General features: G+C 41.1%; 53 protein-coding genes and 2 tRNA genes. 17 read left to right on the forward strand and 38 right to left on the reverse strand.

Annotation, left to right across the window (positions count from 1 at the left end):
• The first annotated feature begins 5 nt into the window (after positions 1 to 5).
• Positions 6 to 761, forward strand: a complete 756-nt coding sequence (locus LP316_RS12165; RefSeq protein ID WP_193021426.1) for an outer membrane protein OmpK — start codon at positions 6 to 8, stop codon at positions 759 to 761.
• 20 nt (positions 762 to 781) lie between these two features.
• On the opposite strand, the gene LP316_RS12170 is transcribed toward LP316_RS12165, so the two are convergent.
• The 8 genes from LP316_RS12170 to pheS form a co-directional block, all read right to left on the reverse strand.
• Complete coding sequence (locus LP316_RS12170; RefSeq protein ID WP_193021427.1) at positions 782 to 1,648, reverse strand: glucosaminidase domain-containing protein; 867 nt, start codon at positions 1,646 to 1,648, stop codon at positions 782 to 784.
• Positions 1,649 to 2,443: a hypothetical protein gene (locus LP316_RS12175; protein ID WP_193021428.1), complete on the reverse strand. Its 795-nt coding sequence runs from the start codon at positions 2,441 to 2,443 to the stop codon at positions 1,649 to 1,651.
• A 63-nt stretch (positions 2,444 to 2,506) separates the two neighbouring features.
• On the reverse strand, positions 2,507 to 3,130 hold the full coding sequence (locus LP316_RS12180; protein ID WP_193023894.1) for a LysE family translocator: 624 nt from the start codon (positions 3,128 to 3,130) through the stop codon (positions 2,507 to 2,509).
• Positions 3,131 to 3,153: 23 nt separating this feature from the next.
• On the reverse strand, positions 3,154 to 3,732 hold the full coding sequence (locus tag LP316_RS12185) for a DUF1415 domain-containing protein (protein ID WP_193021429.1): 579 nt from the start codon (positions 3,730 to 3,732) through the stop codon (positions 3,154 to 3,156).
• A gap of 9 nt (positions 3,733 to 3,741) precedes the next feature.
• Entirely contained in the window at positions 3,742 to 5,520 is a 1,779-nt protein-coding gene (locus LP316_RS12190; RefSeq protein ID WP_193021430.1) for an ABCB family ABC transporter ATP-binding protein/permease, read from the reverse strand.
• A gap of 243 nt (positions 5,521 to 5,763) precedes the next feature.
• Positions 5,764 to 6,054 carry an integration host factor subunit alpha gene (locus LP316_RS12195; protein WP_193021431.1) on the reverse strand — a complete coding sequence of 97 codons (291 nt, stop codon included), beginning with the start codon at positions 6,052 to 6,054 and terminating at the stop codon, positions 5,764 to 5,766.
• A gap of 3 nt (positions 6,055 to 6,057) precedes the next feature.
• Positions 6,058 to 8,457: a phenylalanine--tRNA ligase subunit beta gene (gene pheT, locus LP316_RS12200; protein ID WP_193021432.1), complete on the reverse strand. Its 2,400-nt coding sequence runs from the start codon at positions 8,455 to 8,457 to the stop codon at positions 6,058 to 6,060.
• Positions 8,458 to 8,469: 12 nt separating this feature from the next.
• Positions 8,470 to 9,450, reverse strand: a complete 981-nt coding sequence (pheS, locus tag LP316_RS12205) for a phenylalanine--tRNA ligase subunit alpha (protein WP_193021433.1) — start codon at positions 9,448 to 9,450, stop codon at positions 8,470 to 8,472.
• 247 nt (positions 9,451 to 9,697) lie between these two features.
• On the opposite strand from pheS, the gene LP316_RS12210 reads away from it, so the two are divergent.
• Positions 9,698 to 10,375, forward strand: a complete 678-nt coding sequence (locus tag LP316_RS12210) for a DUF1456 family protein (RefSeq protein ID WP_193021434.1) — start codon at positions 9,698 to 9,700, stop codon at positions 10,373 to 10,375.
• A 61-nt stretch (positions 10,376 to 10,436) separates the two neighbouring features.
• Here the strand turns inward: LP316_RS12210 and LP316_RS12215 are convergent, their stop codons facing one another.
• The 5 genes from LP316_RS12215 to thrS all read right to left on the reverse strand — a co-directional run bounded on the left by LP316_RS12215 (position 10,437) and on the right by thrS (position 14,962).
• The gene (locus LP316_RS12215) at positions 10,437 to 11,543 is read right to left on the reverse strand and encodes a phosphoribosylaminoimidazolesuccinocarboxamide synthase (protein ID WP_193021435.1); all 1,107 of its coding nucleotides are present in this window, start codon (positions 11,541 to 11,543) and stop codon (positions 10,437 to 10,439) included.
• A 172-nt stretch (positions 11,544 to 11,715) separates the two neighbouring features.
• Positions 11,716 to 12,069, reverse strand: coding sequence for a 50S ribosomal protein L20 (gene rplT, locus LP316_RS12220; protein ID WP_193021436.1), 354 nt, complete (start codon positions 12,067 to 12,069; stop codon positions 11,716 to 11,718).
• A gap of 18 nt (positions 12,070 to 12,087) precedes the next feature.
• Positions 12,088 to 12,285 carry a 50S ribosomal protein L35 gene (gene rpmI / locus LP316_RS12225; RefSeq protein ID WP_193021437.1) on the reverse strand — a complete coding sequence of 66 codons (198 nt, stop codon included), beginning with the start codon at positions 12,283 to 12,285 and terminating at the stop codon, positions 12,088 to 12,090.
• Positions 12,286 to 12,433: 148 nt separating this feature from the next.
• Positions 12,434 to 12,988 (reverse strand): translation initiation factor IF-3, encoded by a 555-nt coding sequence (infC, locus tag LP316_RS12230; RefSeq protein ID WP_193021438.1) that lies wholly within the window; start codon positions 12,986 to 12,988, stop codon positions 12,434 to 12,436.
• A 57-nt stretch (positions 12,989 to 13,045) separates the two neighbouring features.
• Positions 13,046 to 14,962 (reverse strand): threonine--tRNA ligase, encoded by a 1,917-nt coding sequence (thrS, locus tag LP316_RS12235; RefSeq protein WP_193021439.1) that lies wholly within the window; start codon positions 14,960 to 14,962, stop codon positions 13,046 to 13,048.
• 157 nt (positions 14,963 to 15,119) lie between these two features.
• On the opposite strand from thrS, the gene LP316_RS12240 reads away from it, so the two are divergent.
• The 3 genes from LP316_RS12240 (at position 15,120) to LP316_RS12250 (ending at position 17,050) form a co-directional block, all read left to right on the forward strand.
• A complete protein-coding gene (locus LP316_RS12240; RefSeq protein ID WP_193021440.1) occupies positions 15,120 to 15,779 on the forward strand; it encodes an START domain-containing protein in 660 nt (219 codons plus the stop codon).
• Positions 15,780 to 15,845: 66 nt separating this feature from the next.
• Positions 15,846 to 16,724, forward strand: coding sequence for a fructosamine kinase family protein (locus LP316_RS12245; RefSeq protein ID WP_193021441.1), 879 nt, complete (start codon positions 15,846 to 15,848; stop codon positions 16,722 to 16,724).
• A gap of 119 nt (positions 16,725 to 16,843) precedes the next feature.
• Entirely contained in the window at positions 16,844 to 17,050 is a 207-nt protein-coding gene (locus tag LP316_RS12250) for a CPXCG motif-containing cysteine-rich protein (protein ID WP_193021442.1), read from the forward strand.
• Between the two features lie 131 nt (positions 17,051 to 17,181).
• Here the strand turns inward: LP316_RS12250 and LP316_RS16090 are convergent, their stop codons facing one another.
• Both LP316_RS16090 and LP316_RS12255 read right to left on the reverse strand, forming a co-directional pair.
• The gene (locus LP316_RS16090) at positions 17,182 to 17,310 is read right to left on the reverse strand and encodes a hypothetical protein (RefSeq protein WP_264298963.1); all 129 of its coding nucleotides are present in this window, start codon (positions 17,308 to 17,310) and stop codon (positions 17,182 to 17,184) included.
• Between the two features lie 277 nt (positions 17,311 to 17,587).
• Positions 17,588 to 18,205 carry a riboflavin synthase subunit alpha gene (locus LP316_RS12255; RefSeq protein ID WP_193021443.1) on the reverse strand — a complete coding sequence of 206 codons (618 nt, stop codon included), beginning with the start codon at positions 18,203 to 18,205 and terminating at the stop codon, positions 17,588 to 17,590.
• A 52-nt stretch (positions 18,206 to 18,257) separates the two neighbouring features.
• On the opposite strand from LP316_RS12255, the gene LP316_RS12260 reads away from it, so the two are divergent.
• The 3 genes from LP316_RS12260 (at position 18,258) to LP316_RS12270 (ending at position 22,018) form a co-directional block, all read left to right on the forward strand.
• Positions 18,258 to 19,628: an MATE family efflux transporter gene (locus LP316_RS12260; protein ID WP_193021444.1), complete on the forward strand. Its 1,371-nt coding sequence runs from the start codon at positions 18,258 to 18,260 to the stop codon at positions 19,626 to 19,628.
• 113 nt (positions 19,629 to 19,741) lie between these two features.
• Positions 19,742 to 19,818, forward strand: a tRNA-Val gene (locus LP316_RS12265).
• 625 nt (positions 19,819 to 20,443) lie between these two features.
• Entirely contained in the window at positions 20,444 to 22,018 is a 1,575-nt protein-coding gene (locus LP316_RS12270) for a cation:proton antiporter family protein (RefSeq protein ID WP_193021445.1), read from the forward strand.
• 64 nt (positions 22,019 to 22,082) lie between these two features.
• Here the strand turns inward: LP316_RS12270 and LP316_RS12275 are convergent, their stop codons facing one another.
• Complete coding sequence (locus LP316_RS12275; protein ID WP_193021446.1) at positions 22,083 to 22,442, reverse strand: PAS domain-containing protein; 360 nt, start codon at positions 22,440 to 22,442, stop codon at positions 22,083 to 22,085.
• Positions 22,443 to 22,698: 256 nt separating this feature from the next.
• Here LP316_RS12275 and LP316_RS12280 point away from each other — a divergent pair, with 256 nt between their 5' ends.
• From LP316_RS12280 to LP316_RS12305, 6 genes are all read left to right on the forward strand, one after another.
• On the forward strand, positions 22,699 to 24,051 hold the full coding sequence (locus LP316_RS12280) for a MipA/OmpV family protein (RefSeq protein ID WP_193021447.1): 1,353 nt from the start codon (positions 22,699 to 22,701) through the stop codon (positions 24,049 to 24,051).
• Between the two features lie 27 nt (positions 24,052 to 24,078).
• On the forward strand, positions 24,079 to 24,495 hold the full coding sequence (locus LP316_RS12285; RefSeq protein WP_226960739.1) for a VanZ family protein: 417 nt from the start codon (positions 24,079 to 24,081) through the stop codon (positions 24,493 to 24,495).
• 84 nt (positions 24,496 to 24,579) lie between these two features.
• Positions 24,580 to 24,828, forward strand: a complete 249-nt coding sequence (locus LP316_RS12290) for a hypothetical protein (protein WP_193021448.1) — start codon at positions 24,580 to 24,582, stop codon at positions 24,826 to 24,828.
• 3 nt (positions 24,829 to 24,831) lie between these two features.
• Entirely contained in the window at positions 24,832 to 25,278 is a 447-nt protein-coding gene (locus LP316_RS12295) for a hypothetical protein (RefSeq protein WP_193021449.1), read from the forward strand.
• A gap of 47 nt (positions 25,279 to 25,325) precedes the next feature.
• Complete coding sequence (locus tag LP316_RS12300; protein WP_193021450.1) at positions 25,326 to 25,733, forward strand: hypothetical protein; 408 nt, start codon at positions 25,326 to 25,328, stop codon at positions 25,731 to 25,733.
• A 154-nt stretch (positions 25,734 to 25,887) separates the two neighbouring features.
• Complete coding sequence (locus LP316_RS12305) at positions 25,888 to 26,619, forward strand: hypothetical protein (protein WP_193021451.1); 732 nt, start codon at positions 25,888 to 25,890, stop codon at positions 26,617 to 26,619.
• A gap of 212 nt (positions 26,620 to 26,831) precedes the next feature.
• Here LP316_RS12305 and LP316_RS12310 read toward each other — a convergent pair whose 3' ends face one another.
• From LP316_RS12310 to nhaA, 10 genes are all read right to left on the reverse strand, one after another.
• Positions 26,832 to 28,418, reverse strand: coding sequence for an arylsulfatase (locus tag LP316_RS12310; RefSeq protein WP_193021452.1), 1,587 nt, complete (start codon positions 28,416 to 28,418; stop codon positions 26,832 to 26,834).
• Between the two features lie 421 nt (positions 28,419 to 28,839).
• Positions 28,840 to 29,955: a S1C family serine protease gene (locus LP316_RS12315; RefSeq protein WP_193021453.1), complete on the reverse strand. Its 1,116-nt coding sequence runs from the start codon at positions 29,953 to 29,955 to the stop codon at positions 28,840 to 28,842.
• 25 nt (positions 29,956 to 29,980) lie between these two features.
• On the reverse strand, positions 29,981 to 30,835 hold the full coding sequence (locus LP316_RS12320) for an RNA polymerase factor sigma-32 (RefSeq protein WP_193021454.1): 855 nt from the start codon (positions 30,833 to 30,835) through the stop codon (positions 29,981 to 29,983).
• Positions 30,836 to 30,837: 2 nt separating this feature from the next.
• Positions 30,838 to 31,137, reverse strand: coding sequence for a hypothetical protein (locus tag LP316_RS12325; RefSeq protein WP_193021455.1), 300 nt, complete (start codon positions 31,135 to 31,137; stop codon positions 30,838 to 30,840).
• A gap of 114 nt (positions 31,138 to 31,251) precedes the next feature.
• The gene (locus LP316_RS12330; RefSeq protein ID WP_193021456.1) at positions 31,252 to 32,178 is read right to left on the reverse strand and encodes a DUF4340 domain-containing protein; all 927 of its coding nucleotides are present in this window, start codon (positions 32,176 to 32,178) and stop codon (positions 31,252 to 31,254) included.
• 9 nt (positions 32,179 to 32,187) lie between these two features.
• Positions 32,188 to 35,073 carry a Gldg family protein gene (locus tag LP316_RS12335; protein WP_193021457.1) on the reverse strand — a complete coding sequence of 962 codons (2,886 nt, stop codon included), beginning with the start codon at positions 35,071 to 35,073 and terminating at the stop codon, positions 32,188 to 32,190.
• Positions 35,063 to 36,013: an ABC transporter ATP-binding protein gene (locus LP316_RS12340; RefSeq protein WP_193021458.1), complete on the reverse strand. Its 951-nt coding sequence runs from the start codon at positions 36,011 to 36,013 to the stop codon at positions 35,063 to 35,065. Before LP316_RS12340 ends, LP316_RS12335 begins: the two co-directional genes overlap by 11 nt.
• 265 nt (positions 36,014 to 36,278) lie before the next feature.
• Positions 36,279 to 36,761: an Hsp20 family protein gene (locus LP316_RS12345; RefSeq protein WP_193023896.1), complete on the reverse strand. Its 483-nt coding sequence runs from the start codon at positions 36,759 to 36,761 to the stop codon at positions 36,279 to 36,281.
• A 192-nt stretch (positions 36,762 to 36,953) separates the two neighbouring features.
• Entirely contained in the window at positions 36,954 to 37,331 is a 378-nt protein-coding gene (locus LP316_RS12350) for a hypothetical protein (RefSeq protein WP_193021459.1), read from the reverse strand.
• Positions 37,306 to 38,514 (reverse strand): Na+/H+ antiporter NhaA, encoded by a 1,209-nt coding sequence (gene nhaA, locus LP316_RS12355; protein ID WP_193021460.1) that lies wholly within the window; start codon positions 38,512 to 38,514, stop codon positions 37,306 to 37,308. The genes LP316_RS12350 and nhaA overlap by 26 nt, the downstream gene beginning before the upstream one ends.
• 126 nt (positions 38,515 to 38,640) lie before the next feature.
• Here nhaA and nhaR point away from each other — a divergent pair, with 126 nt between their 5' ends.
• Positions 38,641 to 39,537 carry a transcriptional activator NhaR gene (nhaR, locus tag LP316_RS12360; protein WP_193021461.1) on the forward strand — a complete coding sequence of 299 codons (897 nt, stop codon included), beginning with the start codon at positions 38,641 to 38,643 and terminating at the stop codon, positions 39,535 to 39,537.
• Between the two features lie 514 nt (positions 39,538 to 40,051).
• On the opposite strand, the gene LP316_RS12365 is transcribed toward nhaR, so the two are convergent.
• Positions 40,052 to 40,142 (reverse strand) — tRNA-Ser (locus tag LP316_RS12365).
• A gap of 225 nt (positions 40,143 to 40,367) precedes the next feature.
• On the opposite strand from LP316_RS12365, the gene LP316_RS12370 reads away from it, so the two are divergent.
• A complete protein-coding gene (locus LP316_RS12370; protein ID WP_226960740.1) occupies positions 40,368 to 42,071 on the forward strand; it encodes an alkaline phosphatase family protein in 1,704 nt (567 codons plus the stop codon).
• Positions 42,072 to 42,840: 769 nt separating this feature from the next.
• Positions 42,841 to 42,978, forward strand: coding sequence for a hypothetical protein (locus LP316_RS12375; RefSeq protein ID WP_193021462.1), 138 nt, complete (start codon positions 42,841 to 42,843; stop codon positions 42,976 to 42,978).
• A 34-nt stretch (positions 42,979 to 43,012) separates the two neighbouring features.
• On the opposite strand, the gene LP316_RS12380 is transcribed toward LP316_RS12375, so the two are convergent.
• The 11 genes from LP316_RS12380 to LP316_RS12430 form a co-directional block, all read right to left on the reverse strand.
• Positions 43,013 to 44,284, reverse strand: a complete 1,272-nt coding sequence (locus LP316_RS12380; protein ID WP_226960849.1) for a BatD family protein — start codon at positions 44,282 to 44,284, stop codon at positions 43,013 to 43,015.
• On the reverse strand, positions 44,284 to 45,906 hold the full coding sequence (locus LP316_RS12385) for a vWA domain-containing protein (protein ID WP_193021464.1): 1,623 nt from the start codon (positions 45,904 to 45,906) through the stop codon (positions 44,284 to 44,286). Before LP316_RS12385 ends, LP316_RS12380 begins: the two co-directional genes overlap by 1 nt.
• 1 nt (position 45,907) lies before the next feature.
• Positions 45,908 to 46,888: a vWA domain-containing protein gene (locus LP316_RS12390; protein WP_193021465.1), complete on the reverse strand. Its 981-nt coding sequence runs from the start codon at positions 46,886 to 46,888 to the stop codon at positions 45,908 to 45,910.
• Positions 46,881 to 47,459, reverse strand: a complete 579-nt coding sequence (locus LP316_RS12395) for a DUF4381 domain-containing protein (protein ID WP_193021466.1) — start codon at positions 47,457 to 47,459, stop codon at positions 46,881 to 46,883. Before LP316_RS12395 ends, LP316_RS12390 begins: the two co-directional genes overlap by 8 nt.
• A complete protein-coding gene (locus tag LP316_RS12400; RefSeq protein ID WP_193021467.1) occupies positions 47,459 to 48,391 on the reverse strand; it encodes a DUF58 domain-containing protein in 933 nt (310 codons plus the stop codon). The genes LP316_RS12395 and LP316_RS12400 overlap by 1 nt, the downstream gene beginning before the upstream one ends.
• A 10-nt stretch (positions 48,392 to 48,401) precedes the next feature.
• Positions 48,402 to 49,370 (reverse strand): AAA family ATPase, encoded by a 969-nt coding sequence (locus LP316_RS12405; protein WP_193021468.1) that lies wholly within the window; start codon positions 49,368 to 49,370, stop codon positions 48,402 to 48,404.
• Between the two features lie 379 nt (positions 49,371 to 49,749).
• The gene (locus tag LP316_RS12410) at positions 49,750 to 51,336 is read right to left on the reverse strand and encodes an arylsulfatase (protein WP_193021469.1); all 1,587 of its coding nucleotides are present in this window, start codon (positions 51,334 to 51,336) and stop codon (positions 49,750 to 49,752) included.
• Positions 51,337 to 51,731: 395 nt separating this feature from the next.
• Positions 51,732 to 53,993: a tetratricopeptide repeat protein gene (locus LP316_RS12415; protein ID WP_193021470.1), complete on the reverse strand. Its 2,262-nt coding sequence runs from the start codon at positions 53,991 to 53,993 to the stop codon at positions 51,732 to 51,734.
• A 204-nt stretch (positions 53,994 to 54,197) separates the two neighbouring features.
• Positions 54,198 to 55,298 carry a metallophosphoesterase gene (locus LP316_RS12420; protein ID WP_193021471.1) on the reverse strand — a complete coding sequence of 367 codons (1,101 nt, stop codon included), beginning with the start codon at positions 55,296 to 55,298 and terminating at the stop codon, positions 54,198 to 54,200.
• Positions 55,299 to 55,366: 68 nt separating this feature from the next.
• Positions 55,367 to 57,007: an RluA family pseudouridine synthase gene (locus LP316_RS12425; protein WP_193021472.1), complete on the reverse strand. Its 1,641-nt coding sequence runs from the start codon at positions 57,005 to 57,007 to the stop codon at positions 55,367 to 55,369.
• A gap of 59 nt (positions 57,008 to 57,066) precedes the next feature.
• Positions 57,067 to 57,624, reverse strand: a complete 558-nt coding sequence (locus LP316_RS12430) for a phosphoribosyltransferase (protein WP_193021473.1) — start codon at positions 57,622 to 57,624, stop codon at positions 57,067 to 57,069.
• Between the last annotated feature and the right edge of the window lie 47 nt (positions 57,625 to 57,671).

The raw sequence follows: 57,671 nt of genomic DNA on the forward strand, positions 1-57,671 counted from the left end.
TAGCCATGAAACATTTTACAACAAGTATCATTGCTCTATCCCTGCCACTCGCTTTTATCGGTAATGCAGGCGCACAGACCCTATGGAGTAAAAACAGCTTTAGTTATTTAAAAAACACTTCAGACTTTGAGGTACTAACTAATGACACGGTTAACGTTTTTACTTTCGAACACGCCTCTGGCCACAATTGGGGCGATCTATTTATGTTTGCGGATCGCACCCTTGCAAAAGCTGATAATGACAATGTTGAATTTAAAGGGACATATGGCGAAGTATCACCTCGCCTAAGCTTAAGCTATTTATTGGATCAACCTGTTGCCTTGAGTTTCATTCAAGACACGTTTTTAGCGGCCAATATTGAGCACTCATCAAATACCTTTGGCAGTTTTGATAACGTTTTACTCGGGATAGGAACTAACTTAGCGATTCCACACTTCAAATTTGTCCAAGCTAATGTTTATTATGCGAATAACGACAACACCGACAACGATTACCAGCTGACCATGGTTTGGGGCTATGACTTTCCATCTCTCGATCATAAAATCACTTTTAATGGCTTTTTTGATTGGTCAAGCGCGGCAGATGATCACAAAGCTGAATTTCACTTTAATCCTCAATTATTGGTTGATGTTGGTCATTACTTTGAGAACAGCGACCACGTCCAAGTGGGTATAGAATATTCTTTTTGGCACAATAAATACGGTATCAGTGGTCTCGACAACGAAAGTGTCGTTAGCGCGATGATCAAACTAACACTATAAATAACTATGGTGAGAAATAACTATGGCGCGGTTTGTTCGCCATCGAAGAAGGCTTGATTATGTCTGAGCATATCAGTTAACTCGAGAACATAATCACTGCCCCGCTCTGAATAAGGCAATAAACCCGTTGCGAGGATTTCAGCTTTCAATGGCTGATTAGATGCTCTTAGTTGTTGGCGAATACTGCGAAAAACTCGATAGGCATTATTGGTATTAAGGTTGCGTAAATACGCCTTAACCGACTGCTCTAGCGTATCATAAACGGCCACTTCATGGGTCATACCCTCAGTCCTTGAGCTAGGCACCATACCGCAACCTTCTTTATAGCACCACATGCCAAATAGATTTAGTCCTTCGCGAGCGAACCTCGACGTTCCCCAAGCCGATTCATTGGCTCCTTGAACTAACACAAGTTCAACAGGAACAATATCAACTCTAGACAATAACCTTTGAATTTGTAGCATTGGCGAATCCACGCCTTTAACGCGATATTCTCTCGCTAGCCTATTAAGCCATTGAATTTCTTCTTCTGTTAAAACCTCTTCCAAGCCAAGCTTTTCTTCTAGTTTTATCAGCTGCTTTCTATTCGCTAAAATTTTGCTGTTTTGCTTTACGACAACCGGCCGAAGGTAGTTAAAAAACTTAGCTTTTTTTCGCTTTACACTTTTGTACTTTGCAAAGTTTGGTACTTTGCTGGTAACGGATGCTGGCTCCGTTACCAAGCTGTTAGATGAGTTACTGTCAACCTTAGGTAATTGTGTTGACGCAACCGATTTTTCCGTTTTAGCAGGCACTTGAGTAGTTGGCGTATACGTTTTGGTAAACGGATAAGCTAACATAACGCTGATTGTCGCGACAGCAAGTGCCGTAATGCTAAACTTTTTCATCTACGCGTCAAAGGTTCCTGAGCTATCAGTTGAATTAATAGATGGTGCCGACTCGGCATTTAATGTCATGCCATATATCTCGCGATATAAAACACCTTTCGCGTGAAAATATAATGGCGCTAAATAGCTTAAACAGAAAATAAACAAGGCTAAAGCAAAAAACGTTGCAACACCAGTGACTTGGCTTAATGGAATCATGATCAGCACGAGTGCAAACGCCAACGGGACATAAACAGCAAAGATATTAAACCACTGGAATCTCATTACTTTTACTGACAAGACAATGGCTTGTAGCGGTGACAATTTCTTTTCAACGACAAGCGGTACAATCAAAGAAAAACAAACGGCTAAAAAAATACCTGGGACAATAAATAATTGTAAACCTAAGCCAACTAAAACCGAACTTAATAACGCGGCAATCGCCACCCAACTACCACGTTTTAAAAAGGCAAATACTTGTTTTGATTCTGTTTTTAACCCAACAACTTGGAAAATCCCCATCATTTCAACACCGGCGAGAAACGGCCAAATTATAATGGTGACAGCTAAATTTAAAATCGACAAACGCTGTGGATCTTGATTAACCGCTTCAAGCCCACCAAGTAGCTCAGCAAGCACCATGGTGGCGAAAACCCCGATCAATAATACGATAAGCAAGCCGCCGTTAATTGACGCTCTGTTTCGCAACGTGTTGCGCCATGCTTCCATTAGCACTTGCTTCGGACTGATTTTATATTCCCCTTTCAAGGCTTGTTCAATGTTACCACCGATATGAACAACAGAAACTTTTTCCACTAAAAACACCTTTTAAACGAACTTATTTTGATCATAACAAATAAATTGCCCCAACGATAATAGCTACAAACTACCGATAACTAACTCAATGGCAAGGATAAGTAACACTAAGCCCATGATTCTATCTAACCAATAGCCTTTAGTAATGATCCGATTTCGTATTCTTGGGTGACTCAATATCAGTGATAAAAAACTAAACCAAAGCCCTGTCGCAACCGCCATGTAGATACCATACAGTGCTTTAATTTGTGTCGGTGTTTCAAATGAAATCACCATTGAGAACAAACTAATAAAAAACAAGGTCGCTTTAACGTTAAGTGCGTTGATTAAAAAACCGGTTGAGAATGCTTTAAAGGGGCTCGGCGCAGACTGTTCTAGTTCAGCTTTGACTTGTTGATCTGAATTGATTGCTCGCTCAGGTGGTTTCGCTCGTAAACCGTGCCAAGCAATGTAAAGAAAGTAACTCGCTGCGACATATTTTAAGCCAGTTAATAAACTCGGCGTTTTTGCTATCACTAAACCGATACCAACCAGTGAATATAAAACGTGCACTAAAATCCCAGTACCAATACCTGCACTGGTATATAACGCAGTTTTTCTCCCGTGTTGAATACTTTGCTTCAACACAACGGCAAAGTCTGGTCCTGGGCTTGCTACCGCGAGGAAATGAACCATCGCAATGATCATAAACTCTTGAATATAGTGCTCCACTAGCTATCCTTTTCCGTTACGCCTTTTCCAACTACTAGGTATTGCTCGAAAAACTTAACGCCCTTTGCTCTCGCGAGTTGCATGTTATCCTCAGGAATTTGCTCAGGATTTTTATAAACACTAAGCACTTTAGCCATGCTATCTTCCCTAATAATATGCAACATTGGATATGGCGAACGATTAGTGTAGTTTTCAACATCATTCTCGCTTAAGCCATCAAAGCAATAATCAGGGTGAAAGCTCGCTAATTGGAATTGCCCTTCAAAACCTGCTTCGGCTAGGTATTGCTGAGCTAAATCGACTAGATCTAAGTAGTCCTCAAAGTCAGTAAACCCCTGAGGATATATCATCAATGAGGTTTCAATCTCAGGTGTTAGCACCATTTTATCGCACTGTGTTAGTAGGTGATCAATCGCAGGTGTGATCTTTGTCGCATCATCAAGGCAATAAGCAATGGTATTGTTGAGCCATTCTTTTTTAGCAAACGGACAAAAATTTAGCCCAATAACAATATCGAGCAACCAGTTTTTTGTCGCATTTAAGACGTCATCGCGAGTTTGACAGGTATTTTTAGACATAACCTAAGACTAAGATTTTTGTTGTAATTGCCACATTGAATAGTATCGACCTTGAGCGGCAATAAGTTCGCTGTGACTTCCTTTTTCGACAATTTTACCATCTAACATCACCAAAATGGTATCAGCATCTGTAATGGTTGATAAACGGTGAGCAATCACGATACTGGTTTTATTTTTAGCGACACTGCGAATGGCTTTTAAGATCTCTTGTTCAGCGTGGCTATCAAGCGCACTGGTTGCTTCATCAAAGATCCAGATTTCAGGATTTTTTAACAAGGTTCTAGCGATAGCGACGCGCTGTTTTTCGCCACCAGAAAGTTTTAATCCGCGCTCGCCCACTTGCGTATTCTCACCATCGGGTAACTTAGCAATAAGATCATCAAGATATGCCATACTAATGGCTTTGCGTACTTCGCTATCACTAGCGTGTGGACGGCCATACCGAACATTTTCGAATATAGTGTCGTTAAACAATACGGTATCTTGTGGCACGATACCTATGTGTTTGCGAAGTGAAAGCTGGGTGACATCAGTGATGTTTTGCTCATCAATGGTAATTGTTCCCCCATCAGTATCGTAAAAACGAAATAATAATTTAACGATGGTTGACTTACCGGAGCCACTCTCACCAACGATAGCGACCTTTTGGCCTGCATTAACACTAAAACTCACGCCTTTAAGTACTTGACGATCATGGTGGTAGCCAAAGGTAACGTTGTTAAATTCAATACCACTTTGCGAAATAGTTAAATCTGGTGCCTCTGGTTTATCGGTAATTTGTGGCTTTTTGTCGAGCAAACCAAACATGCCTTCGATATTGGCTAATGATCCCTTAATTTCACGATAGACAAAACCAAGGAAATTAAGCGGCATGAACAGTTGCATCATAAAAGCATTGATCAAGACAAAGTCCCCTAACGTCATTTGCTCATTAGTTACTTGGTAAGCGGCAAGCGCAAGCATTGAGGTCATGGCGATAGCCACTATCGTTGCTTGCCCGCCATTTAAAGCAAATAGTGACAGTCGATTTTGCGTTTTTGCTTTTTCCCATGTCGCAAGCTGCTCATCGTACATTTTCGCTTCGTAGGCTTCATTATTAAAAAATTTAACGGTTTCGTAGTTGAGTAAGCTGTCGATTGCACGCGTGTTAGAAGAAGAATCCGCTTTATTAGCCGCGCGAATAAAACCCGTTCGCCACTCAGTTGCATAAACCGTGTAGCTAATATAAATCGCGATAGATGTTGCGGTAATAGCGGCAAAACCCCAATGATAATTAATTAAAAACACCCCTATCACCATGATTATTTCCAAAAGCGTGGGCACAATATTAAAGACCATAAATCGCATTAAAAATGCAATACCAGAGTTACCGCGATCAATATCACGTGAAATACCGCCCGTTTGACGGTTAAGATGAAAAGCTAACTCCAAGCTATGTAAATGTTCGAAAACTTTTAAACCAATACGGCGAATAGCGCGCTCAGTTACTCGGCCAAACAAAGTGTCGCGAATCTCACCAAACAGGACGACACTTAATCTGGCCAAGCCGTAAGCTGCCACTAAGCCAAATGGCACTAGCATGACTTTGTTTTCAACATTCTTATCTAGGGTATCAACAACGTCTTTTAGGACAAATGGCAAATAGACACTAGCGACTTTCGCTAAGATTAAACAGACAATCGCTAATGAAATCCGCCACTTAAATTCTAGTAAGTAGGGGTAAACTAGCTTTAAAACGTGCCAATTCAGTTTATTGACTTCGTGTTCGGGATAATTAGTTCGGCGCATAGGGTTATTACGTTAGAAGGCTATAACGCGTGAAGGCTGAAAAGTAAAACCTACACCCATTCATAGTCTTAAAGCAAAAATTATAAAAATATATATTAAAAAGAAATACAAGCTCTTACCTTCGAGCCTTCAAGCATTAAAGCCTTCAAGCCTAAGATCTTCTAGCTTTACAGCAAAGCAATAAAAAGACCGCACAAAGCGGCCTTTTACAAAGGATTAAGAGCTAAACAAAGCTAAAATAAACTATTTATTGCCGTCTTCAACGCGACTCTTTAACTTCTGGCCAGGTCTAAAGGTAACCACACGGCGAGCAGAAATTGGAATATCTTCGCCTGTTTTTGGGTTACGACCCGGTCGTTCAGCTTTTTCTCGCAAATCAAAGTTGCCAAAACCTGAGAGCTTTACTTGCTCACCATCTTCAAGTGATTGACGAATCTCTTCGAAAAAAACTTCAACGATATCTTTTGCGTCGCGTTTACTTAAACCGACTTTATTACACAGGTGTTCTGCCACTTCAGCTTTGGTTAGCGCCATGGATCAATCCCTCAATGATGCATTTAATTCAGTTTTTAAGGTATCTACCACTCGATCTACAACATCGTTGATATCTTTTTCTTCAAGAGTTTTCTCTACATCTTGCAATGTCATAGCTATGGCTAAACTCTTAAAGCCCGGTTCAATACCTTGACCTTGGTATACATCGAACAAGTTTAGATCAACTAAATAATTTCCGCCAACATTTTCAATAAGTTGTAGCACTTTTTTTGCTTCAACCGCTTCTTCTACGATAACAGCGATGTCACGTCGGTTAGCTGGGAATTTCGAAATTTCACTCGCCCAAGGTAATTTTCTAGTTAAAATCGGCTCAAGCGCCAATTCAAATACTAGCGTACGACCATTCAAACCAAGCTTGCGCTCAAGTTCTGGGTGAACAGCACCAATATGGCCTACAAGCTCATCGCCTTTGAAAATGGCGGCCGTTTGCCCTGGGTGCAGCGCATCAATTTCAGCTTTTTCAAAGCGATACGCTTCAGCTTCACCGGTGAGTGATAAAATCGCTTCGACATCACCTTTTAAATCGAAGAAATCAACAGGTGCTTTTTCTAATTGATAATGCTCTTGGTTTTTCGTGCCGCAAATAACACCTGCGATCATGTTATCTTGACGAACGCCATTCTCAGCCGACTCATCAGGAATAAAACGCAAGCCCGACTCAAATAAACGAACACGTGATTGCTGACGGTTTTGGTTGTAAGCCACTGATTGTAAGAGACCTGTCCATAACGACAGACGCATTACCGACATTTCTGATGAAATTGGATGAGGTAATGTCATTACATCAGCATTTGGATGCAATAAGCTCTGAACTTTTGGATCAACGAAGCTGTAGGTAATTGCTTCTTGGAAGCCCCGGTTAACTAACGTTTGACGAATGCGAGTTAACGGTAACGCCGCTTCTTTGTGTTGACGCATGCTTAGGGTAGCCGTTGGCGAAACATTTGGAATGTTGTTGTAACCAAAAATACGGGCAACTTCTTCAATTAAGTCTACTTCAATTGAAATATCGAAGCGGTAAGCCGGTACTTCAACATGCCATGTTTCATTTTCAACGTTAACAGCAAAGCCTAAACGCTCTAAAATTTCAGTCACTTTAGCGGTTTCAATATGCATTCCAATGCGTTGGTCTAGCTTTTCACGACGTAACACAACATTTTTAACGGCTGGTATATGATCGTTCGATACCGCTTCAACAATAGGACCTGCTTCACCACCAACGATCTCTAATAGAAGTGCTGTTGCGCGCTCCATTGCATCGCGTTGTAGTTGAGGATCAACGCCGCGCTCGTAACGGTGAGATGCATCGGTGTGCAAACCGTATTGACGCGCTTTACCTAAAATAGCTAGTGGCGCGAAGAATGCACTTTCTAAGAAAATATCTTTAGACTCAGCGTTAACACCTGAGTGTAAACCACCGAAAATACCCGCCATTGCTAATGATTTTTTGCTATCGCTAATCACTAAGGTATCTTCTTTTAAGGTCACTTCGTTTTCATCTAATAAGGTTAATTTCTCTTCCTTGTTAGCAAAACGAACGTCAATTGCGCCTTCAATTGCGTTTAAATCAAACGCGTGCATTGGGTGGCCAAGCTCTAATAATACGTAGTTAGTGACATCAACAACTGGGTCGATTGAACGAACGCCACAACGGCGAAGCTTTTCAACCATCCATAATGGTGTAGTTGCGCTAACATTAATGCCTTTGATCACACGACCTAAATAACGAGGACATGCTTCAGGTGCTGATAAAATAATTTCACGGGTATCATCAATCGTTGGTGCTACCGGTGTAATTTCAACTTCACTGACCGCTAGTGAGTTAAGTACACCCACTTCGCGTGCTAAACCTTTAATGCCTAAACAGTCACCGCGGTTTGCCGTTAGATCAACGTCAATGGTGTTGTCGTTTAAATCTAAGTATTCACGAATATCTGTGCCAATTGGTGCATCGCTTGGTAATTCAATAATGCCGTCAGAGCTTTCCGCTAAGCCCATTTCAGACTCACTACACAGCATACCAAACGACGGTTGACCGCGTAGTTTGGCTTTTTTGATTTTAAAGTTACCCGGCAGTACCGCGCCGACCATAGCGACAGCAACTTTTAAGCCTTGGCGACAGTTCGCTGCACCACAGACGATATCTAATAACTCACCATCAGTTGATGCATCGCCAACGTTTACTTTGGTAACTTGTAACTTGTCAGCATCAGGGTGCTGACCACATTCAACAACTTCACCGACAACAATACCGGTAAATTCACCGGCAACGGGGTCAACAGCGTCAACCTCTAGGCCTGCCATGGTGATCTGATGCGCTAATTCGTCAGAAGTGTTCGCAGGGTTTACCCACTCACGTAACCAAGATTCACTAAATTTCATTATTTGCAGGTCCTACTTAAACTGTTTTAAGAAACGAAGATCGTTTTCGAAGAATGCGCGTAAGTCGTTTACGCCGTATCTCAGCATGGTTAAACGCTCAACCCCCATACCAAAGGCAAAGCCTGTGTACTCTTCAGGATCAATACCCACTGAACGTAAAACATTCGGGTGAACCATGCCACAGCCCAACACTTCTAACCACTTGCCGTTTTTGCCCATAACATCAACTTCCGCTGAAGGCTCAGTAAATGGGAAGTAAGATGGACGGAAACGGATCTCTAAGTCTTCTTCAAAGAAGTTGTGTAAGAAGTCGTGCAAGATACCTTTAAGGTGAGTAAAACTGACATTTTTATCAACCAGTAAACCTTCTACCTGATGGAACATCGGCGTGTGAGTTTGGTCGTAGTCGTTACGGTACACCTTACCCGGCGAGATGATGCGCAATGGTGGTTTTTCTGCTTCCATCGTGCGAATTTGTACACCAGATGTTTGGGTACGTAATACTAACTTAGGGTTAAAGTAGAACGTATCGTGATCTTGGCGCGCAGGGTGATGCTCAGGAATGTTTAAGGCATCAAAGTTGTGGAAGTCATCTTCCACTTCTGGGCCGGCTTTGATTTCAAAACCCAGCTCAGTAAAGAAACTTTCGATACGCTCGATAGTGCGAGTTACAGGGTGTAAACCACCTAAGTCATTTGTGTTACCCGGCAATGTTACATCGATAGATTCAGCGGCTAATTTCGCTTTTATTTCTTCGGCACGTAACAACTCACCGCGCTCGGTGATTAATTTTTGAACTTGTTGCTTTGCTTGGTTAATCGCTTGACCAGCTTTTGGCTTTTCTTCTTTAGGTAACTTACCTAAGTTTTTCATTTGTTCGGTTAACTGGCCTTTTTTGCCTAAAAAGTTAACGCGCACCGCATCGAGCTCAGCTGGAGAAGTTGCCGCTGCAACCGCCTGCTCGGCTTGCAAAATTATGTCGTCTAAATTCATGAGTTCCTCAAAAGCAACAAGATGTGTTTTTGACATTATGGTTAATAAAAATGGCTAACGATTCTACACAATTAATCAAGTAAAATGTAGAGGAAATACGGTTTTTATCAAAAGATTAACGAATTAATTTGGTTAAAGAATGATAATTCTAAATTCCATTACATCTTCTGTGGTGAAACCGTGTTAAAATGCGCGCCAATTAACTATTTACCTCGCTAATTTAGCCTGATTTAGAGAAACCTTTTACGTGATTAACAACGATATTTTTAGACGCTTGCGTTTTATTCTTAACTATAACGACCAACAAATGGTTGATACCTTTGCTCAAGCTGACGCGCTCGTAACAAAACAGCAAGTGAGCGATTGGCTAAAACGAGAAGAAGACGAAGGCTTTGCTAATTTAGTCGATGTTAAGTTTGCTGAGTTTCTAAATGGCTTAATTAACGTAAAGCGCGGTAAACGCGAAGGCGAGCAAAAACCCGCTGAGAAAAAACTCAATAACAACCTTATATTATTAAAACTAAAAATTGCCTTTAACTTAAAAGCTGAAGATATTATCGAGCTATTGAGTGCTGCTGGTTTTAAAATGAACAAAGGCGAGTTGAGTGCATTTTCTCGTAAGCCTGATCACAAGCATTACCGAGAATGTAAGGATCAGGTGATTCGCAACTTACTCAAAGGGCTTGAGCTTAAATATCGCACCGATGTTAAGCGACAAGATGTGAAGCCACTTGATAGAAAAGTTCAGCATTCAATGGCTGATAAACAAAAGCAGCAAGCCGTAAAGAAAAACAAACCAGCTCAACCGAAAGCGCCAAAAGAAAAGACGCTTTATGTAAACCCAAATGCGAAAAAGCCAGCGACTGACTCGGGTCGCAAAAAGCTTAAACTGCGCTCTGAAGATATTTGGAAAGATGTAGAGTAAATGCCGTAACGCTTTAAGGCTATAACGCATATTTGCATTACAGCCTTGTAGCCATCACGCTTTACAGCTCGATGAGCTGATAATCACGTTTTAGAATTTCAATAATTTCAGCTTTTGGATTCGCTGATAATTCAATTTTCTGCCCCGTAATTTTCTCAGCGATATCGGTATAGGTTTTAGACACAGCCATCAAAACATCAACAGGTAATGGATTATCATTAGCAAGCGCAGTGCGCTCTGCCATGCGATCTTTGTTCAACAAAATATCGGGATCTGGGAAATGATTCAATAATAACTGACGGAAGCCCTCTTTCGAGTTCTCAACCACTTTACCTTGACGGTATGCTTCGCCATCCCAAATACGCGATGAATCAGGGGTACCCACTTCATCCATATAGATAAGTTTATCGTTACCTTGGGTATCTTTTACGTAGCCAAATTCAAACTTGGTATCTACGAAGATTTGATCAATGTTTGCTAATTGCTCCGATATTAAATCAAAGCCTTGCGTTAGTAATTTTTCGTATAAACCAATATCGTCTGCTGATTTGAAGTTAAACGCTTCGAAGTTATCTTCGATGTTTTTGCGCGTAATGTTGACATCATCCGCTTCTGGCACACCCTCAATACCTTTTAAAATACCTTTGGTTGAAGGCGTTTGAAGAAGCTGCGGTAACTTGCTGTCTCGCGTTAACCCCTCAGGTAGTTCAATACCACAAAATTCACGTTCACCTTTTTCGTATGCTCGCCACATAGAGCCAGTAATATATTGACGGCAAATTGCTTCAATCATCACAGGTTGCGCTTTTTGTACGATCCAAACAAATGGGTGTGGAATATCGAGAATATGACTATCAGCTAAGCCGTTTTCTTTAAACAGCTTGAACCAATGGTTTGAAATAGCATTTAGAGCAGCACCTTTACCTGGAACACCTTTTAAGCCACCCTCGCCTTGCCAAATACAATCGAAGGCAGAAATGCGATCACTGATCACCATAATCGCTAGTGGTGTATCAAGTGGTACGTCGTACCCTTTTTGTTCGATTAAACGACGGCTATCTGCTTCAGTAAGCCAATAAACACTGCGTACTTTACCGCTATGTACAGGTTTGTCTGTACGAATAGGTAAATCGTTATTAACTGCTAGAACTTGATCTGCAAGACTCATACTCAACCTTTAAAAAGATATTGATAAAATTTATTGGTTTGATTTTAACAGTAAAGCCAAAACAATAAATTTCAATATTACGGTCTTCGCCGCAATGACGAATTTTGAAATAAACTCCGTTTAAAAAGAAAAAAGGACGCTAGATGCGTCCTTTTTAATCTTTCAAAGCTGATTATAAAGCCGCTTGTGCTTTTTCAACTAAAACAGCAAATGCTGCTTTGTCGTATACAGCGATGTCCGCTAAGATCTTACGATCGATCTCGATAGATGCTTTCTTAAGACCGTTGATGAAACGGCTGTAAGATAAACCATTTTGACGAGATGCAGCGTTAATACGAGCAATCCATAATTGACGGAATTGACGTTTACGCTGACGACGGTCACGGTATGCGTATTGACCAGCTTTAGTTACTGCTTGGAAAGCTACGCGATAAACGCGACTACGAGCACCGTAGTAACCTTTCGCTTGCTTTAAGATCTTCTTGTGAGAACGACGTGCAACTACACCGCGTTTTACTCTTGCCATGTGCTAATCTCCTCTTAATTAAGCGTTACGTAGTAATTTATCAACTGCTTTCACATCTGAAGCAGCAACCATGCTTTTAGCACGTAAGTGACGTTTTACTTTCGTACGACGCTTAGTCAAGATATGACGAAGACCAGCTTGTTTACACTTGTAACCACCAGAAGCGGTTTTCTTAAAGCGCTTTGCAGCACCTTTGTTAGTTTTCATTTTAGGCATGAATAGTACTCCACATTTATGCCGTTTAAGTTTGATAATAAAAGGCGAGCACTTCATTTAAAGATAAGTGCTACTTGTCGGCCTCAATTACCGGTTCATCGATAAAGTTGGTGAAACGCTTTCGCGAATGCTTTTATAAGACCAAGTATTATCGTTTAACTGGTGCTAACACCATCACCATTTGACGCCCTTCAACCTTTTTAGGGAAGAACTCAACTTGTGCGATGTCCTCTAGATCATTTTTAACGCGAGTTAATAAGTCTAGACCCAGTTCTTGGTGAGCCATTTCACGACCTCGGAAACGCAACGTTACCTTAGCCTTGTCGCCACCTTCTAAAAAGCGTCTCAAGTTACGTAATTTAACTTGGTAATCGCCTTCATCTGTACCAGGACGGAATTTAATTTCCTTAACCTGAATTTGTTTCTGCTTTTTACGCTGTTCTTTTTGTTCCTTTGCTTTTTCGTAAAGGAACTTGCCGTAATCCATGACACGACAAACTGGAGGTTTTGCAGTTGGGCTAATTTCTACTAAATCAACGCCTGCTGCTTCTGCTTTATCCATTGCTTCATTTAATGAAACGATGCCTTCGGCTTCACCATCAATACCAATCAAACGAACTTCTGGTGCTGTAATTAAATCATTTAAACGATGTGCCGGTTCTTTTTGACCGCCTCTTTGACCTTTAATAGCCTGTTCCTCCAAAGAACTTTATAAAAATTCAAACGTGACCTATACCACGTTTGCGTTGTATTAATTCGTTTATACTAAAGTGCGGTTAGCGACTTCTTGATTTAACTGTTCGATAAACGCATCTACCGACATCTTACCAAGGTCTTCACCACTACGTGTACGAATAGCGATTTCGTTATTTTCCATTTCTTGGCCACCTACGACCAATAAGTATGGAACACGTTTTAAAGTATGCTCGCGAATTTTAAAGCCTATTTTCTCATTTCTCAAGTCTACTTTTGCTCTAAAGCCATTTTCTTTTAACTTTTTAACAACTTTATCACAATATTCGCTCTGTTTATCGGTGATATTCATCACAACAGCTTGAGTTGGCGACAACCACGTTGGTAATTTACCCGCGTATTCTTCGATGATAATACCGATGAATCGCTCTAGTGAACCTAAAATCGCGCGGTGGATCATTACTGGCACATGACGCTCGCCGTCTTCACCAATGTAGCTTGCATCTAAACGACCCGGTAACGCGAAATCTAGCTGAACTGTACCACATTGCCAGTTACGACCTAAACAATCTAATAACGTAAACTCGATTTTAGGGCCGTAGAATGCACCTTCACCCGGTAAGTATTCAAACTCAATACCTAAATCGTTCATCGCATCGGCTAAGCCTTTTTCAGCTTTATCCCAGATCTCATCTGAGCCAATACGTTTTTCTGGACGCGTAGAAAGTTTGACAAGAATATTTTCAAAGCCAAAGGCTTTGTAGACGTCGTATACCATTTCGATACACTTAGTCACTTCCGCTTGCACTTGCTCTTCAGTACAGAAAATATGAGCATCGTCTTGCGTAAAGCCGCGAACACGCATTAAACCGTGTAACGCACCTGATGGCTCGTTGCGGTGACAACAACCAAACTCAGCCATACGAAGCGGTAAATCGCGGTATGATTTTAAGCCTTGGTTGAAGATTTGAACATGGCCAGGACAGTTCATCGGCTTAATAGCATATTCACGTTTTTCAGATTCGGTTGTGAACATGTTTTCTGCGTATTTATCCCAGTGGCCAGAGCGCTCCCACAGCACGCGATCCATCATTAATGGACCTTTTACTTCGTCATAGTCGTATTCGTGTAACTTTTGACGCACAAACTTTTCAAGCTCAGTGTAAATTGTCCAACCGTCGTTATGCCAGAACACCATACCCGGTGCTTCTGTTTGCCAGTGGAATAAATCTAATGCTTTACCAATTTTGCGGTGATCGCGTTTTTCAGCTTCAGCTAAGCGTTGTAAGTAAGCTTTTAATTGCTTTTTATCTGCCCATGCTGTGCCGTAAATACGTTGAAGCATTTTGTTGTCTGAATCACCACGCCAGTATGCACCTGCTACATTCATTAGTTTGAAGTGATGACAGTGCTTCATGTTTGGCACGTGTGGGCCGCGACACATGTCGATGTATTCTTCGTGGTGATATAGCCCTGGACGATCATCTTTATCGATGTTCTCGTCTAAGATTTCCATTTTGTATGGCTCGCCGCGCGACTCAAAGGTATCACGTGCTTCTTGCCAAGAAACGGTTTTCTTAACAACTTGATAATTTGTTTTAGCTAACTCAAGCATACGCTTTTCAAGTTTAGCTAAGTCGTCATCGTTTAATGGTTGGTCTAAATCAACGTCATAGTAAAAACCGTTGTCGATTGTTGGACCAATCGCCATTTTTACATCAGGGAAAAGTTGCTTAATTGCGTGACCTAATAAGTGAGCACACGAGTGACGAATAATCTCTAGACCGTCTTCGTCTTTTGCCGTGATTAATTGCAGTTCACAGTCTTCGGTGATCATTTCACACGCATCTAAGCGCTCACCATTAATGCGACCAGCTAATGTTGCTTTGGCTAAACCAGGGCCAATATCTGCAGCAACATCCATAATAGAAACTGCGTTGTCAAAAGCGCGTTGACTACCGTCAGGGAGAGTAATAATAGGCATGAAAATTCCTTTACAGTGGTGACACATACGTAATGCCACATGTTTAATTTTTATTGCTATTGCAATAAGTTAAATAAAATCAAATAATCGAACGATTACTTACAATAAACGCGCAATATAGGTGATTTGGCCGGTTAATGCAATGCTCTGGAAAATAATGTCAAAAATTAAGCAAATACAGATAAAAAGCCTATTGCCATATATTGCGTTTAGCTGGGCTTTAATCAGCGCATTAAGTTACAGCCAAGCTGCAGAGCAGCCATGGAAAACCTACCTAAACAAAAACAATATCGCCATCAAATATCGGCCTTATCAGACGACTGAATTACTTGAAATAGATGCCTGTTTAGCAACACGTGGAACGCCACATTTAGCGCTTGAATTTTTAACATCGCCAGCGCACATCATAAACTGGCTAGACAATGTCGAAAGCATTGAGTTAATCGAGCAGATCACACCATCGCGCAACATTTTAACCACGACATTCAATGGCATACTGCTAGTTAAACCGCGGCAAGCTTTTGTGTATTCAAAGATTTGGGTTGAAGACAGCGGTACAATTATTATTGAACAACGCGATGCGGGTAAGCAATACTCAGCAAATAAAGGCTATATAAGAGTCAAATTGATAAAAGCTCAATGGTTGATAACGCCAGAAAATAAAAGCGAGATTAATGTGTGTTATCGCGTGGTTGCAGATCCCCAAGGTAAAATTCCTCAGTGGCTTGCTGGGCGCGCGGCACTGAGCTCTATCAGTAAAACGTTAAGTAATGTGCAAAAGCAGTTCAAGCCAGTCATTAATCCAAACCATCATTAACGGAGCCTGCATTGCGCTAGTTATTCACTATACTTGTAAGTAATAGATTCGGGACGGGGCGAACTCATGTGGAAACTCATTGCTGACATTATTGCAAAAAATAACCAACAGCCATTTGAAGATGCTCAGCATACGATGTTATCGAGTGGAGGTGAAAATCGCCTCGCCTATAAATTTTTTAATCAACATCAAGCGTATTTTGTTAAGCTCGCACCAAAGCACAAACTAGATCAGCTAACTGCGGAAGTCGATTGTTTAGCGCACTTACGCGAAATTAATCGCGAATTAATTCCCAAGGTTATTGGCATCGACGTTACATTAGATAAAAGCTTTTTGGTACTGCCATGGCTCGACTTTACTCAACCGAGCGATGACAACTGGTATCAACTTGGGATTGCACTGGCAAAGCTCCACAAAAATTCGAGTAACGGTCAATTTGGCTGGGATCAAGACAATTTTATTGGCGATACCCTACAACCGAATCAATGGAGCAGTAATTGGAGTACGTTTTTTGCTGAGAAACGAATAAGTTGGCAGCTACAACTACTGAGTGAAAAATCAGTGAATTTCGGCGATATCGATTACCTATCGCAAGTGTGCCACGATCTACTTTGCCACCATAAAGTTTCGCCATCCTTAGTTCATGGTGACCTGTGGCATGGCAATGTCGGTTTCGTCGATGGTCAACCCTTAATGTTCGATCCCGCTTGTTATTTTGCAGATCGCGAAGTTGATATCGCGATGACAGAACTATTTGGTAGTTTTCCTGATGCTTTTTACCAAGGCTATCAACAGACACTACCGCTTGATGAGGGCTTTGAGCAACGCAAACACCTCTACAACCTCTATCACGTACTTAATCACGCCAATATGTTTGGTGGTATTTATATCAAGCAAGCTCAAGCACTATTGCAACGCATCATCGCGCAACACGAAAATTTATAACTTTTTTAGTTGAGATTATAACCGCTTAGTGGATTGTTGCCTTCTGCCACTAGCACTATAGCTAAAACCCGCCATACTTAATGTTACCAAGCCTTTTTGTAGCAAATTAAGGAGGCTGTATGTCTCTCTCGATAAAAGAAAAGCGGGTCGAATGCCCTCATTGTGGGCATCACTTATTTTTGTCACTCGATCCAAGCGCTGGTGATCAAGACTATTACGAAAGCTGCCCTGCGTGTTGTTGTGATATTCATCTCAATATGCACATCGACGAATACCACCAAAAAATTCAACTAGCCATTGATGCCGATGACGAACAAGTGTTTTAAGCATGCCTTCGAGTGTTTTGCAGATCAATCGTTATACCCGAGCAGTCGGGGATCTTAGAGATTAAGCGTCATACCCGAACAGTCGGGGATCTTACTGATTAAGCGTTATACCCGAGCAGTTGGGTATCTCATCAATTCATCGGCATTACATTAATACGTGAGATTACCGCATCCGCGGTAATGACGGTGGTGTAATACTCCGCGGTAATGACGGTGGTGTAATGCTCCGCGGTAATGACAGCTTCAGTGTACTGTGTCATACCAGAACAGTCGGGTATCTCAGGGATTAAGCGTCATACTCGAGTAGTCGGGTATCTCATCAATTCATCGGCATTATCTAAATAAATGAGATTACCGCATACGCGGTAATGACGGTGGTGTTATATTCCGCGGTAATGACGGTGTCAGGGTACTGTGTCATACCCGAACAGTCAGGTATCTCAGAGATTAAGCGTCATACCCGAGCAATCGGGTATCTTCAGAATAAGCGTCATACCCGAGCAGTCGGGTATCTAACAGATCAAGTGTCTGAACTAGCTATTTCAGTTTTAACTTTTTAACCGTTTCAACTATCGTCATGGTTTGTTGATCACACTCAATATTGACTTTGTCGTTCACTTGCAACAGTCCAATATTCGTGCGACTTAATGTTTCAGGAATTAAGTGCACAGTAAAACAGTTTTCTGCTACTGCGCCTAACGTAAGACTACAGCCATTAATTGAAATAAATCCTTTACTAAATAGGTATTCTTGCCACTCTTTGCCAATTTCGAAGGTAATTGCACAATTCTCAGGTGTTTTTTCAATATTAACAACAATAGCTTGGCAGTGAATATGGCCACTTACCATATGCCCACCGATTTCATCACCTGCTTTTAATGAGCGTTCTAAATTGACAAAATCACCTTGTTTAATCGCCCCTAAGTTAGTCACTCTCAGCGTTTCATCGATTACATCAAACTCAATAGTGCCATGTTCGTTATCAAGTTGGCTAAACGTTACCGCAGTTAAGCAAACACCATTAATCGCAACACTTGCTCCGATTTCTAACCCCATTAATTCATTTACTTGACACTTAATTGTTAAGTGCATGAGTTGATTTTGAATTTTTATCGCAAAAACTTCAGCTTTCGATTGTACTATACCGGTAAACATCGCTATTATCGTCTTGTTTTAAGTCTCGCTATTGTACCCCATTATAACGTCAATGAAATCACCTCATTTTATTCGAAATACCAAAAGTTTATTAAAGCTGGCCTACCCAATTTTAATTGCTCAGCTTATCCAAAACTTAATGGGATTCGCCGACACTGTTATGGCAGGTAGAGTAAGCTCAACGGATATGGCTGCGGTGGCTGTTGCCAGTAGTATTTGGCTGCCGCTGATCTTAACGATATACGGCGTGATAATGGCTCTTGCGGCAATTGTCTCACAATATTCAGGTAAAAATGCCTATGACAAAGTGGTTAACGCCACTTATCAAACGATATGGATCGCATTAGCACTTGGTATCAGCGTAATCGCATTTTACTATCTGCTTGCGCCAATGATTGAGGCAAATGTTGAGTTAGAGCCACAATTAAAATCATTAATGTTTGAATACTTAGGCTACATCGTTTGGGGAGCACCAGGCTTTTGCTTATACCTAGTGTTAAGAAACTACGCCGAAGGGATGTCTTTTACACGACCGACCATGATCATCTCAATTATCGGCCTGATCATTAACATTCCTGCCAATTATATATTTATCTATGGTGAATTTGGTATGCCTGCTCTTGGTGGTGCCGGTTGTGGTATTGCTACTGCCCTAGTTTATTGGGCGATGTTTTTTGGTATGTTGATATATGTTTACGTATCGAAACACCTCGCAAAAGTTTCACTATTTAAACGTATTTACGGGTTTGATTTTGACGAAATTAAACATATTTTAAAAGTTGGTGTGCCTATTGCGCTCTCACTGTTATTCGAAGTGAGTTTATTTTCAATTGTTGCCATTTTACTCGCACCTTTAGGCGCAGATATTGTCGCTAGTCACCAAATCGCAATTAACTTCTCTGGCTTAGTCTTTATGGTGCCATTGAGTTTTGCCATGGCACTGACGATTAAAGTTGGCTATTGCGTTGGTCAACAAAAATACCAAGAAGCAAAAGAAATATGTAAAGACGCTTTGATTTTTGGCTTGATGATAGCCGTTGTAACAGCCCTTTGTACTATTGTTTTTAGAGAACAAATCGCTGCTATTTATACCAATGAAGCCCCCGTTATCGAACTTGCTGCAAGTTTGATGTTTTTGGCAGCCCTGTTTCAGTTTTCAGATGCTATCCAAGTGATATCAGCTGGTGCCTTACGAGGTTATAAAGACACTACCTCAATTTTGATAATCACCTTTATATCATATTGGTTCGTAGGCTTATCGCTAGGGGTTTTATTAGCACTAACCGACACTATCGTGCCGAGGATGGGGGCAGCAGGCTTTTGGATTGGTTTTATATCTGGCTTAACCGTTGCTGCGGTATTACTAGCGTGGCGCTTAAAAATCATTCAATCTCGCTACGACAACCAAGCGTTAGTAGGCTAATTGATTAATCGATAACCAGTTGATTAGTTAATTGATAAATTTACGCTAAAACTGCTTGCATCATCAATTGTGCACAGCTAATATAGCGCCCGTTGATTAGTTCAACGTATTGTACGACCGTAGCTCAGCTGGTTAGAGCACCACCTTGACATGGTGGGGGTCGGTGGTTCGAGTCCACTCGGTCGTACCAAATAAACCAACCACTTGCGGTTGGTTTTTTTTATGTCTGAAATTTAATAGAACCAAAAAAAAGAAAGAACACCACCCGCTCTTTATCACCCTTGCCAGCCGGTAGTTCGAGTCGCTCATAACATTGTGGGTCGAACCAATTTAAAGCACCAATAGAAGGTGCTTTTTTTATACCTAAAATTTACTAGTACAGATAAGAAAGAGCACCACCCGCTCATTGTTACCCGTGCCAGCCGTTGGTTCGAGTCGCTCCTCACATTGTGGGTCGTACCAATTTAAAGCACCAATAGAAGGTGCTTTTTTTTATGTCTGAATTTAATAGAACGAAAAAAGAAAGAACACCACCCGCTCTTTATCACCCGCGCCAGTCGGTGGTTCGAGTCGCTCCTCACATTGTGGGTCGTACCAATTAAGTCACCTAATTGTAATAACAATGGTGGCTTTTTTTATATCTGAAATTAACTGATTGACCAGAAAGAATGTCTTACTTGCTTTTTATCCCCTAATATATGAACACAGTAGTTATGCCCGACTAACTTATATATAATCTTTAGCTTAATGAATAAGTTAAAGATTAATAGCGTTAATGCTATTTGAAAAACTAAGTATCAGTGGGTTAATCATCAATGGAATTTATTTGGATTTTATTTGCTTTTTGTTGTGGATTACTGGCAAAAGTCGCTAAGTTACCGCCATCTATTGGCTATTTGCTCGCTGGTTTTGTGTTGCACTTCCTCGGCTTTACTGCCGACGATATTATTCTGAACTTAGCAGATCTTGGTATTACGTTATTACTCTTCACCATTGGCTTAAAATTAAATATTCATGACCTCGTAAAAAAAGAAGTATGGCTCGCAAGTCTTAGCCACACCAGTCTTTGGCTAGTCAGTGGCGTGATTGTCTTCAAATTCTTTGCCGTTATCGCTATCCCATATATCGTAGATTTAGACATTGCTACTAGTGCCCTAGTAGTTTTTGCCCTTTCATTTAGTAGTACGGTTTGTGTTGTAAAATTAATGGAAGAACATGGTGAGATGCGAACTCGCCACGGTAAGTTGGCCGTTGGTATTTTGGTTATGCAAGATATTATTGCGGTCGCATTCCTGGTTGCAGCAACGGGTAAAACGCCGAGTATATGGGCACTTAGCTTACTCGTGTTAATACCATTAAAACCGTTAATATATCGAGTAATTTCAAATGTCGGCCACGGTGAATTAATCCCTCTTACCGGTTTCTTTGTCGCTTTTGGCGCTTATGAATTATTCGAGTTTGTGCAAATTAAAGGTGACTTAGGTGCCCTACTTGGCGGGATGTACTTAGCAGGGCATTATAAAGCAAGTGAAATTACCAAATCACTTTTACCATTTAAAGATCTGTTTTTAATTGGCTTTTTCTTATCCATTGGTTTTACTGCACTACCGACTTGGGAAATGTTTGGTATTGCACTTGTTATCACGTTAATGTTGCCGATAAAGTTCGCGCTATTTTTCCTATTATTTGTTTCACTCAATTTACGAGCACGCACCGCATTCTTAAGTGCACTGGCATTAAGTAACTTCAGCGAGTTTGGTTTGATTGTCGCGACACTGAGTCAGAAAATAGGCTGGTTAGAAAAAGAATGGCTAGTTATTTTAGCACTTGCCGTTTCTATCTCATTTGTCATTACCAATATTATTTACAATTTTGCTCACGAGTTTTTTGCTCTTCACAAAGATAAACTCAACACCTATCAACGCACCAAGCGTTTAAAAGAAGATCAATTTGATCAACCTTGTGACGCACCTGTGGTAATCATCGGCATGGGTCGTGTCGGAATGGGAGCTTATAACGCGCTAGAGCAACAAATCCCAGGTCAAGTATGGGGACTTGACACTGACAAAGAAAAAGTAGATTGGCTTAACGACAACAATATTCAAGCATTTACCGGTGACGCTGAAGATGCTGATTTTTGGGAGAATGTTGATGCCGATAAAATCAAATTGGCACTACTTGCGCTGCCGTCAGTTAAAGATATTAAAAATATCACGATTCAATTAAAACTAGCGAATTACCAAGGTAAAATTGCCGCTATTGCTCGCTATGATGATGAACGTGCAGAACTAGAAGAATTAGGTATAGATAAAGTATTCAACTTCTACAACGAAGCCGGTGTTGGTTTCGCCGAGGAGAGTATTGGCTTATATCGCCAATCAACTAATTAATTGAAGTGAATGGAATTCTATAACTTGCTGTTCGGCCAATTATTCCAAGCCGAATAGCAAGTAGTTAAGGTACAATCATTTCAGATAACGGCTGAAAAATACCCCACATCCCCTTTTCATTACTTTGTTCATTTTTAAATAAAAAAACCTGGGCGTGAACGGGGATCACTTTACCTGATTTATGGATATATTCTTTGTCGTAACTAATTTCACCTACGGTAAACACATCTTTAATCACTTTGTGGTTTTCAAACACTAACCACTTTTCTGGCGTGAGTTCTCGATAAGTTAATTGTTTAAGTTCAGCTAGGGTATAACCTGTCAAAGCTTCATATGCCTGATTAACCTCTATAAACTGCCCTGCTGCATCAGTTCGAGCAACTGGATAACGGTTGAGATTCAATTCTTGCTGGAAATTTTTCATTTAACCCCTATCAGAAATAATTACCCCACGCACAATATGCTCAAAAAACAACCAAACTTCAAGCGTAAGTTTTAATTGTAATGCATTATTAAGGAAAATCTTTCTGGAGACCAACAATACTTCAAGCTAACATTAGACTTGATGTGGTGCTAAACTATTCAACACAATAATCAATAAGTTAACACGAAGATAGTCAATAACTTTATCGTATTAAGCTAGGTAAAACCTATCGCTACTAACAAGGAAATTAATACTTATGTATAAGTTAGCCTTCTTGGGCTTTATCTCAAGCCTAATTGTGCCAACAGTATGGGCAAACGAATCCCCTACAGAGTCATCTGACAAAACATTTCAGTTAACGTTGCAAGAACAAAAGCAATACGACTATCCAGAGTGGGGATTAGCAGCGCTAGTGAGAAATGCCTCGATTCCTTATTCAGTCGACTTTGGCGTTGAAGATAGCACAGTGACTACATTTTTCCCTATGATGTTTTATAACGGAGAACACATTTTTTTACGTGGTACCGAAGGTGGTGTTCACTTGTATAAACATGACGACCTAGAACTAAACGCAATAATTCGCAATCACTTTATTGATATTCCCTCTTCACTACAAAATAGTATTGGCGGTGACACGACCGATTACGGTGCACAGCTTCGCTACCAGCTCAACGATACCTATTACACAGAGCTTGATTTGATGACTGATCCCAATGGTACTTTTCATACAGTCGGTAGTATAGGAGCACAATATCATCGCGGAAACTGGTTAGTGCGACCTAAAGCGTCCGTTAGTTGGCGCAACAAAAAGTACAACAACCTATATTACAACTTAGGGGATGAAACGCTTGATTCAGGTTTTGATACCAAGGTGGGTTTCGCTGCACGCTATCATGTTTTTGATAACTTATACCTTTTAGGCGGTGCTTATGGCACTTATTTAAATAGTGAAGCGCGCAAATCAGCCAGTATTAATGACGAGTGGCAATCTGAAGTTTATCTTGGCTTTGGCTTTTTTAATAATGTTGAAAAAAAATATGCCGAGCCATTGTCATTACCTGAGTACATCAGGGTAGCTCATGGTTGGGCAACACCATCGAATATTGGTGACATATTGAGGTTGAACAGAGTAAAAGATGAGTACAATAACAAGTTAACCTCTGTTTTTTATGGCTACCCTCTTACGGATGAATTATTTAGTTTACCATTAGAAATTTACTTAACCCCCGGTTTTGTATGGCATTGGTCATCACAGGTCCAAGATAACCTTCAAGAATATGTGATAGCAATTAAGGCTTACTATACTTTTCAATGGCCTGTGCGCACACGTTTAGGCTTTGCTGAAGGGGTTTCATACATTAATGAATTAACTTATATCGAACAAAGTGAAATGGATAGAAAAGGCTATCAAGGGAGTGAGTGGCTCAATTACTTAGATTTCACCATAGATATCAATCTTGGCGACCTATTTAACGAGAAACATATGCGCAATGTTTGGCTTGGCTATAGCATTCATCATCGCTCGGCAATTTTTGAATCTGCCTCACAGTTTGGTCGGATAAAAGGTGGCAGCAACTACAATACGGTCTACTTACAATTTGATTTTTAACGAGTAGCACTTGTTAGTGGTTACTAAATGCGAAACAATGAGCAACTAAATTATCGTTCTACAAGTACCATGATGTTTTCTCATTGTATCAACTTTGTGCGTCAGCACTGGCAAGCCCTGACGCTACTCATTATGGCGTTAATTGCCGTTGCGTCCCTATATCCAGCAGAGCATTTACCACGGGTACCCGGTACCGATAAAACCCATCACTTTATTGCATACGGCTTATTAGCTTTACCCGTTGGGCTAGCTAGGCCAACAAAATTTTGGTTATACATTACAATATTGGTGACCTTTGGTGGCCTGATCGAATTACTACAACCGTTCGTTAATCGCTATGGTGAATGGTTAGACGTTGCGGCTAACTGCGCCGGCATTCTGGTTGGCTTGTTACTGGCAACTATAATGACGGCTGTGGCCAATAAAATAAAACCAACAAAATAAGACTTAAGCAATTGTAATTAATTAAAAATCAGCTAGATTTATAAATACGGAACACTTTCATTTGCTAAACTAAAAGGAATTATGATGTCCACAATATTTCTCGTCGTAATAGCAGTTAGCTTAACCTTTATCTTTGGCTTTATGGTCAATCGCTTTCTCACGCGCAATGCGCAAATCAATGAAGAATTAGCAAGCTTGAAAGCACAAGTACAAGATAACTCGGTACCTGAGTTAAGAGAAGAAATCAGCGCATTAAAAAAACGCGTGATCACGCTTGAGGCAATTGTTACAAGTCACGGCTACGAGCTCAACGACGAAATTTCAAACCTGTAAACCATGGCTGAACCTATTTATCACTACCGCCATAAACAACAAGGTACCGCATTACTCATTGTTTTGGCATTGTGTGGGATATTTTTGATCGTAGCGACACATGAGCATATTGTCGTCATGAATCTCTCTCTGGCATTACTAATTATCATTGCGACTTTATTCTCATCGCTAACTATTTATCTAACTCACGATAAAATCGGTTGGCATTTTGGCCTTAAATTTTGGCACAAGACAATACCATTAAGCGATATCACATCAGCTCGATTGATCACAACAAAATGGTATTACGGCCTGGGCATCAGACTGGTGCCTAGTGGTTGGCTTTACATTGTGTCGGGTAATCACGCCATTGAGTTAACACGTTTATCTGGTGAGAAAATCACAATAGGAACCAATGATGGAAAACATTTGCTCAAGCAACTAAAAAAACACCATATAAAAGTAAAATAATTTGATGCGTTTTATTAAAACTATAAATCAACTATTAGAGATATTACATGATTAGAAATACCTTTGTATTACTTGGCGGTATCGTTTTGGGTTCGACGGTAAACATGCTGATTATTGCGCTCGGTGCTGAAGTGATCCCACCGCCACCGGGCGTGAATGCCAACAGTGTTGAAAGTATCGCTCAATCAATGCACCTATATCAGACTAAACACTTTTTAGCACCACTGCTTGCCCATGCCTTAGGTGCACTAAGCGGAGCATATTTTGTCGCCAAGCTTGCAACTGAACACCAATTCCCGTTTGCCATGTTCGTTGGTGTATTATTTCTTGCAGGTGGTATTACTATGGCATATCAACTACCTGCCCCTCTATGGTTTACGGTTATTGATATAGTGTGCTGTTACATTCCTATGGCTTGGTTTGGTTATCGATTTGCCACTCGTTCATCGAATTAACAAAACCAACGAGTACAAAAGCCCATTAATTATTAAAAATATTATTTCGCAAGTCACCTAGTATTAAACTACGCTTATATAATCAACCGAAGAAGTTGAAAGCCTTCAATGCCTGAGTTTGGGGAGTAAGCCAATGACTTGTAGAAGTATTTTAATGACAAGCTTAGTAACTTCGTTACTCTTTTCGCCACTTGTAAAAGCTGACGACTGGGCATTTGTTATTAATCCTTACCTACAAGCAACGACAATTGAAGGAGATGCTGGCATCGGGCGTATTAATGCAGACGCCGTGCAAGTAGACTTTGACAAAATTCTAGAAACGCTAGACGCGGCAGCCATGATAAACTTTAAAGGTAAACACGACTCAGGTTGGGGCTTTATCGTTGATTATGCTTTCATGGACTTAAAAGACGATATAGCCACACCGAGAGACGGCATAGCCTCTGCTCGAGTTCGCCAAGGTGTATTACAAGTAGAAGGACTCTACAGCCAACAAAATAATAAAGGAACCATTGACTACTTGTTTGGCTTGCGTTGGTGGGATAATGATTATGCGCTAGACCTCACCTTACCGATAGCTGATAAAGAGGTTAGGTTTCGTCGTGACGAAGACTGGGTAGACTACTTTATCGGCGCTCGCTGGACAGGAGATATCAACCGCAATTGGAGCTACTCTCTTCGAGGAGATTTAGGTATGGGTGGCGCAGATTTCACGTCGAGCCTAGAGGGTGGCTTGCTGTATCATTTTAATCGCAAACATTCACTAGACATTAAGTACAAGGCAACCTTTGTCGATGTGGATGAAGGTACACAGAATCAACCAGGTTACTATAAGTACGACACGGTCACCCATGGCCCTGTAATAGGGTACATGTATCAGTTTTAATCATTAATACGATCACTTATCCTCTTGTAAAGACTAATCTGCACTAACCGCATACAGCTTGTCACCTTTATTAATCTTTAGAACTAATTGTGCAAAAGGTATCTCTTTGCTCTAAACCTATAGTGTTAAGTATAGCCGGTTGCTTTAAAGTTCACGGATAAAAAAATCGCCCTGTTGTGGGCGATTTTTTCTTTATCGGCTTGATTTAAAAACTACTTGTTCGTTACTCTTTCCCAAATACCAATTTGATCAACGACTGAATCAAACGTCCAGTCACCTGGTACTTGTGAAGGCGGGTAATCCTTAAAAGTATACAAGAATTTAATTACCTCTGTCGCAGCTGGCGCCATCATATACATGCGATTAGCCCACCACACTTCATATGTGCCAGATTCATCGGCTGCAATCTCATAAGGATCTTGGCGCAAGTTAGTAATCGAAGGTGCACGACGTTGTTCTAGCTGACAGAACCAAACACTCATACCTTCACATTCTTGCTCTAACCATAAGAATTTCCAGTCGCCAATACGAATACCGGCTACATCACCACTGTCAGTTGCATAAACAAATTGCTTACGTGGCCAATCTGAGTTGTCATCAGCTACTGTGTTCTTGCCTTTCATTAACGCTGGTAATAAATTGTAGCCATCAAGTTTAATTTTATATTTACGACCGTTGATCGTCGTACCTTTTGCTAAACGTTCGGTAACGTTTGAATCACCTGCTGCAGCCAAGAAAGTCGGCATCCAGTCGTTGTGAGCAGCAATTTCATTTACGACTTGGCCCGCAGGTATTTTACCTGGCCAACGTACCATTGCCGGCACACGGAAACCACCGTCCCATGTTGTATTTTTCTCACCTTTATAACGAACAGTACCGCCATCAGGCCATGTGAATTTTTCAGCACCATTATCGGTTGAATACATAACAATGGTATTATCAGCAATACCTAAATCATCTAGTTTATCAAGTAAAACACCCACGTGTCCGTCGTGCTCTACTAAACCATCACCGTATAAACCACCGCGCTTAGATATGCCTTTAGACTCTTCTTTCAAGTGAGTCCAAACGTGCATGCGTGAAGCGTTCCACCATACAAAGAAAGGCTTTTTATCTTTATGTGCTTTGTCGATAAATTTTAACGCGTTAGCCAAAAATTCTTCATCGGCTGTTTCCATGCGTTTTTTCGTTAATGGTCCGGTATCTTCAAGTCGGCCATCGGCAAATGAATGAATAACACCGCGAGGAGAAAACTGCTTCACCTGCTCTGGTGACATGAAGCGGTTATAGTCTTCATTTTCAGGCTCTTCCTCGGCATTTAAGTGGTATAAATTACCGTAAAACTCATCGAAGCCGTGATTCGTTGGTAAATGAGAATCGCGATCACCAAAGTGGTTTTTACCAAATTGTCCCGTTACGTAGCCCTTTTCCTTAAGCAACCACGCAATCGTTACGTCATCTTCCATCGCACCTTCTTTAGCGCCTGGCAAACCTACCTTTGTTAAGCCTGTACGCATAGGGTGCTGGCCAAAAATAAAAGCAGCTCGACCGGCAGTACAAGAGTTCTCACCGTAGTAGTCAGTGAAAATAGCACCTTCTTTTGCGATTCGGTCTATATTGGGTGTAAAGTGCCCCGCTTGGCCCATGGTATAAGCACTGAGGTTATCTTGACCTATGTCATCACCCCACAGTGCAAGGATATTTGGTCGAGAGGTGTCTGTTGTCGCTAATGCATGCCCTGAAAGTGCTGCAAGCGATAGTGATAACACCAAGTTTTTTACTATCGGTTTGATACTCATAAAAACTCCGTTTTGTTTTTTGGTCTTTAATCGGCAGACATATTAATACACAACCTTGTTAAAATTGCACTAAAAACATGTAATTATTTTGTTAAAATCAAGATTTAATCCTATCGCTTACTTTTTCAATAACCTTTTGATCTAACTATGAGTTTTCTTCGTATTAAGTTAGTTAAGCACCGTACCAATCCCCGTTAAAATTGTAACAAAAACACACGATTGTCTTTAACGCAAAGTATGCATTAGTTTTGAGTAAGTACATGAATATTTATGCAACTTAAGTTAACGGAGCGACAACAGTCACCTAACTGCTATATAAAAAATCCTCAGATAATGTATAACAGTGTACTTACGCCAATTGTTTACCTTTAATTTTATGATCAATATCCGAAATTCAATGAAAGAAAACTTAAAGTGCTTTTTAAGCTAAAGTTACTGTAACCTTAAAACTCTTACTGCCGCGTAATACGTCGAGCTCAACATTATCACCAGTTTGATATTGATCTAACTCAGATAATAACGCTTTGACCGAATCGGTTCGCTTGCCATTAATTGCTTGAATAACATCGCCTAAGGTAATACCAAAACTAGTAACTCGCGCGCTCTGAAGTTGCGCCTGCTCAGCGGGTGAATTATTAACAATTTCTAATATCGCAACACCACTTATGCCTAATTGTTGGGTAATTTGCTGATTAATATCATGATCGAATGATATCCCTAATGACGGTCTGGTGTAATGGCCAAACTTAATCAGTTGCGGAACGACCCGATTAACCGTATCAACTGGCACGGCAAAACCGATACCAGCGTAAGCGCCAGAGGGGCTAAATATTGCGGTATTTATACCGATCAAACGCCCTGCACTATCAAGGAGCGGCCCACCAGAATTGCCAGGGTTTATTGCGGCATCGGTTTGAATGAGATTATTAATAATAAGCTCAGAGTCGCCTGATAAAGCTCGGTTGAGGGCTGATACTATACCACTGGTTAAGGTGTAATCTAGGCCAAACGGATTACCGATGGCAAATACTGACTGGCCAACTTGTAAATCATCACTAGTCCCTACAGGTACAGCAGGAGGCAAGTCAAATTGCACATCTATTTTTAATACCGCTAAGTCGTGATTTGGGCTTGCACCAATGAGTTTAGCAGCATAGCTACGACCATCGTTTAGCCGAATGCTGGCTTCATTGGCACCTTTAATGACGTGGTAGTTAGTAACAACATGGCCAAATTGATCCCAAATAAAGCCTGAACCGGTGCCTCGTGGTACTTTGCGAACATCACGTGACCAATAGCTGCGAACAAGATTACTCGTTGATATATAGACTACGGAAGGGCTTGCTTGCTTAAAAATATTAATCGTAGAATATTCTGAATCGGCTAACTCACCACGAGCACTAACCACTCTTGGTTCAGCGCGCATTTTCAAGAGATGAGTTTCAATTACCGGCATCAATAATGTGAGCAAATACAAGGTGACAACTAGCCACAATACAAGCCGAAGCCATTTTACCAGTATCAGTTTATTGTCCATATTAATGCCTTTATTAACTCATGTCTTAGCCAGTTTCTGCTTCGAGTTGCTGTTTTATTTTCGCAAGTGCCTGCGCTTCTATTTGCCGAATACGCTCTTGAGAAACACCATATTTTTCAGCAAAGTGTTTATGGGTTAACTTTTCGGATCTTAACCAGCGGTTCTCAATAATATCTTTAGCTCGTTCATCTAACATCCGTATACAGGCTTTGACTTTGTTCAACGTTTTTTCGGTGTAGTCCTGCTCAATAACACCTTGCGTAAACGACTCACGTTGATCAGCAAGCCAATCGTCAGTTAATAAAGTGCGGTCATCAACATCTCTAGTACGCTGATTAATTGATAAATCTGGTTGACTAAACTGAGCTTCTATATCGGTAATATCGGGTTGAGAAACATTTAATTGCTCAGCCAACACTTGCTTTTCTTGATACGAAAGCCACTGATTACTTGCTTTTAATTTTCGCAAATTAAAAAATAGTTTTCGCTTCGCTTTTGTCGTTACCGCCTTAACCAAACGCCAATTTTTAATCACATATTCTTGAATTTCTGATTTGATGTAATGCACAGCAAAACTGGCCAAGCGAACACCACAATCAAGCTTAAATTTTTTTACCGATTTCATTAGGCCAACTGTACCTTCTTGAACAATTTCTTCCATTGGCAAGCCATAACCTTTGTAACGCTGAGCTATATAAACAACAAACCGTAAGTGAGATAACACAATTTGCTGAGCGGCACTCAAGTTATCATGTTGCTGATAACTCAAAAACAAGTCTTTTTCTTGCTGCTCGGTTAACAAAGGCAAACTACTGACATAACGCATATAAGCCTCAAAACTATTAGCGCTATTTGCTGCTATCGGTAGCTGAATTTGCATCGTTAGCTCTCCTTTGCTTGTCCACTCGTTGCCAACACATACCACAAAAATTTTGAATTAAATTGTTGATGGCCGGGCATAAGTTTAGCGATATCTTGTGCAAGTTTTCGTTGATATTGCGAGCTAATTGGTCGATTGCTCTTGTTCAACTGCTTGGTATTTACTTCGCTGATCTGTTGGCTGTTTATCGGTTTGGTGGCTTTAGCCTCTTTTACTGTCGCAAATACCGACAGCCCGATGGCAAGTGCAATCACCAAAGAGATCACTAAGATTTTAATTAGAGGTTTATAAATTGAAGTCATGATATATCCTCGCTGTAAGCAATATAAAATAATTTCAATACGTGCTATTTCGCTAGATGATTAATAAGAGCAAGCCGCACAAGGCGACTTGCGCTAATTATTGAAGATGAATAATTACTCTGTGACCTTTTCTAATTCTGTTTCCTCCTCTTGTTGCGGTGAAATGAAGTTGTCTAATGAAATTTTCGTGATCTGTTCATACTTGTATTGAGGTAGTCTAAACCATTGTCCTGTGTCCTCGCGCTGAACATAATAGTTATCTTCATCTTTACTAAAGGCAAAGACGTATTGTTGGTTAGTGTCATCAACAACGGTCAAGGTATCTGTCGGTGTTAAATCGGTTGTTGCCAACCCTGAGACCGTTAAACTCGTGAGTTGATTCACAAAATCTTCTATTGCTTGCGAGTCGATTTGTTGTTGCTCATTCAAAATAGATGACCCGGCTAATTGCCATTGTTCGTCAACTTTCGACACGCTAACGAGCGAATGCTCAATAGTGCTTATACTATCAATGGCTAATTGATGCTTATCTAGCCAATCATCGGCATCGACCGTTACCTGATATCCGGCAAATTTTATATTGTAGATCTCGTCATGATCTTGATTTCTCACATAGAGCTGTTTAAAGCTAGGTGAATCGCCAAATAAAACTACCGATTGCTCGCCTTGACTATTCGTAAAAGTGAGTCGTTTATCAAAACTATCATCAGCTAGATTAAAGCGTTGGTGACTGGTTGCACTGCGGGCGATTGGCCACGCAAGCTTAGTGGCTAATAGCTCCTGTGTGACAAGAGCTACTTTACTTTGATCTAACTTTACCTTTGGATAACCTTGCAAAAACCAACCACTTTCAGCACGTTCAAGCGTTAAGCTTTGCTCACCATCGGTAATTTCAAGTTGTTGAAGCTGGCTGTCGCTATTGGCAATTAGCTGCAGGCTGCTTTTATCTTTAAAATCGCCAGTATCCTGAATGTAGATAAGGCCGGCGATAGCAAGTTGGCAGAGCAAAAGTGCGACTAACGCTGTAATATTTCGTTCCATTTTACCCTCCTACTGAGTTAACCAAGTTAAGTAACGACGCTGTTGACTCTTTCGACGTTGACGAAGCCAAAACGCTATAGTCAGTAGTAAACTAAATGACAGTAAATAGTTACCATACTCCCAGAGTAGTTGCTGATTCTGCTCCATTGGTGGTAACGTGCGATTAAAGTTACTGCGCGAACGAATACTCATTAATGCCGTGTCTTCAAGCGACCAATCAATCGTGTTGACCACGAGTTGTAAACTGTTGAGATAATCTGTTTGTGATAACCCTGCAGTTAGCCTTAAGACCTGATCTTGCAAAAAGTCATTAGCACTAAACAAAATAATACGAGCACTTTGTGGCGCGCGTTTAATAACACTGCCAACATCCACCGACTCGTTTTCTGTCTTTTGCTCAGCTTCTTCTGCACCGTTATCCGCCGCTAGCAGTGGGGATTCTTGATCAGCAAAATACGAAGTAAACCTGCCTTGAGCAATCACCCCCAATAAATGCTGTGCAGTGTCACCTTGTGCCGAATAACTAGTATTACCGAGCTGATCAACTTTCGGCATAATATCAAGTGACGTTGATGTCCACGCCTGCGCTGAACTTTTGATCAATGGTGTAAATGCAATGGCTGTTGCATCCTTGTCGACTTTAATAGGTGACGCCCATGGCATAGTCAGTTGCGGTAATTGCGAAGTCACAAGATGCTCTTGATTTAACCCTTGGCGAATATCAGCAAAATACGGATAATCGAGCATGCGCATTTCTTGTAATTGGAAACCGCCTACGTTGCGAGTTACCGGCAGTGGAAATGCCGCATTACTCGGATCCATAACCAAGGTATTTTCAATGGTTAAGCCATGATGTTTTAACCACGCTTCAAGGCCGCTTGAATGGTTAGACATTGATAGATTTCTCGCCATTAAGTTAACCTTGTATGGCGATGTTGCTGCGATCACTGTGCCACCTTTCATTAAAAACTGATCGACAGCAAAGAGTTGCTTTTCATTGAGTGAGCTTGGTGCTACCAATAACAAAATATCAGCTTCACCTGTAACGCTGCCATCGGTTAAGTCTTCATTGATCACATTCAGCTCAGCCTCTAGCATCCGTTCAAGTTGAGAAAAGCTCGTTGAAGGCATGCTATAAGATGCAGTGCTAGGCTTGACAACCGCAACGGTTTTTGTGAACCCTGAGGCAAACCGTTTGATTGCCGCTTCAACATTGCGACTAAAGCTATCAGCAGTAAAGTCGTCGAGCGGGATTTGAATCACTTGCTCCGGTGTTGATAATGTTAAATAAAAATAGAATTGCTCGTTGGCAAGTAAACTTGTCGCCATGGGTTGAAAGCCAAATTCATCGGCTATTTGTTGGGCAACTTGACCCTGATTGGCTTCTGGCTCAATAAAGTTAACAAATAGCATACCATTGGCTTGCTGCGTTAATTGGCTTAACTTTTCCTCAATATCTGCTCTAAATTCGCTGAGCACTGGCGGTAGCTTATCTGAAGCGGAAACATAACCGGTAAACGTTAACGATTGTTTGACGGTATCGAACAGGTTTCCTGCACTTTGGTAATCTCGCAACACTGTTTTAATCGCACGAGTGATGTCGTGTTCAGGATTGCGCAATAGTACTTCGATGTTTGACGGCGAGTGGTTGTTGACTTCGATCAAGTCGCTAAAGCCAAGGGTTTGATATTCGTCGCCATATTGCACTAATAGGTTGAAATAAGAGCTAACAATAGAAGACTGGTAGCGATCTGCAACTTGAAACGGCACAGGGCTAATGCCAAATTGGTTGTTGGCCTGCTCTTCAAGCTCCGGTGATTGTTGTGGATCGACGATTTCAACGCGAATTCTACCATTACCGGCAACTTCATACTCGTTGAGCAAATCTTGAACTTGCGGAACTAACGGCGAAAGCAAAGGATGCGTTTTTTGACTGAAATAACCTCTGATCAATAGCGGCTCTTGCAACTGCTCGATATAAAACTTGGTGGCATCAGAAATCGAATACTGCTTACCTGCCGTTGTATCTATCCGTAAACTTGACAGTTGCCCCAACCATAAATTTGCGGTCAGAAGATTGACGCAAAGTAATGCGGTGATCAACTGCCATTGCTTGTGATAGCGAACTTTTTTACTTGCTTTGTCTGCCGACTTAGCCCAGCGTTCTTGCTCTAAAAAGTAGGTATTCAGTGCCAAGAAAACTAACGTAAGTGACAAGTAGTAATATAAGTCTCGCGCATCGATTACGCCACGGGTAATGTCTTCAAAGCGTGCGCCAGTGCCCAGTTGGCGCAAAAGCTCTGCACCTTGGTGGCCAAACATATCGGTGATAACAGGTGTACCAATAACGAAAAATATGCCGGAAATAAAACTTGCACTAATTAGGCTGACAATTTGGTTATGGCTTTTAGCAGAAACAGCAAGGCCGATGGCAAGATAGGCACTACCTAGCAATAAAACCGCAAGGTAACCCGAAATAACCGGCCCCCAATCGAGCTCGCCAATAAAGCTTACTGTAATAGGCAATGCGAGCGTAATCAGTAATGCGACACTCAACAGCACTAAACAGCCAAAAAATTTGCCGACAACAAAGTGCCATAAGGGTACCGATGAGGTATGAACATATTCGACTGTGCCACTTCGTCGCTCTTCACTCCAGAGCTTCATTGTTAATGTCGCACAGAGAAATATCAAAAGTACAGGCATCCATTCAAACATCGGTCGCACATCTGCGATATTTCTGGCAAAAAATGCTTCGCCCCAAAAAAAGATGAACAAGGTGATAGCGACAAATGCGCCAATAAATAAATAGGCGATCGGTGATGCAAAAAATAAGCTCACTTCTTTTTTAGCGATACGAAAGATATTAAACAAGGCGGAAGATTTAAGCGGCATCTTGCACCTCCTTATGAGTTACTTCTTGGCTTGGCTCTTGGTTATTTATTTGATTAAAAACACTTTCTAAATCACGTTTTCGTGGCACTAAGCTATATAGCTGTTTACCGTGATTGACAATTAACCGACTAATTTCACTACTTATTTCCCGAATACGGCTAGCTTGTTCTAGTTCAACGAGTAACTTTTGTGAATCTATTGGAGCAACAAATTCGACACCAATGAGCGCCTCGATAAGATCTAACTGTTCAAAGTCGGTTTCAACTAATACGTGCTTTGTATCCTGTAAGTTAGCCATTGTTTCATCGAGTAATAGTTGACCATTTTTTAAGATCAGTACGCGATCACACAAGGCGTCTACTTCTTGCATAATGTGGGTTGATAAAATAACAGTTGCTTGGCTAGCAATACTCTTGATCAATTCACGCATTTGTTGGGTTTGTTCCGGATCAAGGCCATTGGTAGGCTCGTCTAAGATAAGCAGTTTAGGCTGGCCCAAAATTGCCTGAGCAACACCAACTCTTTGTTTATAACCCCGCGATAAAGTTTCAATCGGCGCAAGTAGTTTAGCCGACAGATCTGTAGCTTGAATAACTCGCTTAATTTCTGAGTGTTTGTACTCGCCTTTCAAGCCTTTAAGATCTGCCGCATAGTCGAGGTATTCAGCAATGGTCATTTCCGGATAAACAGGTAAGTTCTCCGGTAAATAGCCCAATTGTTGCTGTAATTTTTTGGGCTCGTTAGTTATCGAAATACCATCGAGTGTCACTTCGCCTTGTTCAGCTTCGAGAAAGCCGCTAATAATTTTCATTATGCTAGTCTTTCCCGCGCCATTGTGACCTAACAGACCTATAATTTCTCCTTGTTGGATAGAAAAGCTCACATTGTTAACAGCAACAAAGTCGCCATAACTGCGAGTCAACTTGCTTACATGAAGCATACCAGTCTCCAATTATTATTTAATTATTGTTGTATAAAATGCTAATCGGGCTTTGCCCTCACCGATGTTTCGTGATCTAAGCTATCGCAAAGTACATTGTTCAAAACCTCTAATATTTCGTTGTCTTAAAACCAATATAAATACGGCTATATTCCGGTATGAGTAAACTAAATGCGTAGTTGTGCTCAGCAAACACTTGATCCTTCACTCGCGACACAATGAACGAAAGATGAAGAGTTCAAGGGAGCAAAGCTCCCTTGAATGATTACGCCGCCTTTTCTGTTTTGTTGGAGCGCTGTGCTTGACTTTTGTCTTCTATCGCCTGTGCTTTTTGATTTATTGCAATCGACTTAGGTTTCATCGACTCAGGGATTTCTTTCACTAAATCAATCGTCAATAAGCCATTAGCTAAATCGGCGTTTGTCACCTCGACATAGTCTGCAAGATTAAACTTGCGCTCAAACGTTCGATTGGCGATACCGTGATACAAATATTTACCGTCATCCTTAGTCGACTTGTTACCACGGATTGTTAATACGCCTTTTTCTACTTGAATATCGAGCTCATCTTGTGAAAAACCAGCAACAGCTAATGTGATTGCATAGCGGTTATCTTCAATCACCTCGATATTATAAGGGGGGTAACCGCTTGGCGTAGTATCAGAAGTAAGCGCGCTGTCTAACAGCGATGCTAGGCGGTCAAAACCGATACTACTGCGGTATAGGGGGGTTAAATCAACTGAGTTCATCATATATCCTCCGCTTGAAGCAACATAGAATAAAAACAATTAAGGTGGCTAAATTTCTCATCGAGACCATCTAGCCACACTGATTTAAATAGGGTTTACCAAAGTAAAAACAAGTTAATTTGTTATAAAATATTTAACTATTAAAGTTCGGTTTATATTTCATTTAGCAATAATACTTCGTTGTGATCTCTGCTATTCGCAAGGAAACCTTTGCTGTAAGTACTCACCGAGCTCTTTGGTTAAATCTTGACTTGGTAGTGCCTGTTCTAGTTGATCTGCTATCTCATCACTATCGACATTATCAGGCAAACAAGCAGGCGATGCTTTGAGCGAGCTAACCCGTGCACTATTGACTCGGCTCGCGTAAACTCTGGTAGCAAAGTCACTTTCGTAGTCGGGTTGTTTGGCTATATATTTTTGCTTACTAGCAATATAGCCTTCAACAAGTCCTGAAATATATGCCTGACAGGTTGCGGAACTACTGTCTTGCTCACAATTAGCTCTTATATCTTGGCTATTGGCCACTGAGAAAAACAGTAATGCACTAACCAATACTATTACGCGTTTCATAACTTACCTCCTGCTCTCTAGGTTGTGATAGTTTGATCATCCACCCACCCCATAAGGCAGCGAATATTGAAGCAATTAACACACCTAGTTTGACTTGGTTGAAATATCCAGTACCTGAGCCTTCAAAAGCTAACGAGCCAATGAACAAACTCATTGTAAAGCCAATACCGCATAGCACAGATACACCATAAAATTGTTGCCAGTTAGCCCCTTCAGGTAATTTGGCAAAGCCTAGCTTGATGGCTAACCAACAAGCACCGAAAATACCCAATTGTTTACCAACAAATAAACCTGCTATTACACCTAAGGTAACTGGATGTAATAGATCGGCAAATTCAAGCCCAGCTAGCGAAACGCCAGCGTTGGCAAAGGCAAACAAAGGTAAAATACAAAATGCCACCCACGGCTGCACATTGTGCTCTAGATTGAGTAACATTGGGTTACCGTCTTCGTTTTTAACCTTAAGAGGAATAAATAAAGCTAATGCAAAACCAGCGAGTGTGGCATGTACTCCTGACTTTAATACTGCAGCCCAAACGACAACGCCAACTAATAAATAAGCCGCTTGGTATCTAACATTACAGCGATTTAACACAAACAATACAACCAATCCAATGGCCGCAACGGTTAATGACAACGTTGATAAATCTTGGGAGTAAAATAGTGCGATGATCACAATCGCGCCGATATCATCAAAAATCGCCACCGATAATAGAAACAACTTCAACGATAAAGGTACGTGCTTAGCAAATAAGCTAAACACACCGAGGGCAAAAGCAATATCAGTTGCCGATGGCACCGCCCAGCCGATAATCGCCTCAGGATTTCCCCAGTTAAACCAAACATAAAACAACGCTGGGAAAACAATACCGGCTATAGCGCCGATAGCGGGCAAAATAATTTGCTCAATAGATGATAAGTGGCCTTCAATGATTTCTCGTTTGACCTCAAGACCAACAAGAAAAAAGAAAATAGCCATTAGACCATCATTAACCCACAGTAACAGTGGCTTAGCTATTTCAAAACTACCAAACTTAATCGCCACAGGTAGGGCTAAAAAGTCATTATAGATATCACTCAAGCCAGAATTAGCAACTAACATAGCCATACTCGCTGCTAACACCAATAATAAGCCGCCAAGCGTATCGTGTTGGATCATTTGTCTAAAATGTTCTTTAGTCATCACCTTCCACCTTTAAATTAGTCACCAATGGTTCAATATAAATAAACTAAAATTCATTTAAAATTCGAATTATACTTATCGTATACTCGAAAAAACCTGATAATAAATCTTACGAGCGAAGGTTTTATGAAACAGTTAAACTACAATCACCTGTATTATTTTTACTTGATAGCCAAAGAAGGCAGCATTGCTAATGCCTGTAAAATACTGCATTTAACGCCGCAAACAGTAAGTGGACAACTTGCCACTTTAGAAGACTATTTAGGGATTCAACTATTCACCCGTATTGGAAAGAAGCTGATACTCAACGAACACGGGAAATTGGTGTTAGCTTATGCGGAAGACATTTTTAGCTTAGGTCATGAGTTACTGCAAAATCTTGAGCCAAGTACGCTGAATCAAAAACTAACGTTTACCGTTGGCATCACTGATGTTATCCCTAAAGTATTTAGTTACGAATTTTTAAAACCCGTTCTCGATGGCGACATACCCATTAAACTGGTATGTCGCGAAGGGGAACTTGACTATTTACTCGCGCAATTAGCGCTCAACAAGCTAGATGTAATATTATCAGACTGCCCTATTCCTCCCGGTAGAAAAATCAAAGCCTACAACCACAAAACTATTGAGAGTGGCCTAACCTTTTATATTGCTAAGAATAAAGTGGCAACGTTAGAAGGTGGCTTTCCGGCGTGCTTAAATCAGCAAAAACTGTTGATCCCTGGCGAGCAATCATCTATGCGCATCAGTGTTATCTCTTGGTTGAAAGATAATAATCTAAAACCTAACATTGTCGCAGAATTTGACGATAGCGCGCTAACCAAATTATTCGGTCAAGCCGGCTATGGTATATTTTGTACGCCAACGATTGTCGAGCGCCACGTATTGGAAACTTATCAAGTAGAAGTTGTAGGCAGAACAGAAGAAATAAAAGAGCAGCTATACTTGATTACCTCGGAACGAAAATTCAAGCATCCAGCACTCGTTGCGATTAGCGAATACAGTAAAGTGTTTAATCAATAATAGCTAAAACAGCTCCTGACAGTTTAGAGAACCTAAAAGTAAAAAGCCTAACTCTTTCGAGTTGGGCTTTTCGATAATATGGCGGTGCTTATTTGGAATAAGCGGATTTACAAAATACATCCATGTATTTTGCCCTTTGGGCTAGCTATCGCTATTCGAAATTGTTCCAGACAATTTTGTGAACCCTCTCAAGGGTTCAATACTTTTCAAACCAATAAAAACAATAAAGCCCCGCAATTGCGAGACTTTATTGTTTGTATATGGCGGTGCCAATAAGGAATTGAAGGATTTGAACCCTAAAAGCAAAAAACCGACTCCTTCGAATCGGTTTTTCTTTAAAAATGGCGGTGAGATAGGGATTTACAAAATACATCCATGTATTTTGCCCTTTGGGCTAGCTATCGCTATTCGAAATTGTTCCAGACAATTTTGTGAACCCTCTCAAGGGTTCAATACTTTTCAAACCAATAAAAACAATAAAGCCCCGCAATTGCGAGGCTTTATTGTTTGTATATGGCGGTGAGATAGGGATTTGAACCCTAGATACGCTACAAACGTATGCCGGTTTTCAAGACCGGTGCTTTCGACCACTCAGCCATCTCACCAATTGTTTATAGGTTGCCCTAAAACGGTGAGCATAGTAATGAGAGCGACTCGCTTTGTAAAGTAAAATTTGTCGCAAAAATGATTTTTATGACTGATTGATGATAAAACACACAGTTTTACATAAATTCTACTGTTTTAATTACAAAAACTGGCTAAAGTCATAAGAGTAATATGATAGTTTAAAGTAAATATCATTAAACCTCATAGTTTATAGGTGACCAAAAGTGAAACGATTAAAAATCAAAAAATATCAGCTACTAAGCGCTATTATCCTGAGTGTTGCACCATTTCATTTATTAGCCGAGCAACCTAAGCTAGTTTTACAAATTACCGTTGATCAGTTGCGTGCTGATCTGCCGTCTCGCTACATGAAAAACATGGGTGAAAAAGGCTTTAAATATTTATACAAAAACGGCGCCGTATACCACAATGCGTTTCATCCTCACGCGAATACTGAAACCATCGTTGGCCACGCTACTCTCGCTACAGGTGCGACACCTGCGGTTCACGGTATGATAGGTAACACATGGTTCGACCGAAATGAGCAACGTTTAGTTTATAATATTGAAGATCCTAACTACGTGTTGTTGTCGAAAAATGCCGATGTTAACAAAGCCACTGAAATAGACCCGACACAAAAAGCAGCAAGAAGCTCAGGTCGTTCGCCCAGCAACATGCTGGTATCAACCTTCAGTGATGAGTTATTGGCTTATACCAGTAACCAAGCAAAAGTCTTTGCGGTTTCCGTAAAAGACCGTGGCGCAGTTTCTATGGCAGGACATAAAGGCAAAGCGTTTTGGTTTTCAAAAAAATCAGGCCAGTTTGTCACCAGTAATTATTATTATGACCAATACCCTACTTGGGTCAATGAGTGGAATGACCAAAACCACTTTTTACGCTATCAAGATGCGAACTGGTCGTTAATGTACGATGAGTCTCGCTATTTGTTTAATGGTAAAGACGATCAAGCTGGTGAAATCAACTTCCCAGGCTTTGGCAATACCTTCCCTCATGCCTATGGCAATACGAAAAACAAATATTTCACGACGTTTTTAACGCTAAGCCCTGCTGGTGATGAATTAACAGCTGACTTTGCTAAGCAGCTTATCGCTAGTGAAAAACTTGGTCAGGACAAAGTAACCGATTATTTATCAGTAAGTTTTTCTTCAACCGATTACATTGGTCATATGTTTGGCGCATCTAGCTTAGAAATGGAAGATAACCTGTTACGCCTTGATAGAACCATTGCCAGTTTACTCGATTATATCGACAACAAAGTAGGCCTGCGCAACACGCTTATTGTTTTATCGTCTGATCACGGCGGTCCTGACTCTGTCGAGTACGCAAAAGAACAAGGCTTGAATGCACAGGCTATTAAACCTAAAACATGGCAATTAGAGACATTATCTGATCAGCTAATGAAGGCTTACAAAACCGACAAACCATTAATTCTGAGCTTTCAAGCACCTTATATTTATTTAGATCACGAGGTAATTAAGCAACATAAATTAGATAAAGGTCAGGTTGAACAGACAATCGTCGAATACTTTAAACAATTCCCAGAAATTGCTAGTGCAGTGAGTAGTGTTGCGATTGAACAAGGTAAATTGCAGCCAACACAGGAAATGATGGCAGTGGCTAACAACCACAATGCAGCTCGCTCAGGTGATATTTATTTGGTATTTAGCCCGCATTCATTTATAAATGATATGGAAGGCTTACATGTTGCTGTTCATCACGGTTCACCGTGGCGCTACGACCAACACGTACCAATCGTCTTCGCCGGCCATAATGTAAAGCCACACAGAGTATATGACCAAGTTTCGACTACAGATATTGCACCGACCTTATCAGCCTACATTGGCGCGCTTTCACCTTCAGGGGCGAATGGTAAAGTGCTAACGCAGGTAGTTGAAAAACAACCTTAATTATCGCTAATTGCACAGACTAAAAAGCTCCTTTATTAGGAGCTTTTTTTATGACGCTATGAGGATTTACTATTGAAGTGATGTGCACATAAAAGTGAGACAGGTCATTTAACCCCTTTTTGTCCAATGGCGGAGATCGGTAAAAGTTAATTAAATGCTTCCGTTATTGCGGTGAAAACCGCAACCTCCTGAACACACAGCGAGCGCATAAGAGATTACCGCCTTCGCGGCAATGACGATAGCGATTAGAGATTACCGCCTCGATAATTGCTCCCTGCATTATTCTAATTACCTACATCCATGTTGACATACGCGGCAATGACGGTAGCGTTTGGAGATTACCGCCTCGATAATTGCTCCCTGCATTATTCTAATTACTTACATCCATATAGGCATTCGCGGTAATGATATTACGAGTCATACCCGAGTCGTCGGGTATCTTTGTTATGCTACAAGAGGAGATTACCGCCTACGCGGCAATGACGATAGCGATTGGAGATTACCGCCTCGATAATTGCTCCCTGCATTATTCTAATTACCTACATCCATGTTGACATACGCGGCAATGACGGTAGCGTTTGGAGATTACCGCCTCGATAATTGCTCCCTGCATTATTCTAATTACCTACATCCATGTTGACATACGCGGCAATGACGATAGCGATTAGAGATTACCGCCTCGATAATTGCCCCCTGCATTATTCTAATTACCTACATCCATGTTGACATACGCGGCAATGACGTTGTGCCGTTTACAGGTATAGTTTTAATGTCAATACTTAATGCCGTGGTTCGCTGTAAGAGTAATTGGTCGATGCAACGCTATCCTCAAACAGGGGGAGCATTGCATCGAAACACAGTAAACGGTTACCAAGCGCACATCACCGACAATAGTATCATTGCGTGATTAAAGTCTCTCTAGCAACTGTCTGATAAGTAAATTAATCTTTTGGGTTCATCGATAAATCAACACGCTGGGTTGATTTACCAGCAACTCGTTTAGTTTTTAGTACGTATTTCAACGCTGATGTCAATTTAACTGGCTGTTTACCCTGTTCAGCAAAAACCGAGTCAAAACAACCATTTAATGACGTATTACTGTCAATTTTTTCCGCTCTTAAAAGGTTAACCTTATCAGCTCCACTAAACCAGTCTAGGTAAACATATGCCCATTTGATAAACCGACGCGCGTTTTTATCGTGACTTGCTTGAGCTAATTGGCCTTTAACTTTACTCGCCTGGTAACGCGGTTTGACTCGCTTGATACTCAGCTTCTTCCAGGCGTATATAAGTACAATAAAAATAAGTAAACCGACAACTAATTCCTGCCAATAATTAGCCATTTGTTTAGCTAACTTTATTAATTTCTCTTTTGGAGATAGTTGACCTAGCTCAACGACTTGCGCCTCTATCGTAATATACTCAACGGTTTGACTTTCAGTGTTATACCAAGTGAACTCGACACTTGGAATAACCACTTCACCACTTTCCTCGACAACATAATCAATTTTTTGAATACGTTTAGCTAGCTTATTACCGCGAGTGTTGTCATCAAGTAATTGAGGCGGCTTAACATAATGAGCAAGCCCCTTAATTGGCGGATGATTTATCTCTGGTAGCATCATTGCGAGTAAACCATCAGCTTCGATAGTAATCGTTCTTTCAATCGAAAAACCCGGTTTTAACACGTCAAATGACTTATCCCACTGTTCAGATACCTTAAACGATTTTGCTGGCCACCACGTATCAACAAAGGCTAATTCAGCTGGCACAGAAACTTCAAAATTCAAGGGCTTCGAGTAAACTTCGCCTGATACATCGCCTACTCCGGGTACAAATACCTTCATATCGATTTTGATAGCAGGAATTTCAAAGCGACCACTCGTTTGAGGAAAAACAGAAAAACGCTTGTGCTGCATTACCCAAGTTTCGCCATTAATTCGCTGAGTTTCATTGCTACCGAAGGTATCTCGCTGAACGACAACGGCATTAGGGATCTCAGGTAAGGTAAAGCGATTGGCCCCTTTAAACCAAGTTTGTGTGGCGAATGTTAAAGTAACCGTTAACTCTTGACCGACAACAAGCTCACCTGACTCGACAAGCTTGATATCAACAGAGACTTTTTCTTGTTCAACGAGTTCTTCAAGTGTTGCTGCATGGAGGTGCAGCGTCATCGCCAATAAAAAAAGGGTCAACAATAAGCGTTGTAACATCACTGACTCCCCCTATTATTCACTTGAGCTTGGAACTTATTGGCCAGAAAAGCAGCGGGATCTTTTTGCACGTTTTTCATCCACATCTTATTTAGCGCCGCATCATTGAGAATTTCGTCAGCGCTATATTGTTTGACTTCCACCTGCTTACCCCGAACCTCTTCCTTACGCCCCTTAGACTTATGGAATTTATCATTTTCTGCTTCTTGCGAACTTTCAGACTGCTCTTCCATATCTTGTTGTTGAGATTCACTCATCAAATCTCTAGCCTCGATAATGACTCGAACCAGCTTAAGGTTGTTTTGCACCTCTGGCCAGTTGGGATATTCCTCGAGTAAATCCAAATACACTTCTTCAGCTTCCCAATAGCTTTCATTGTGGGCATACGAATTACCGAGGGCAAAACGCGCTTCTTTCGTTTTTAAACGAGAGAAGTATTGTGCTGCCAACTCCCATTCCTCGTTCATATAATAAGAGGTTGCTTTCCAATGAGTATTTTCAAATGCTCGCGCTGCTTTGCCATATTGGCCGGTGTAAAAATACCACTGCCCTTGTTGATTCGGTGTTACCCATTGTTCAATAAAGCTAGTTTCTTGCGCGTAAGAAGGTGTCGATGGCAACAAGACCAAAGCAAAGACAAAACTCGTCCACCGAATACTCCACCCCTTTCTAAACCACAGTAAATAAAACAGCATTGCAGGAAAAATGAGCCAATAGCCACCATCAATCCAAGGTGCGTGTTTTTCATCAGCGACAACGAAAAAGTTTTTCGTTTTACTCACTAGTGTGTCTACGTCTGTTTTATCGATGGTAATTTTTTGATAATAGCCACCGGTATCACTTGCTAAAGCAGTCAGTGAGCGCTCGTCTAACGTTGCATAACTCACGCCTTGAGCATCTTGCTCTTGCTGGGTAAGACCAACACCATAAACCAATAATTGATATGGGTATTTATCAAAAAACGCGGTAAACGCTTTTTGGTCAGTCTCAGTTAAGCCATCAGAAATAAGCAGAACCGTTGCCGGTGTTGTATCGTCAATCGGTACTTGCTCAATAATAGCAAGCGCATTATCGGCAAACTTGCCCTGCTTAGGCATAATTTCAGGTGTAACCCCCGACAAATAATTAATCAAAATATCTTTGTCATTGGTTAATGGCAATACAGTATGTGCGCTACCAGCATAAACAATGAGACTGGTGTAGCCACTGTCTCGTTGATTGAGTAAATCTTCGATTTTGTGTTTTGCTCGTTCAATGCGAGAAGGCTGAATATCTTCCGTTGCCATCGACTCGCTTGCATCAAGTACAACAAATAACACTGACGCATCTTCTAAAAATGGCGAAGGTTGGCGTTGCCAACTGGGTCCCATCATCACAACAATAATGGTGGCAAGTAAAACCCAAGCCATGAATTTGGGCGAAAACGTTTTATTGGCTTCTTTATTCGCGACCAACTGGTCATAAATATGAGGTGCAAACGCTTTATTTTGCTTATCTCGTTTATCTTGGCTTTGGCTGTTTTTCCATATTAAGTAACCAAGCACAATAAACAATAAGCCCCACCATGGGCGCAAAAAGTGAAACTGTTGAAAGAACTGATCTGGAAAAAGGGTTTCTAACATACTATCCAGCCACCTTTGACTTGTTTGTCATACTTAAATAAAAAATCATCAAGAGATTAAGCATTAATGCAATACCGATTAACACGTGATGCAAACTGCTTTTCGGTCGAAAGCTAATCGATGAAAACTCTTGCTGCTCAATATCGGCAATCGCCTGATAAGCATTGGCTAACTCTTGCGTATCGAGTGCTTGGAAGTAACCACCACCAGTTATTTCAGCCATGCGCTCAAGCGTCTCTGTATCGAGCTTTTGCTCGCCTACCGTTCTTGGGTCACCAATCGCGATGGTATAAATTTTCACACCATAGGTTTGCGCTATTTTAGCGGCATCTACTGGGGGCACTTTACTGCCTGAGTCATTGCCGTCAGTGAGTATAATTAACACCCTGTTATCGGTATCACTCTCTTCAAAATGCTTAATCGCCAAGCCAACAGCATCACCAATTACGGTGCTAGGTCCTGCCATCGCAATTTGCAACTCATTGAGTAACGTCAGCCAGGTTTTGTGATCTTCACTAAACGGCATTTGTAAATAGGCAGCCGAGCCAAAAATAATCAAACCTAAACGATCTTTCTCGCGTTGAGTCGCCAATTCTTGTAATACCGATTTAACCACAGTTAACCGGTCAACATTTTCGCCTGGCGATATTTCAAAATCTTGCGCACTCATTGATCCCGAAGCGTCAACCGCAACCATCAAATCACGGCCTGTTTTAGTTTGTTCGATTGGTTCACCTAGTAATTGTGGTTTTGCCGCCGCTAGCACCAATAAGCACCAAGTTGTTAGTAAAACAAAGCGCTGTAGTTTATTGGGCTTAACAACCTCGGCACCACTTTGCGGTTTTTCACCTGAGACATCGATGAGGTACTTAAAAAACGGTACCGTCACCATATGAGTTTGCTGTTTATACTCGGGTATAAATCGTACGAACCAAGGCAGTGGTAATAACAAGAGTAACCACGGGTATACAACTTCAAACATCCTTTTGCCCTCTCAATAACTTCAAGCTTGGCAACGTTATCGGCTTAACTAATGGTCTAACACCTGTATAAGGGTGAACAGTGAGCCAAGTGGTAATTTGACTAACAATTTGCTGCCACTTCGCAGCGTCAACTTCTTCGCTAGGTTTTTTATACAAATTAGCACTGAGTAAGTTGACCGTTTCGTCATCAAAGACCTCTTGGTTAGCTTGCTGGTTTAACAAATCAAACCATTGCCGGCCAGTTAATGAAGCAATTTGGTCGCGCTCAAAGACGTACAGTGATGTTCCTTTTAACAATTGCGCCATGTCACTAAGCCCCGCATGGCTCGGCGTATTTGCTGCGAGTAACATGAGTTGTTGTTTCGCTTGTTTGCGGTAGCGATTGTTTACTGCATAAATAGTTTGTTTGACTATGCGATAGACTAAGTAAGCCGTTAATAGGATAAAAACGTACTTCCAAGCAGGTGCCAGCGGGAGAATGGGCAATGGATCAGGTAAAGCTATTTCAGACATTCCCTGCAGCGCATAATTGCCAAACGGCATTTCAATAGGCACAGTTTCTTGACTCATTATGCCGCTCCTAGATACTGACGAATTTGCTTAGCGACATCGTCATGGGTATTAAAACTCAACATGGGAATATTGTGTTTGGCAAAGGTTTGCGAAATAGCTTTAATCGCAGCTCTTGTGTATGCGTTGTAATCATCGACTAGCGCTTGATTGGTTGCATCAATTTGCATTTGAAATTCACCGTCGCCGACGACCATGTCTTGTAATTTAGCAATGTCATGCTCAAGCGAGTCGGCTACGTAGTACACGATGATATCATTGTGCTCTGTAATTTTTGACAGGCTAGTCAACACCCTTGATTGGCGCTCATTGAAATCTGAAATCACAATAACAAGATAATCATGAGTAATGAGTTTTTCCGATTTAGCGAGTAACTCAGGCATAGAAAGTACTTGTTTTTTGCCACTACCTGTTGCCGTTAACCTTTGATTAAATTTAGCAAGTAGCGCCATATATTGCTGAATTTTAGCGCGACTTCGCGTCGGTGGGCATTCAACAAAATTTTCATCACCTAAAAAGATAAAGCCTATGCGATCACCGTCGTCAAGGGCCTTCCATGCGGTAAGCGCAGCGAGTTCCGCAGCAATAACCGACTTCATTTTCCACTGACTACCAAAAAACATACCTCTGCGCTGATCAACAATAATCATCACAGGACGGTCTTTTTCCTCGGCATAAATCCGAACATAAGGTTTGCGCATTCGATTGGTTACACGCCAATCCATCGAGCGAATATCATCGCCGGGGCGATAATCTCGCAGTTCGACAAAGTCTAAACCCCGACCACGTATGGTCGATCGTTTACGGCCCATTAAAACACTTTTCACTGGTTGTTTTGGTAAAAAACTAAAACCGTGTGCATGATGCTTAAGGCGCATCAAATGCTTTAATGAGGTATGAATTCTTTCATCTAGCGCTTGCTCTCTCATCATGAGCCTCGCGTTAAATTACAGCAACTTGCTTGATGATTTCACTAATGACATCGTCAGTTGTCACGCCATCGGCTTGCGCTTCATAACTCAAGGCAATGCGGTGACGCAGCACATCGGCAACAATAGAACGAACATCGTCAGGATCGACGTAATCTTTGCCATTTAGCCAGGCTTGCGCACGAGCACATTTGTCCAGGGTTATCGTTGCACGCGGACTCGAACCAACGGCTATCCAGTCTTTAAGTGGGCTATCAGTGTAACGTTCAGGTTTGCGCGTAGCCATGATAATAGCGACAATGTACTTTTCGACGTCTTCACTAATATGCATACTCGTTACCGCTTCACGCGCCTGAAAAATGACCTCTTGCTCAACTTGAACAGGTGTATGAGATTGTTGAGCTTCTTCACCACGAACTAAGCGAATAATCGATAATTCAGCTTCATCGTCTGGGTAATCTAAGTTGATTTTCATGGCAAAGCGATCCATTTGTGCTTCAGGTAACGGATACGTCCCTTCCTGCTCAATGGGGTTTTGTGTCGCCAGTACCATAAATAGTGGCGGCAGTTTGTAGCTTTTGCCCATCACGGTAACTTGGCGCTCTTCCATCGCTTCAAGCAAGGCGGCTTGTACCTTAGCAGGCGCACGGTTAATCTCATCAGCAAGGACTAAGTTATTAAAGATAGGCCCCTCTTTAAAGGTTAGCGTCGGTTTGCCTTCTACTTCTTGATAAACCTCTGTACCTGTAACATCTGACGGCAGTAAGTCAGGTGTGAATTGAATACGCCCTAAGTTAGCAGTAAGCACTTTAGCAAGGGTTCTTATCGAACGAGTTTTTGCTGTACCAGGTAAACCTTCTAGCAAGACATTACCGTTAGTTAATAACGCAATTGTTAGTGCATTGACTAACTTTTCTTGGCCCAGTACTGACTGATTGACTTCTGCTTGAAGCGCTTTTACTTGATCTAGTAACGTTGTCATAATTTATCTTCTTACAATCCTTTAACGACATGATGAAAATAGCAAACTCATCAAAAACTTATTTTGCCAAACTGGCATTTTACCAAAGCCAAATACCAAGATTTTCGACAGTATATATTTTGCTGATGATGCTTTGAGTGTACCTAGTTTTTATTGCAAATTCACGACTTTGTAACCTTAAATTAACAAATAAATTTTATTAAAAAACTAAGCGATATAATCTGATATTCTTATAACCTCATAAATATGTGATGAAATCAATATGCAAAACTGCTGATGACTTAGCTATCGCCAGAGTTTTTCTCTGCGATGACGATTGAGTAACCACAGTTAAAACAAAGCAAGAGCGATTATTAGCTCTTGCTTTATTGCCTAACAATTATTTGTTAGTTACGTTTTCCCATATACCTAGTTGGTCAACTACCGAACCAAATGTCCAGTCACCAGGGATTTGTGATGGTGGGTATTCCTTAAACGTATGCAAGAATTTAATTACCTCTGTTGCAGCAGGCGCCATCATGTACATACGATCAATCCACCATTTTTCATAAGCACCTGACTCTGAATGTGCTTCTTCATAAGGGTCTTGACGTAAGTTCGTGATCAAAGGAGCACGACGTTGAACTAAAGGACAAACCCAAACATCTAAACCCTCGCACTCTTGTTGCAAGTATAAGATTTTCCAATCGTTCATACGAATAGCTGCAACTTCACCACTGTCAGTAACATAAATAAACTGCTTACGTGGCCAGTCTGTATTGTCGTCAGCTACCGTGTTCTTGCCTTTGATTAACGACGGTAGTAAGTTGTAACCATCCAATTTAACTTTATAGTCACGACCACTAATATTGGTACCTTTGGCTAGGCGCTCAGTGATTTGATCATCACCTGCCGCCGCTAAAAATGTTGGCAACCAATCATTGTGAGCGGCAATTTCATTAACTACCTGACCTGCTGGAATTTTCGCTGGCCAGCGGACCATTGCCGGCACTCGAAAGCCACCTTCCCACGTGGTGTTTTTCTCACCTTTGTAACGCACCGTACCGCCATCAGGCCAAGTTAACTTTTCTGCACCGTTGTCAGTTGAGTACATAACAATAGTATTGTCTGCAATACCAAGGTCGTCTAATTTATCAAGTAAAACACCAACATGACCGTCGTGCTCTACCATACCGTCACCGTATAAGCCACCGCGCTTAGAAATGCCTTTCGATTCTTCTTTTAAGTGAGTCCATACGTGCATACGCGAGGCGTTCCACCATACGAAGAATGGCTTGTCCTCTTTGTGAGCCTTGTCGATGAATTTTAATGCGTGTGCTAAAAACTCTTCATCAGCTGTTTCCATGCGTTTTTTGGTTAATGGGCCAGTATCTTCTAAACGGCCATCAGCAAAAGAATGGATCACGCCTCGAGGTGAAAACTTTTTCACCTGCTCTGGTGACATGAAGCGGTGATAATCTTCATTTTCAGGCTCTTCTTCGGCATTTAAGTGGTATAAATTACCGTAAAACTCATCAAAACCGTGGTTCGTCGGTAAGTGTGAGTCGCGATCACCAAAGTGGTTTTTACCAAACTGCCCTGTTACATAGCCTTTTTCTTTTAGTAACCAAGCTACGGTAACATCATCTTCCATTGCACCTTCTTTGGCACCAGGTAAGCCCACCTTCGTTAAACCAGTGCGCATCGGGTGTTGGCCAAAAACGAATGCCGCTCGGCCAGCAGTACAAGAGTTTTCACCATAATAGTCCGTGAAGATTGCGCCTTCTTTGGCAATTCGGTCAATGTTTGGTGTAAAGTGGCCTGCTTGACCCATAGTGTACGCACTAATATTGTCTTGACCAATGTCATCACCCCAGATTGCAAGGATGTTAGGACGAGAAGTATCTGTTGTAGCAAGTGCCGGCGCAGTAACCGATGCAAGTGTTAATGAAACAGCAATGCTTTTTACCAATGTTTTTACGTGCATAAAAAACTCCACAAAAATGTAGTAAATCGTTAATTTTTAACTCAAATAAATCATGTTCAGTGTTACAAAACGATAAGGGAGTTGCTGTTAAGAAGTGTCACTATTGTTTCGATAAAGTGTTATCGAAATTGAAAGCTATTTAATCAAAAAGCGCTAAATAAATGCTCTTTTTAGCTAACTAGTTAGCGCTAGCTCTGATGAATACTAGCGCTAGCTAACATTGTTAATATCTACATCATCAAGTTAATGGCCTGTTAAGCCTTTACAGTTGATTACAAGTTTTACAGGTTGACCTGTCATTAATTAAGCTGTTGTTCAAAAAACCAAAAAAAAAGCCACTGAAACAGTAGCTTTTTAATTTGTGCGGATGGTATTTACTATTGTATTGACCGTACTTACATCAAACTTCTGATATGTTGGATCAACTGCTGTACTTGCTGGTTATTCGGCATCAGTTGACCTAGTTTTTGTGCGTGAAAAAGCGCTGAGTCATACTCTTTCAGCTCTATTAACGCAACGGTTAAAGTATACAAATAATCAGGGCTTTGTGGCTGTAACTTATATGCCATCGCATAATCAAGCTTGGCTTTTTCAGTATCACCATTTTCTTGGTGTAAGACACCACGCGTGTAATAAGCACGTGGGTTCTGGTCATTGTGTTCAATGGCTAAATCAAAATAGCCAACGGCTTTAGCTTTATCTTGCTGCCTTACTTTTACTAATGCAAGCTGATAGTAGATGTCTGAAGCTTTAGGATTAACTTTAATTGCATCTAATAACACCTGCTCCGCCGCAGCTTCATTTTGTTGCTGACGATAGAGATCTGCCAAATAAATATAGGCTGGCATAAAGATATCTTCGACGCGAATTGATTGTCTCAGGGCCGCCTCTGCTTTGTCATATTCACGCATTAGCATATAAATTTGCCCTAAATTCGTTTGCGACGAACCGCGATCTGCTTGATACAGCTGACCTTCAATATATTCGTCAACAGCAGCTTGTAACTTCTCTCGACGTTCTCCCTGAAATGTTGGATCAGCAAGGTTTGCTGCTAACGCCCGTCCTGCGGTCATTCGAACTGAACGAACGGGATGGTCAAGCATAGGAATCACTTTCAGTGCTCGGTTAATCATACTGAGTTGATTAGTCGCTCTGATCGCTTCAATCACCACAATGGGATCGTCGCTTTCCATTTGTTTGGCTAAAAAGGTAATGAGCTCTTGATTGTTTCTCGCACCTTGGATTCTTGAAATCGCTGATGCTCTAACTTGAGCTGTGTATTGTGAGTCATTAGCAATGTTAACGAGTTCAGGAGTCGCGGCAAATGAACCTTTATCAGCTTGATCAAAAGCATGAGCAAACGTTGATTTTGAGCGATACTGTGAAACCGGGAACCACTGCTCAAGTTGCTTAGCGTGTTCTCGATTACTGACATCACTATGACAGTTTTGACAAGCATTAGGCGTATCTAATGTAAGACTCAAATCGGGACGCGGCACTTTAAATGAATGATCACGGCGATCGTCAACTCCCATGTAACGAGTTGCTGGCATGTGACAATTAACGCATTGTGCCCCCTCAGACTCAACTGGGTGTTGGTGGTGCTTTGGCGTATCGTATTTAGGCGCGCTATGGCACTGGGTGCAAGTCACATTACCCGGCATTTTCAATTTTGTTGTATGTGGGTCGTGACAATTAATACACGTCACGCCTTCTTGATACATTTTACTTTGGGTAAATGAACCATAGACATAGACTTCGTCATAAATCTGGCCATCAGGGTGATAAAGTGCGTCAGTCAAGGTCGCTGGAATGTAATGGTCAAAAAAGGCTGCGTTTTCTTCGTGATCGCTAATTTGCGCTCGACGCGAGTGACACTGAGCACACACCTCAACTTGCTTAGTTTCTTTCGCGCGATCGACAGGTATTAACACCCCCTGGTCGTTTTCGTAAAAGATAGGATGCTTAGTTGCAATAGACTGGCTAAAGCCAAAGTGTTTGGCGTCGCTTGTTTGGTTTTTAGTCCACGCTAAATGTTCAGTGGTGCCTTGGTGACAGGCTGTACAACTGACGTTTATCGCATCATAGGTTGAGTTATAAGATAGACTTTCAACATCAAAACCTTTTTTGAAATTAGTACTGTGACAATCAGCACAATTTTGATTCCAGTTTTGACCCATTTGGCTCCAGTGGAACTCATTTGTTGCTTCAAATCCTGGGTATAAGTTGTACCAGCGTTGGCCGCCCTCTTCGGCAGTTCTTGAATCCCAAGCATACGGAATGAACTGATACTTACCATTACCCACATCAAAAATATATTGTTGTAGCGGTTCATAACCAAAGGTATGGGTAATTTCAACGGTCATCGGTTTACCATCTAACCCCGGCATGGTGACAAAGTACTGTTCTTCTTTTTTGAAAAAATGAACATTGTCACCATCGACCACCATAGGTGCTGAGCTAAAGTCGCCGAGATTAGTCGGTGTAGCTATCTCTGCCATCGCGTGATAGTGGTGAGAGTCCTTCCAAGCGTTTACTTGTTGTTCGTGGCAGTCAACACAAGTTAAGTCTTTATTTACCGCGTTAGCACTATTAGCTAGTGCGGTTGCAGACCACAGTAAAATAATGATTGGAGAAAGTATTCTTTTTATGTTCACGAGAGAAATCAACTAGACATTCCTTATATATAACCTGCACTTGAGAAAGCAGGCGCATCGCTTACAGCGACTAGAAAATTTATACTGATATAATTAGCTAGCTAACGACAATTTGCAACGAATAGTTTGTAATAAACCTTACAGAATGTTAACAAGAATCCGACTGTATTTGAGCGATAGTCTAATTATTAAACAACAGCGACATTATTTGATGTTGAGTTGTTCGACATCACCACTGAGCGTTAAGCGATAATAACGCCCTTCAGATACTTTGAGTAATTCACCGTATTTTCCTTTTTTGATAGAGCTGTCGATTGCTAGCACTTTACCTTTAAATCGCACTTTGATCTCACTGTATGAGGTATGGCCAACAATGACACGATTGCTTTGATAATAAGCCAAAACCTGTTCAAGCTGTGCAATGGGAATAATCGGCCAGTAAAAATAACCGCGATACCAGATAGGGCCTTGGCGACCGTGTAAAAAACTTTCTAAACGGTTGCGCTGACGAGGCATTTCATCTTTAACCATAGCGTTAATAAAAAGCTGATTAATTTGCCCTAATGACTGTTGATATTGGAGTAATTGGTGGCTTAAACCGCCGTGTAAATAAAGATCTTGGTTGATTTTAACAATCACATTTTTACTGCGTAACCAGCGTCCTATCACACTATTGTTATCATACAGTTTCGGGTAAGGCGTTTGTAAAATCTGGCTTACATCTCGATATTTAGGGTTGAGATATCGCAAGTCGTTATTAAAAACCATGACCTCGTGATTGCCTATAAGTAAATGCAGCTTGCCTCCAGCGAGTTGAGCTTGTTGTTCAAGGCGATATAAAAACCAAAGAATTTCAGTCACCCTATCACCGCGATCAAAAACATCTCCGGTTATCACTAAATGGCCTTTGCCCAATGCCCAATGATCATTTTGATCGATAACCTTGTTATTTCGAAGCAGTTCAAGCATTAGCTTGTGTTGACCATGAAAGTCACTAACAGCAATAACATCAAAGTCGCCATTGTATTCGATGTTATCGCGCTCAAATTGCTGTTTAACAATACCTAGCGCTGGTCCGTTTTGTTGGCACGCTTTATAACGCCCTAGTGTAAGGCTAATTACGTTAACTTTTTTAGATTGCGCTTGACCATCACAGACGTACTCAACATCATAGGTTATTGTACTATCGGTATACCTAACATAGGGGCCATCAGAAAGGGGCTGCGTTTGTGCCTCGGCAATCGCAGCGCCGAAAATATATAACCAAGTTACGGCAAATAAACGCCAGAATTTGAGTGTCTTCATATTGCCAATATAAAAGTATTGCGCCCATTAGTGAAGTTAACTAGCCCGATTTTAGTCCTTTGCTTGAACTAAAAATTTGCTTCTACATCAAACGCCATCGGTTGTTTTGTCACTGGGTGGCTGAACTGTAGTGACATAGCATGTAAGCACAGCCTTTTCCCTTTGTTACCGTATAAATCATCGCCAACAATTGGCATATTAAAACCTAAAGGATGGGCACAGTGCATTCTCAACTGATGTGTTCTGCCCGTTTTAGGTTCAAGTAATACGCGTGAAGATGTGCCTTCATGTCCCAAAAGTTGCCATCTTGTAAGGCAAGGTTTACCTGACTCGAAACAGACTTTCTGCCTTGGTCTATCGTCGATGTCTTGGCACAGAGGCAAGGTGATCTCTCCCGAGGGCTCGTTAAGTATGCCTTCGATTAATGCGACATAACGCTTTTGTACTTGCCGAGTAACAAATTGCTGTTGTAATGACTTGTTTGCTCTTGGTGTAAGCGCTAATACCATTAAGCCTGAAGTCGACATATCCAAGCGATGGACGATAAGAGGGCCAAGTGCCTCAGGGAACTTTGCTCGTATCCTTGTTAGCACACTGTCTTGAACTAATTTACCCGGCACAGATAGTAGTTCTTCAGGTTTGTTGATCACCAAAATATGTTCATCTTGATAGATGATCTCAATAACTTTATCTCGCCCATAGTTGACGAGTAGTGGATTGTCATCAAGCTCGATACCAGCAAGCATATGTTCTAGTATCGGTTTACATTTCGTTTGGCAGGCGGGGTAATACTTTTTGTGTTGGCGAATTTGTGACTTTGGCGGTTGCCCCCACCAAAATTCTGCCATGCAGATTGGCTGATAGCCATGTTCAAAGGCAAATTGCAATAATTTAGGTGCTGCACAATCGCCCGTTCCTGCAGGAGGCTGCTCACCAAACGCAGTGAATATTTCACTAATTGTTTTGCTCTCACCAGCAAGATTAAGCAGCTGGTATTGACTAAACAGCTTTTTCTGAAGCTTATTCGATAATTTACGGCGTTGTTTCTTGAGTTTATCAATCAAAGCTTGATAGTTTGCCAAGTTTTCCTGTGCTTGATTAATCTTAGTATTGAGCGATGCCTTGAGCGCCAGTAATTGTTTTTTATAGTGGATGCTTTGGCCATTAAGCTGTTTATCTAAAGTATTGTATTGCTCTAGGCTTAACTCAGTTTTAGCCGTCAAACGCTGCGCTTTGCGCACTTTTTTCGCTGTCGCCATTTCCGCTTGTAATGCACCAACTTGTTGGAGGTAAGCTTGATCAGCTAGGCTAACTTGCGCTTGTAGTTCTCGATAACGCGCGGCCTCGCTTAATTGACTAATCTGATCGTTAAGCTGATTAATAACTGCTGACTCTCTTACTAAGAAACTCTCTTGGCTTGATATATCGACAATTTGCGGAACGAATAATGATGAGTTGTCGTGAGTATCGTCTTTTCCCGAATAGGCAGCTAGAAAACCTAACTGCCCTGCTTGGTCTTTGACCACTAACACGCCATACATTTTGCCTTCGCTCAGCCTTTCTCGTTCATCTAAGACCTGATCCTGCAACTGTAAACAAGCCAGCTCGGCAAGTGGATGTACCTGATAACAAAATGGAAATGTAAAACAGTTGGGCAATGCAATTTGACTAATATCGTTAGCAAATGAATGTAACAGAGGGCTTGGCATAGAATCGCTTCTTACATATAAAAAAAGGCGCAAAGCGCCTTGTATTTATTACCCATTGACTATTTTAACAGGTCAAGGATATTCTTTAAATCAGACTTGCCGTTAGCAATTTCTTCTTGGGTTAAGCCCGATAATTCATGCGGAAATACTAGCCACTCATCTGATTCATGTACGTAGTAATCTGGTGCGAAATCAACTTTTGAATTTTTCGGTTTGTACCAAGGGCAAGCAACGCGAACATCGTTTGGCATATTGTTGCGCATCAGCTTTTTCAGTTGTTTAATCAAAGCATCAATACTGCGACCTGAATCAAAAACATCATCAACAATTAACAAGCCGTCATCGGCATTGGCATTTTCGATAATATAATGTAAGCCATGAACTTTAATTTCTTTGCTCTGTTGATTAATGCCGTAGTATGACGATGTGCGAACAGCAATGTGATCAGTTTCGACTTTTTTAAAGTCAAAGTATTCTTGAACAGAAATACCAATAGGAGCACCACCGCGCCAAATACCAACAATAAATTGTGGTCTAAAACCATCTTCATAAACTTTTGAAGCGACTTTGAAAGAATCTTCTAATAATTCTTGCGCCGTAATAAATTTCTTTTCCATTAATAACCCGTTATTTTGGAGAATTTAATATAACCCGTAATTGTAAC

This window comes from Thalassotalea sp. LPB0316 (assembly GCF_014898095.1).
Taxonomy (GTDB): Bacteria; Pseudomonadota; Gammaproteobacteria; order Enterobacterales; family Alteromonadaceae; genus Thalassotalea_G.

Bases quoted from the DNA above. Each gene is read 5' to 3' on its own strand.
- LP316_RS12345 (WP_193023896.1), bottom strand. From the start codon at position 36,761: ATGAACTCAGTTGATTTAACCCCCCTATACCGCAGTAGTATCGGTTTT.
- LP316_RS12170 (WP_193021427.1), bottom strand. From the start codon at position 1,648: ATGAAAAAGTTTAGCATTACGGCACTTGCTGTCGCGACAATCAGCGTT.
- LP316_RS12340 (WP_193021458.1), bottom strand. From the start codon at position 36,013: ATGCTTCATGTAAGCAAGTTGACTCGCAGTTATGGCGACTTTGTTGCT.
- LP316_RS12270 (WP_193021445.1), top strand. From the start codon at position 20,444: ATGGAATTTATTTGGATTTTATTTGCTTTTTGTTGTGGATTACTGGCA.
- LP316_RS12430 (WP_193021473.1), bottom strand. From the start codon at position 57,624: ATGGAAAAGAAATTTATTACGGCGCAAGAATTATTAGAAGATTCTTTC.
- LP316_RS12285 (WP_226960739.1), top strand. From the start codon at position 24,079: ATGCGAAACAATGAGCAACTAAATTATCGTTCTACAAGTACCATGATG.
- LP316_RS12310 (WP_193021452.1), bottom strand. From the start codon at position 28,418: ATGAGTATCAAACCGATAGTAAAAAACTTGGTGTTATCACTATCGCTT.
- thrS (WP_193021439.1), bottom strand. From the start codon at position 14,962: ATGCCTATTATTACTCTCCCTGACGGTAGTCAACGCGCTTTTGACAAC.
- LP316_RS12255 (WP_193021443.1), bottom strand. From the start codon at position 18,205: ATGTTTACCGGTATAGTACAATCGAAAGCTGAAGTTTTTGCGATAAAA.
- LP316_RS12250 (WP_193021442.1), top strand. From the start codon at position 16,844: ATGTCTCTCTCGATAAAAGAAAAGCGGGTCGAATGCCCTCATTGTGGG.
- LP316_RS12375 (WP_193021462.1), top strand. From the start codon at position 42,841: ATGTCAATACTTAATGCCGTGGTTCGCTGTAAGAGTAATTGGTCGATG.
- LP316_RS12295 (WP_193021449.1), top strand. From the start codon at position 24,832: ATGGCTGAACCTATTTATCACTACCGCCATAAACAACAAGGTACCGCA.
- pheS (WP_193021433.1), bottom strand. From the start codon at position 9,450: ATGAATTTAGACGACATAATTTTGCAAGCCGAGCAGGCGGTTGCAGCG.
- nhaA (WP_193021460.1), bottom strand. From the start codon at position 38,514: ATGACTAAAGAACATTTTAGACAAATGATCCAACACGATACGCTTGGC.
- rpmI (WP_193021437.1), bottom strand. From the start codon at position 12,285: ATGCCTAAAATGAAAACTAACAAAGGTGCTGCAAAGCGCTTTAAGAAA.
- LP316_RS12260 (WP_193021444.1), top strand. From the start codon at position 18,258: ATGAAATCACCTCATTTTATTCGAAATACCAAAAGTTTATTAAAGCTG.
- LP316_RS12350 (WP_193021459.1), bottom strand. From the start codon at position 37,331: ATGAAACGCGTAATAGTATTGGTTAGTGCATTACTGTTTTTCTCAGTG.
- LP316_RS12390 (WP_193021465.1), bottom strand. From the start codon at position 46,888: ATGTTTGAAGTTGTATACCCGTGGTTACTCTTGTTATTACCACTGCCT.
- LP316_RS12185 (WP_193021429.1), bottom strand. From the start codon at position 3,732: ATGTCTAAAAATACCTGTCAAACTCGCGATGACGTCTTAAATGCGACA.
- LP316_RS12305 (WP_193021451.1), top strand. From the start codon at position 25,888: ATGACAAGCTTAGTAACTTCGTTACTCTTTTCGCCACTTGTAAAAGCT.
- LP316_RS12325 (WP_193021455.1), bottom strand. From the start codon at position 31,137: ATGACTTCAATTTATAAACCTCTAATTAAAATCTTAGTGATCTCTTTG.
- LP316_RS16090 (WP_264298963.1), bottom strand. From the start codon at position 17,310: ATGACACAGTACACTGAAGCTGTCATTACCGCGGAGCATTACACCACC.
- LP316_RS12290 (WP_193021448.1), top strand. From the start codon at position 24,580: ATGTCCACAATATTTCTCGTCGTAATAGCAGTTAGCTTAACCTTTATC.
- LP316_RS12330 (WP_193021456.1), bottom strand. From the start codon at position 32,178: ATGGAACGAAATATTACAGCGTTAGTCGCACTTTTGCTCTGCCAACTT.
- LP316_RS12425 (WP_193021472.1), bottom strand. From the start codon at position 57,007: ATGCCAAGCCCTCTGTTACATTCATTTGCTAACGATATTAGTCAAATT.
- LP316_RS12195 (WP_193021431.1), bottom strand. From the start codon at position 6,054: ATGGCGCTAACCAAAGCTGAAGTGGCAGAACACCTGTGTAATAAAGTC.
- LP316_RS12240 (WP_193021440.1), top strand. From the start codon at position 15,120: ATGTCAAAAATTAAGCAAATACAGATAAAAAGCCTATTGCCATATATT.
- LP316_RS12215 (WP_193021435.1), bottom strand. From the start codon at position 11,543: ATGAGTCTTGCAGATCAAGTTCTAGCAGTTAATAACGATTTACCTATT.
- LP316_RS12400 (WP_193021467.1), bottom strand. From the start codon at position 48,391: ATGATGAGAGAGCAAGCGCTAGATGAAAGAATTCATACCTCATTAAAG.
- LP316_RS12165 (WP_193021426.1), top strand. From the start codon at position 6: ATGAAACATTTTACAACAAGTATCATTGCTCTATCCCTGCCACTCGCT.
- LP316_RS12405 (WP_193021468.1), bottom strand. From the start codon at position 49,370: ATGACAACGTTACTAGATCAAGTAAAAGCGCTTCAAGCAGAAGTCAAT.
- LP316_RS12180 (WP_193023894.1), bottom strand. From the start codon at position 3,130: ATGATCATTGCGATGGTTCATTTCCTCGCGGTAGCAAGCCCAGGACCA.
- LP316_RS12190 (WP_193021430.1), bottom strand. From the start codon at position 5,520: ATGCGCCGAACTAATTATCCCGAACACGAAGTCAATAAACTGAATTGG.
- LP316_RS12315 (WP_193021453.1), bottom strand. From the start codon at position 29,955: ATGGACAATAAACTGATACTGGTAAAATGGCTTCGGCTTGTATTGTGG.
- rplT (WP_193021436.1), bottom strand. From the start codon at position 12,069: ATGGCAAGAGTAAAACGCGGTGTAGTTGCACGTCGTTCTCACAAGAAG.
- pheT (WP_193021432.1), bottom strand. From the start codon at position 8,457: ATGAAATTTAGTGAATCTTGGTTACGTGAGTGGGTAAACCCTGCGAAC.
- LP316_RS12300 (WP_193021450.1), top strand. From the start codon at position 25,326: ATGATTAGAAATACCTTTGTATTACTTGGCGGTATCGTTTTGGGTTCG.
- LP316_RS12380 (WP_226960849.1), bottom strand. From the start codon at position 44,284: ATGTTACAACGCTTATTGTTGACCCTTTTTTTATTGGCGATGACGCTG.
- LP316_RS12395 (WP_193021466.1), bottom strand. From the start codon at position 47,459: ATGAGTCAAGAAACTGTGCCTATTGAAATGCCGTTTGGCAATTATGCG.
- nhaR (WP_193021461.1), top strand. From the start codon at position 38,641: ATGAAACAGTTAAACTACAATCACCTGTATTATTTTTACTTGATAGCC.
- LP316_RS12420 (WP_193021471.1), bottom strand. From the start codon at position 55,298: ATGAAGACACTCAAATTCTGGCGTTTATTTGCCGTAACTTGGTTATAT.
- LP316_RS12410 (WP_193021469.1), bottom strand. From the start codon at position 51,336: ATGCACGTAAAAACATTGGTAAAAAGCATTGCTGTTTCATTAACACTT.
- LP316_RS12280 (WP_193021447.1), top strand. From the start codon at position 22,699: ATGTATAAGTTAGCCTTCTTGGGCTTTATCTCAAGCCTAATTGTGCCA.
- LP316_RS12275 (WP_193021446.1), bottom strand. From the start codon at position 22,442: ATGAAAAATTTCCAGCAAGAATTGAATCTCAACCGTTATCCAGTTGCT.
- LP316_RS12245 (WP_193021441.1), top strand. From the start codon at position 15,846: ATGTGGAAACTCATTGCTGACATTATTGCAAAAAATAACCAACAGCCA.
- LP316_RS12320 (WP_193021454.1), bottom strand. From the start codon at position 30,835: ATGCAAATTCAGCTACCGATAGCAGCAAATAGCGCTAATAGTTTTGAG.
- LP316_RS12385 (WP_193021464.1), bottom strand. From the start codon at position 45,906: ATGTTAGAAACCCTTTTTCCAGATCAGTTCTTTCAACAGTTTCACTTT.
- LP316_RS12335 (WP_193021457.1), bottom strand. From the start codon at position 35,073: ATGCCGCTTAAATCTTCCGCCTTGTTTAATATCTTTCGTATCGCTAAA.